This is a genomic window from Coprococcus sp. OM06-34AC (assembly GCF_003462545.1).
GTDB lineage: Bacteria > Bacillota > Clostridia > Lachnospirales > Lachnospiraceae > Coprococcus > Coprococcus aceti.
Map to the genome: position 1 here is coordinate 576,714 of NZ_QTZF01000001.1, position 57,671 is coordinate 634,384.

General features: G+C 44.0%; 50 protein-coding genes (2 of these 50 cut by a window edge). 13 read left to right on the top strand and 37 right to left on the bottom strand.

Features of this window, described 5'->3' with window-relative positions:
- Nucleotides 1-2,148, top strand: partial view of an ABC transporter permease gene (locus tag DXB91_RS02545; protein WP_055273581.1) — the 3' portion only. The gene continues 486 nt to the left of window position 1, outside the view; only the last 2,148 of its 2,634 coding nucleotides appear in the window; its start codon lies off the left edge, out of view; it ends in the stop codon at nucleotides 2,146-2,148.
- A gap of 134 nt (nucleotides 2,149-2,282) precedes the next feature.
- Here DXB91_RS02545 and DXB91_RS02550 read toward each other — a convergent pair whose 3' ends face one another.
- The 7 genes from DXB91_RS02550 to DXB91_RS02580 form a co-directional block, all read right to left on the bottom strand.
- A complete protein-coding gene (locus DXB91_RS02550; protein ID WP_004849786.1) occupies nucleotides 2,283-2,411 on the bottom strand; it encodes a helix-turn-helix transcriptional regulator in 129 nt (42 codons plus the stop codon).
- A 307-nt stretch (nucleotides 2,412-2,718) separates the two neighbouring features.
- Nucleotides 2,719-5,148: a phenylalanine--tRNA ligase subunit beta gene (gene pheT, locus DXB91_RS02555; protein ID WP_118016729.1), complete on the bottom strand. Its 2,430-nt coding sequence runs from the start codon at nucleotides 5,146-5,148 to the stop codon at nucleotides 2,719-2,721.
- A gap of 60 nt (nucleotides 5,149-5,208) precedes the next feature.
- A complete protein-coding gene (gene pheS / locus DXB91_RS02560) occupies nucleotides 5,209-6,228 on the bottom strand; it encodes a phenylalanine--tRNA ligase subunit alpha (RefSeq protein WP_055279821.1) in 1,020 nt (339 codons plus the stop codon).
- 754 nt (nucleotides 6,229-6,982) lie between these two features.
- A complete protein-coding gene (locus tag DXB91_RS02565) occupies nucleotides 6,983-7,162 on the bottom strand; it encodes a hypothetical protein (protein ID WP_015533216.1) in 180 nt (59 codons plus the stop codon).
- A gap of 14 nt (nucleotides 7,163-7,176) precedes the next feature.
- On the bottom strand, nucleotides 7,177-7,449 hold the full coding sequence (locus DXB91_RS02570; RefSeq protein ID WP_147343966.1) for a hypothetical protein: 273 nt from the start codon (nucleotides 7,447-7,449) through the stop codon (nucleotides 7,177-7,179).
- Between the two features lie 191 nt (nucleotides 7,450-7,640).
- Nucleotides 7,641-8,633 (bottom strand): YihY/virulence factor BrkB family protein, encoded by a 993-nt coding sequence (locus DXB91_RS02575; protein WP_118016731.1) that lies wholly within the window; start codon nucleotides 8,631-8,633, stop codon nucleotides 7,641-7,643.
- Nucleotides 8,634-8,651: 18 nt separating this feature from the next.
- Nucleotides 8,652-10,265: a SpoIID/LytB domain-containing protein gene (locus DXB91_RS02580; protein ID WP_199413810.1), complete on the bottom strand. Its 1,614-nt coding sequence runs from the start codon at nucleotides 10,263-10,265 to the stop codon at nucleotides 8,652-8,654.
- 434 nt (nucleotides 10,266-10,699) lie between these two features.
- Here DXB91_RS02580 and DXB91_RS02585 point away from each other — a divergent pair, with 434 nt between their 5' ends.
- Nucleotides 10,700-11,299, top strand: coding sequence for a hypothetical protein (locus DXB91_RS02585; protein ID WP_243003493.1), 600 nt, complete (start codon nucleotides 10,700-10,702; stop codon nucleotides 11,297-11,299).
- Nucleotides 11,300-11,328: 29 nt separating this feature from the next.
- Nucleotides 11,329-12,558: a 6-phosphofructokinase gene (locus DXB91_RS02590; protein ID WP_055223744.1), complete on the top strand. Its 1,230-nt coding sequence runs from the start codon at nucleotides 11,329-11,331 to the stop codon at nucleotides 12,556-12,558.
- A 65-nt stretch (nucleotides 12,559-12,623) separates the two neighbouring features.
- Here the strand turns inward: DXB91_RS02590 and DXB91_RS02595 are convergent, their stop codons facing one another.
- From DXB91_RS02595 to DXB91_RS02605, 3 genes are all read right to left on the bottom strand, one after another.
- A complete protein-coding gene (locus DXB91_RS02595; protein WP_118016734.1) occupies nucleotides 12,624-14,189 on the bottom strand; it encodes a glutamate synthase subunit beta in 1,566 nt (521 codons plus the stop codon).
- A 2-nt stretch (nucleotides 14,190-14,191) separates the two neighbouring features.
- Nucleotides 14,192-18,739, bottom strand: coding sequence for a glutamate synthase large subunit (gene gltB / locus DXB91_RS02600; RefSeq protein WP_015533222.1), 4,548 nt, complete (start codon nucleotides 18,737-18,739; stop codon nucleotides 14,192-14,194).
- 334 nt (nucleotides 18,740-19,073) lie between these two features.
- A complete protein-coding gene (locus DXB91_RS02605) occupies nucleotides 19,074-21,428 on the bottom strand; it encodes an LCP family glycopolymer transferase (protein ID WP_118016735.1) in 2,355 nt (784 codons plus the stop codon).
- Between the two features lie 204 nt (nucleotides 21,429-21,632).
- Between DXB91_RS02605 and DXB91_RS02610 the strand changes: the two genes are divergently transcribed.
- Both DXB91_RS02610 and DXB91_RS02615 read left to right on the top strand, forming a co-directional pair.
- Nucleotides 21,633-22,361 carry a glycosyltransferase gene (locus DXB91_RS02610; protein ID WP_118016736.1) on the top strand — a complete coding sequence of 243 codons (729 nt, stop codon included), beginning with the start codon at nucleotides 21,633-21,635 and terminating at the stop codon, nucleotides 22,359-22,361.
- A 63-nt stretch (nucleotides 22,362-22,424) separates the two neighbouring features.
- On the top strand, nucleotides 22,425-23,648 hold the full coding sequence (locus DXB91_RS02615) for a UDPGP type 1 family protein (protein WP_118016737.1): 1,224 nt from the start codon (nucleotides 22,425-22,427) through the stop codon (nucleotides 23,646-23,648).
- A 57-nt stretch (nucleotides 23,649-23,705) separates the two neighbouring features.
- On the opposite strand, the gene DXB91_RS02620 is transcribed toward DXB91_RS02615, so the two are convergent.
- The 13 genes from DXB91_RS02620 to DXB91_RS02680 all read right to left on the bottom strand — a co-directional run bounded on the left by DXB91_RS02620 (nucleotide 23,706) and on the right by DXB91_RS02680 (nucleotide 35,564).
- A complete protein-coding gene (locus DXB91_RS02620) occupies nucleotides 23,706-23,918 on the bottom strand; it encodes a toxin-antitoxin system HicB family antitoxin (RefSeq protein WP_055273599.1) in 213 nt (70 codons plus the stop codon).
- Between the two features lie 30 nt (nucleotides 23,919-23,948).
- Nucleotides 23,949-24,695 carry a glycosyltransferase family 2 protein gene (locus tag DXB91_RS02625; RefSeq protein WP_118016738.1) on the bottom strand — a complete coding sequence of 249 codons (747 nt, stop codon included), beginning with the start codon at nucleotides 24,693-24,695 and terminating at the stop codon, nucleotides 23,949-23,951.
- Between the two features lie 31 nt (nucleotides 24,696-24,726).
- Nucleotides 24,727-26,208 carry a sugar transferase gene (locus DXB91_RS02630; protein WP_118016739.1) on the bottom strand — a complete coding sequence of 494 codons (1,482 nt, stop codon included), beginning with the start codon at nucleotides 26,206-26,208 and terminating at the stop codon, nucleotides 24,727-24,729.
- 1 nt (nucleotide 26,209) lies between these two features.
- The gene (gene gatB, locus DXB91_RS02635; RefSeq protein ID WP_118016740.1) at nucleotides 26,210-27,640 is read right to left on the bottom strand and encodes an Asp-tRNA(Asn)/Glu-tRNA(Gln) amidotransferase subunit GatB; all 1,431 of its coding nucleotides are present in this window, start codon (nucleotides 27,638-27,640) and stop codon (nucleotides 26,210-26,212) included.
- Nucleotides 27,641-27,643: 3 nt separating this feature from the next.
- Nucleotides 27,644-29,107, bottom strand: coding sequence for an Asp-tRNA(Asn)/Glu-tRNA(Gln) amidotransferase subunit GatA (gene gatA / locus DXB91_RS02640; RefSeq protein WP_199414254.1), 1,464 nt, complete (start codon nucleotides 29,105-29,107; stop codon nucleotides 27,644-27,646).
- 22 nt (nucleotides 29,108-29,129) lie between these two features.
- On the bottom strand, nucleotides 29,130-29,417 hold the full coding sequence (gene gatC, locus DXB91_RS02645) for an Asp-tRNA(Asn)/Glu-tRNA(Gln) amidotransferase subunit GatC (RefSeq protein WP_015533226.1): 288 nt from the start codon (nucleotides 29,415-29,417) through the stop codon (nucleotides 29,130-29,132).
- Nucleotides 29,418-29,644: 227 nt separating this feature from the next.
- Nucleotides 29,645-30,010: a hypothetical protein gene (locus DXB91_RS14350; protein WP_243003494.1), complete on the bottom strand. Its 366-nt coding sequence runs from the start codon at nucleotides 30,008-30,010 to the stop codon at nucleotides 29,645-29,647.
- A gap of 329 nt (nucleotides 30,011-30,339) precedes the next feature.
- Entirely contained in the window at nucleotides 30,340-31,401 is a 1,062-nt protein-coding gene (locus DXB91_RS02655; RefSeq protein WP_118016742.1) for a zinc finger Ran-binding domain-containing protein, read from the bottom strand.
- Nucleotides 31,402-31,424: 23 nt separating this feature from the next.
- A complete protein-coding gene (locus tag DXB91_RS02660; RefSeq protein WP_055273609.1) occupies nucleotides 31,425-31,958 on the bottom strand; it encodes a nitroreductase family protein in 534 nt (177 codons plus the stop codon).
- A gap of 41 nt (nucleotides 31,959-31,999) precedes the next feature.
- A complete protein-coding gene (locus tag DXB91_RS02665; protein WP_118016743.1) occupies nucleotides 32,000-32,383 on the bottom strand; it encodes a VOC family protein in 384 nt (127 codons plus the stop codon).
- 209 nt (nucleotides 32,384-32,592) lie between these two features.
- Complete coding sequence (locus DXB91_RS02670) at nucleotides 32,593-33,801, bottom strand: NADP-dependent isocitrate dehydrogenase (RefSeq protein ID WP_015533231.1); 1,209 nt, start codon at nucleotides 33,799-33,801, stop codon at nucleotides 32,593-32,595.
- Between the two features lie 163 nt (nucleotides 33,802-33,964).
- Nucleotides 33,965-34,945 (bottom strand): biotin--[acetyl-CoA-carboxylase] ligase, encoded by a 981-nt coding sequence (locus DXB91_RS02675; RefSeq protein ID WP_118016744.1) that lies wholly within the window; start codon nucleotides 34,943-34,945, stop codon nucleotides 33,965-33,967.
- Nucleotides 34,935-35,564, bottom strand: a complete 630-nt coding sequence (locus tag DXB91_RS02680; protein WP_055143903.1) for a hypothetical protein — start codon at nucleotides 35,562-35,564, stop codon at nucleotides 34,935-34,937. The genes DXB91_RS02675 and DXB91_RS02680 overlap by 11 nt, the downstream gene beginning before the upstream one ends.
- A gap of 293 nt (nucleotides 35,565-35,857) precedes the next feature.
- Between DXB91_RS02680 and DXB91_RS02685 the strand changes: the two genes are divergently transcribed.
- Nucleotides 35,858-37,258, top strand: coding sequence for an MATE family efflux transporter (locus DXB91_RS02685; protein WP_055273615.1), 1,401 nt, complete (start codon nucleotides 35,858-35,860; stop codon nucleotides 37,256-37,258).
- Nucleotides 37,259-37,329: 71 nt separating this feature from the next.
- Here DXB91_RS02685 and DXB91_RS02690 read toward each other — a convergent pair whose 3' ends face one another.
- Nucleotides 37,330-38,181 (bottom strand): AraC family transcriptional regulator, encoded by an 852-nt coding sequence (locus DXB91_RS02690; protein WP_118016745.1) that lies wholly within the window; start codon nucleotides 38,179-38,181, stop codon nucleotides 37,330-37,332.
- 136 nt (nucleotides 38,182-38,317) lie between these two features.
- Here DXB91_RS02690 and DXB91_RS02695 point away from each other — a divergent pair, with 136 nt between their 5' ends.
- The gene (locus DXB91_RS02695) at nucleotides 38,318-39,259 is read left to right on the top strand and encodes a glycosyl hydrolase (protein ID WP_015533237.1); all 942 of its coding nucleotides are present in this window, start codon (nucleotides 38,318-38,320) and stop codon (nucleotides 39,257-39,259) included.
- A gap of 40 nt (nucleotides 39,260-39,299) precedes the next feature.
- Here the strand turns inward: DXB91_RS02695 and DXB91_RS02700 are convergent, their stop codons facing one another.
- Both DXB91_RS02700 and DXB91_RS02705 read right to left on the bottom strand, forming a co-directional pair.
- Nucleotides 39,300-40,442: a HAMP domain-containing sensor histidine kinase gene (locus tag DXB91_RS02700; RefSeq protein ID WP_118016746.1), complete on the bottom strand. Its 1,143-nt coding sequence runs from the start codon at nucleotides 40,440-40,442 to the stop codon at nucleotides 39,300-39,302.
- Nucleotides 40,439-41,077: a response regulator transcription factor gene (locus DXB91_RS02705; protein WP_243003504.1), complete on the bottom strand. Its 639-nt coding sequence runs from the start codon at nucleotides 41,075-41,077 to the stop codon at nucleotides 40,439-40,441. Before DXB91_RS02705 ends, DXB91_RS02700 begins: the two co-directional genes overlap by 4 nt.
- A gap of 157 nt (nucleotides 41,078-41,234) precedes the next feature.
- On the opposite strand from DXB91_RS02705, the gene DXB91_RS02710 reads away from it, so the two are divergent.
- The 3 genes from DXB91_RS02710 to DXB91_RS02720 are packed head-to-tail and all read left to right on the top strand — an operon-like array spanning nucleotide 41,235 to nucleotide 43,222.
- Nucleotides 41,235-41,375: a CD1871A family CXXC motif-containing protein gene (locus DXB91_RS02710; RefSeq protein WP_243003495.1), complete on the top strand. Its 141-nt coding sequence runs from the start codon at nucleotides 41,235-41,237 to the stop codon at nucleotides 41,373-41,375.
- Nucleotides 41,368-42,273: a 4Fe-4S binding protein gene (locus tag DXB91_RS02715; protein ID WP_118016748.1), complete on the top strand. Its 906-nt coding sequence runs from the start codon at nucleotides 41,368-41,370 to the stop codon at nucleotides 42,271-42,273. Before DXB91_RS02710 ends, DXB91_RS02715 begins: the two co-directional genes overlap by 8 nt.
- Nucleotides 42,274-42,313: 40 nt before the next feature.
- The gene (locus DXB91_RS02720; protein WP_118016749.1) at nucleotides 42,314-43,222 is read left to right on the top strand and encodes a redoxin domain-containing protein; all 909 of its coding nucleotides are present in this window, start codon (nucleotides 42,314-42,316) and stop codon (nucleotides 43,220-43,222) included.
- Nucleotides 43,223-43,375: 153 nt separating this feature from the next.
- On the opposite strand, the gene DXB91_RS02725 is transcribed toward DXB91_RS02720, so the two are convergent.
- From DXB91_RS02725 to DXB91_RS02755, 6 genes are all read right to left on the bottom strand, one after another.
- Nucleotides 43,376-44,200, bottom strand: a complete 825-nt coding sequence (locus DXB91_RS02725) for a hypothetical protein (protein WP_118016750.1) — start codon at nucleotides 44,198-44,200, stop codon at nucleotides 43,376-43,378.
- Nucleotides 44,201-44,293: 93 nt separating this feature from the next.
- On the bottom strand, nucleotides 44,294-45,124 hold the full coding sequence (locus DXB91_RS02730) for a hypothetical protein (RefSeq protein WP_118016751.1): 831 nt from the start codon (nucleotides 45,122-45,124) through the stop codon (nucleotides 44,294-44,296).
- Nucleotides 45,125-45,167: 43 nt separating this feature from the next.
- A complete protein-coding gene (locus DXB91_RS14825) occupies nucleotides 45,168-45,356 on the bottom strand; it encodes a GHKL domain-containing protein (protein WP_118016752.1) in 189 nt (62 codons plus the stop codon).
- A 392-nt stretch (nucleotides 45,357-45,748) separates the two neighbouring features.
- Nucleotides 45,749-47,089, bottom strand: a complete 1,341-nt coding sequence (locus DXB91_RS02745; protein WP_118016753.1) for an MATE family efflux transporter — start codon at nucleotides 47,087-47,089, stop codon at nucleotides 45,749-45,751.
- Between the two features lie 180 nt (nucleotides 47,090-47,269).
- Entirely contained in the window at nucleotides 47,270-49,477 is a 2,208-nt protein-coding gene (locus DXB91_RS02750) for a glycoside hydrolase family 36 protein (protein ID WP_118016754.1), read from the bottom strand.
- Nucleotides 49,478-49,717: 240 nt separating this feature from the next.
- Nucleotides 49,718-51,001, bottom strand: coding sequence for an adenylosuccinate synthase (locus tag DXB91_RS02755; protein ID WP_004849677.1), 1,284 nt, complete (start codon nucleotides 50,999-51,001; stop codon nucleotides 49,718-49,720).
- A gap of 408 nt (nucleotides 51,002-51,409) precedes the next feature.
- On the opposite strand from DXB91_RS02755, the gene DXB91_RS02760 reads away from it, so the two are divergent.
- Entirely contained in the window at nucleotides 51,410-52,288 is an 879-nt protein-coding gene (locus DXB91_RS02760; RefSeq protein WP_118016755.1) for a LysR family transcriptional regulator, read from the top strand.
- Nucleotides 52,289-52,359: 71 nt separating this feature from the next.
- Here DXB91_RS02760 and DXB91_RS02765 read toward each other — a convergent pair whose 3' ends face one another.
- From DXB91_RS02765 to DXB91_RS14830, 4 genes are all read right to left on the bottom strand, one after another.
- Entirely contained in the window at nucleotides 52,360-53,025 is a 666-nt protein-coding gene (locus tag DXB91_RS02765; protein WP_243003496.1) for an HAD family hydrolase, read from the bottom strand.
- Nucleotide 53,026: 1 nt separating this feature from the next.
- Nucleotides 53,027-54,226: a cation:proton antiporter gene (locus DXB91_RS02770; RefSeq protein ID WP_118016757.1), complete on the bottom strand. Its 1,200-nt coding sequence runs from the start codon at nucleotides 54,224-54,226 to the stop codon at nucleotides 53,027-53,029.
- A 118-nt stretch (nucleotides 54,227-54,344) separates the two neighbouring features.
- The gene (locus DXB91_RS02775) at nucleotides 54,345-54,770 is read right to left on the bottom strand and encodes a ketopantoate reductase family protein (RefSeq protein WP_330410573.1); all 426 of its coding nucleotides are present in this window, start codon (nucleotides 54,768-54,770) and stop codon (nucleotides 54,345-54,347) included.
- A 37-nt stretch (nucleotides 54,771-54,807) separates the two neighbouring features.
- Nucleotides 54,808-54,933: a hypothetical protein gene (locus tag DXB91_RS14830; RefSeq protein ID WP_015533248.1), complete on the bottom strand. Its 126-nt coding sequence runs from the start codon at nucleotides 54,931-54,933 to the stop codon at nucleotides 54,808-54,810.
- Nucleotides 54,934-55,150: 217 nt separating this feature from the next.
- Here DXB91_RS14830 and DXB91_RS02780 point away from each other — a divergent pair, with 217 nt between their 5' ends.
- Entirely contained in the window at nucleotides 55,151-55,510 is a 360-nt protein-coding gene (locus tag DXB91_RS02780; RefSeq protein WP_015533249.1) for a BlaI/MecI/CopY family transcriptional regulator, read from the top strand.
- A 10-nt stretch (nucleotides 55,511-55,520) separates the two neighbouring features.
- Nucleotides 55,521-57,068, top strand: a complete 1,548-nt coding sequence (locus tag DXB91_RS02785) for a M56 family metallopeptidase (RefSeq protein ID WP_158564576.1) — start codon at nucleotides 55,521-55,523, stop codon at nucleotides 57,066-57,068.
- 130 nt (nucleotides 57,069-57,198) lie between these two features.
- Here the strand turns inward: DXB91_RS02785 and DXB91_RS02790 are convergent, their stop codons facing one another.
- On the bottom strand, nucleotides 57,199-57,671 hold the 3' portion of the coding sequence (locus DXB91_RS02790) for a sodium-dependent transporter (RefSeq protein ID WP_118016759.1). It continues 904 nt past the right edge of the window; the window shows 473 of its 1,377 coding nt (coding positions 905-1,377); its start codon lies beyond the right edge, outside the window; it ends in the stop codon at nucleotides 57,199-57,201.

Genomic DNA, 57,671 nt, shown 5'->3' on the forward strand with positions numbered 1-57,671 from the left:
TTTGAAATTCGGGGAAAAACCTACCATTATGATATGGTGCTTTCCGGTTGGTGGGAAGCAAGCAACGATATGGTCAGCGTGGCGGTTCTCTCAGAGCAGTTTGTAAAAGATAATCCGGATGTAGTGAAAAATACCCGCGCAGTGGACGGAGAAATCTCAGGGGTTACTTTTTCTGACGTTGTGCTGAAAGACAAGACGAACATTCAGGAGCAGATGGATAACTTTGTCTACTCTATTGGCGGCAATCCAAAGGATATGTCTGCTGATAACTTTATCCTCTCTGTTGAAAACCAGATGGGGAAAGCCATGATTTCTCCGGAGTCCATCTTATTTGCCGTAGTATTTGTGCTGATGTTTGTATTGTGCGGCTATTTGCTGATTTATAATATTTTTGATATTTCCGTTATGCAGGATGTTCGGCAATATGGCTTACTGCGGCTGATTGGTGCTTCTACGCGGCAAATTAAAAGCATCGTCAATCGGCAGGCGGTATGGCTGACCCTGATTGGGCTGCCTATTGGTTTAATTGCCGGGTTCTTTGCTGGCCGGGCGTTGCTTCCGGCAGTAATGGAAATTTTTAGCTATGAGTATTCTACGACAAGTTTGCAGACATCGACCTCCCCCGTGTTATTTATTATAGCTGCCTTGTTTACGATTCTGACGGTATTTATCAGTACCCGCAAACCAGCCAAAAAGGCCGCAAAAGTATCTCCCATGGAGGCGATCCGCTATACGGAGCAGGATGATTATAAAAAGAAAACCGTTACACGAACCAGAGGTGCAAAACTCTCCCATATGGCATTTTCCAACTTGGGACGCAATAGACGCCGCTGTGTATTCATCGTTGTTTCTATGCTTTTGTGTATCGTTCTGTTCAACTCTATGATTATTGTGACACAGAGCATGGATGAAGAAAAGTGGATTACCCGCACAACGAAAACAGATTTTACCGTCTATAATTCGATTGCAGTCAATGCTTTGGAAGGCTTTCGACATCACGAAGATGCACTTCCACAGCAAGTGGTAGATATGATCCGTGAGCAGGACGGTCTGGAAGAAGAACGGTATCTTTATCGCAATACCGCAGATGACAGTAACGTGCTGGTTGATTATGGTTTTGAGGGACTGGAGTGTACTTCAACCTATGAAGATCAGGACGGTAGCCTCCGCAAAGCCTTTGGAAATTATAATATGAAGACTGCCCCGGATGCAGAAAATCTTTTCTTTGGAAATGTTTTTGGCGCTTCCGAACATTTTTGGGCGGATATGATGATTTATGATGGAGAAACAGATCCTAATGTACTGAAACAAAAAATGCTAACTGGAGAATATGTCATTATTGGAGAAGGGTTGGACCGACTGAGTGGTGGTCCGAAAAGTACGCCCCTGACAGAACAGTTACAGATTGGCGACAGTATTTCTTTTTACAGGGATGGCGAGTTAGTCAAAACCTGCACAATTCTTGCAAAAGCCTGTACCGTTGGAACTGAGGACGAAACGCCGTCAACAACTACGGCTATGAGGAATATTGGTGGCGATGCGCCCTTTGTGTATTTGCCGGACACTCTGTTCAAACAGATTTACACGACTCCAACTCTGCTGAGTTATGGATTTAATATGGATGATTCCTTACAGCCGCAAATGGAGGAATTTTTGAGCAGTTATGTTGAAAAAAACCCCTCTGTTACCTATACCTCAACAAAATTACTGAAAGAACAATTAAATTCTGTTGCAAGTATGGTTCTGGTTGTAGGCAGTCTGATTGGCTGTATCATGGCTTTAGTAGGACTGATTAACTTTACAAATATGATTATCACCAATATTATCACCCGCCGCCATGAGTTTGCGACTATGCAGAGTATCGGTATGACAAATCGCCAGCTTCAAAGGCTGATGGTTTATGAAGGCGTCTACTATGCCGCTGGTGCAGACATCATTGGTGGAGTGGTTGCGCTGCTGCTTGCTGTGACGGTGCTGGAAAATGTCTTGAACTCGCCATCTATGTGGTTCTTCACTATGAATATCACATTGGTTCCTGTTCTGGTCATTGGTGTGCTTTATCTGCTGCTGGCTGCGGTTATTCCGCTGATCGTTCTCCGCTTCTTTAACAAGGGAACTGTGGTGGAACGATTGAGGACCTCGGAATAAGAGTAATTTTCTTAATAACCATGTAAAAAACAAATCAAAAAGGTACTTGATATTGCGCTTCATTGCTTTTATCAAGTACCTTTTTTCATGCAGTATCATATAAGCGTGGATTCGTTATCTTTGGTGTGGTATCTTTAACTATGGGAAACTCCAGTTTCCCAGTTGGATATCGTCTGCCTCGAAACCATAATCTTCTCAGCAGCCTGATCCTGGGTTAACCCGGCTCCGTTTCTCGCTTCCTTTATCTTATTACCAATCTCCATATTCTTCCTCTTTTACCTCCTTTATCAATCACTCTGAGTTCTCTATCTGAGCAAATGCTAACACCCATATCACATCTTTTCCATCAAAAGGCTTTGTCCTTGCCCCGGATACAGTGTAAAAATCCTTTTACATACCTTACCATCCCGTCTCTCAGCATTCAACATAAAAATGCCACCCGGTAACAGACCTTCTGAGGTACACCTCATTTGCGATCTGTTACCGGGTGGTATTTAAAATATATAGTATTGATCATCTTAAGCAGAATCTACACCGCATGCCTGGCTTCCATGCAGTGCAGCCCAGATATTACGCTCTGATCTCTATTCCAAGCTTTCCAAGCTCCTTGAGAATCTTGGCAATGATTCCATCGACCTCTGACGTCTCAAGTGTTCTATCCTTAGCACGGAATGTCATTGTGTAAGCCACCGACTTCTTGCCCTTTGCGATCTGCTCGCCCTCGTATACATCGAAAAGTTTGTAGCTCTCAAGCAGCTTGCCGCCACATTTCTTTATGACTTCCTCTATCTGTCCGACAAATATTTCCTTGTCCACAACAAGACTCAGATCTCTTGTACTTCCAGGGAACTTTGCAATTCCTTCATACTTGATGTCGAAGCTTGACAGCATAACCAGTGTAGGCATATCTATAACTGCAACATATACCTCGCCCTTAAGGTTGTAGTTGTCACATACCTCAGGATGTACCTGTCCGATAAATCCAATTGTCAGGTTGCCCTTCTTGAGCTTTGCCTGACGGCCCGGATGAAGGAATGTGTACTCTGACTCAGGCTCGTATGTCACCTGTCCCTTGAGACCAACCTTGTCTGTAAGCTCCTCGAGAACTCCCTTGAGATCAAAGAAATCTCCCTGACCATACATACCGATAGTCAGCTTCATTCTCTCCTCTGGAAGCTCTGTGAGTGGAAGTGACTTTGGAAGGTATACATTTCCGAACTCATAAAGTCTTGCGATCTTGTTCTTTCTATTATAATTTGTTGCCAGTGATGTGAGAACACCGTTCAGTGATACAGTTCTCATGATACTGAAGTCCTCACCGAGAGGATTTGCTATTGTAACGGTCTTTCTAAACTCGCTGTCAGCAGGCAGAAGCAGCTTGTCAAATACCTTAGGGCTCTCGAATGAGTAGCACATACCGCCAGAGAAACCATTTGCCTCAAGGACATCCCTTGCGATGGCATTGATCATCTGGTCGTATGGGAGCTTACCAACTGTTGCCTCACCTCTTGGAAGTGATACAGGAATGTTGTCGTATCCGTAGAATCTTGCAACCTCCTCTGCCAGATCTGCCATGCAGTTCAGATCCTGTCTGAAGCTTGGCACATCCAGTGTGTTTGTCTCTGAATCGTATGTGAGTCCAAGTCTGCCGAAGTAGTACAGCATCTTCTCAGGCTCAACATCTGTTCCGAGAAGCGCATTCATCTTGTCTGGCTCAAATGGGAGCTTCTTGTCCTGTACAGGATTTGGATATACATCGACAGCTCCGCCGACTACCTCACCTGCGCCCATCTCCTCGATGAGCTGACACGCTCTGTCTATTGCCTCCATAGCAAGATTTGGATCAAGTCCCTTTGTGAACTTGGCTGCCGCATCAGTTGCAAGACCGATCCTTCTGGATGAAAGTCTGATATTTGTTCCATCAAAGCAGGCTGCCTCAAAGAGCAGTGTATCGATACTGTCTGTTACCATGGAATTCTCGCCGCCCATGATTCCGGCGATACCGATCTCCTTTTCACCGTCACAGATCATCAGAACGTCATGGTCGAGCTTTCTCTCCTGTCCATCAAGTGTTACAAATGTATCTCCGTCATTTGCACGGCGGACAACGATCTTGTTGCCGGCTATGGTGCTGAGATCATATGCGTGCATTGGCTGTCCGTACTCTTCCATAACGTAGTTTGTTATATCGACAAGGTTGTTGATCGAACGGATTCCCTGTGAAGCAAGTCTCTGCTGCATCCACTTTGGTGAAGGTCCGATCTTCAGGTTCTTGACAACCCTTGCTGTGTATCTAGGGCAGAGGTCAGGATCCTTTACCTCTACTGATATATAGTCATTGACATCCTCGTCATTTCCTGTCTTTGTTACCACTGGTGGGTAAAATGGCTTGTCAAATGTAGCTGCTGCCTCTCTTGCCATACCGATCATTGAGAAACAATCAACTCTGTTGGATGTGATCTCGTATTCGACAACAACATCGTCAAGTCCAAGTGCCTTCACAGCGTCATCGCCTGGCTTCACACCTGACTCCACCGGGAATACATACACGCCATCCTCCGGTGCTTCCGGATAGAAGTCTCGTGATGAACCAAGCTCCTCTATACCGCACATCATACCATTTGACTCAACTCCTCTGAGCTTACCTTTCTTGATCTTGATTCCGTCAGGGTACTCATTGTTGTCGCCGTGTGCTGCCGCAACCTTACCACCGTCAAGTACAAGTGGGATGAGATCATCAACCTTTACATTCTTTGCTCCGGTCACTATCTGGAGAGGCTCTGCCTGTCCCACGTCTACCTGACACACTACAAGCTTGTCCGCATCTGGATGCTTCTCCATAGTGAGAATCTTGCCGACAACGATCTTGTCAAGATTCTTATCCTTCTGTTCATAACCCTCTACATGTGATCCTGAGAGAGTCATGGCATCTACAAACTCCTGAGCTGTCACGTCCAGATCAGGAACATATGCCTTTATCCATGATATAGGTGTATTCATCTTACAAATCTCCTTTATAAATCTATTCCAATGTCAATATTCTGTTGAATGCGTCCATCTCTAAAACTGGTCTAAGAATCTCATATCGTTCTCGTAGAGCAGTCTCATGTCATCTATCTCATACTTGAGAAGTGTTACTCTCTCAAGACCGATTCCAAATGCAAATCCTGAATATACCTCAGGGTCTATTCCACAGTCGCGGAGAACCTTTGGATGAACCATACCACAGCCAAGGATCTCTATCCAGCCGCTGCCCTTACATACTCGGCATCCCTTGCCGCCGCACTTGAAGCATGTGATATCACACTCTGCTGAAGGCTCTGTGAATGGGAAGTGGTGAGGTCTGAACTTTACCTTTGTGTTCTCACCGAAGAACTCCTTTGCCCACTGCGCCAGTGTTCCCTTGAGGTCTGCCATGGTGATTCCCTTGTCTATCACAAGTCCCTCTACCTGATGGAATGATGGTGAATGTGTTGCATCTACCTCATCAGCTCTGAATACTCGTCCAGGTGAGAGGATTCTTATAGGAAGATTGCCCTTCTCCATGATTCTTGCCTGAACAGGTGATGTCTGTGTACGAAGGAGGATATCCTTTGTAACATAGAATGTATCCTGCTCATCCTTTGCAGGGTGATTTGCAGGGATGTTCAGCAGTTCGAAGTTGTACTTGTCGTACTCTACCTCTGGTCCCTCAACTATCTCGTAACCCATACCGATGAATACTCTCTCCAGATCTTCAAGTGCTATCTGGTTTGGATGTCTGTGTCCTGTAAGCTTCTTCACTCCTGGAAGAGTTACATCTATTGTCTCTCTCTTCATCTTCTCTGCACGGAGTGCTCTGTTGATGGCCTTTGTCTTCTCGTCAAGGGCTGTCTCGATGGCCTGACGTGCCTCATTTACCATCTGACCTACCTTTGGTCTGTCCTCCGGTGCTACATCCTTCATGCTTTTGAGAACCTGTGTGAGTTCTCCCTTCTTACCGAGTATCGCCACCTTCACATCGTTAAGTGTTGATACAACCTCTGCGCTCTCGATCTTGGCAAGAGCCTCTGCCTTTATGGCCTCCAACTTGTCTCTCATCGTGTTTCTCCTTTTTCTATTTATAGGGATTTCAATGTGGATCCTATATTAATTACTTCCATATATAAGTCACGGAATTGCTCGCCTACGGCTTCCGCAATTCCTACAGTAATTTGCGCTCCGCCCTATCGGGCTATGCGCTCATTCCTCTTTTTGGCGTTTACCGGGATTGCTCCGCACTGCGCGCTCTCTCAATCCCTGCACGGCATTCACACTCCGCCCTCCCGGGCTCCGTGTTTCATGTCGCGCGCGGGTGACAAATGTCTGCTGATGCATGCGAGCAAGCTCGCGCATCGCAGCCGCTTGTCACCCTGTAAACGCAAAAGTCCCTAGCATGTTATACATACTAGGGACGAATTATATCCGCGTTACCACCCTGATTCCAGACACTCTATGTATCTTGTCCATGTCTGACTCTCATTAGACGTTTGTCGCACGTCACACGCCACACCCTACACAGACCAACATCTGTCATCTGATAAAACAGATATCTTCAATCCTTCAGCCGTGGTGGCTCTGATGTGAAATTAAATACGCACTCTTACCTGACCGGGCTTTCAGCCGCTGACCTAGTCTCTCTGATGGCGACATACGTATCTTTTGCATCGTCACTGCCTGTAGAGATAATATACCTACATGTGGGTGTTAGTCAACATCTTTTTTGTCATACTGTCATGATCAACAACAATTCAATTTTCAGAAATATTATATAACTTGATTGTGAAAATAAACCTTACGAGTACCATACTCCTATTTAATCATCTTCCCGTTTCTTTTTCTTTATTTGTAAAGCAATTGATGCCAAAAGTAATATCCAGCCTATCAATAAGATTATATAAAACATCACCTTACCAAAATCTCCTTTTAAGATAAAATCGATTGCAAACAAACATGCACTAAGTACTAACAGAAGTATAGCTTTTTTTTCTCTCATATATTTTCCCCTTTTTATATCAAAATCGCTTTATATCTTTCTCTCTTTATTTTCTTTGTATCTGCAAGTCTTCCTTTACTATTATACGTAAGTAAATAAATATCAAATCCATCTTTACTGCTATTTGTTACATATTTAAATCTATACCCCCAGTTTTCAATAGCAGCAGACCTAATATCAGTACTTCCATAGTTACTTATTATATCTGAAAGAAGCGTAGACAATGTATACCCTGTTGCTAGACTTGCTGTGACTGCCCCCTTAGTTACCAAAATATCAATTGCCACCCCAGCACCAAAAGTCACTATTACTTTAATCGTCTTTCCCCTATTATACCTTCTTATGGCATCTTTAGTCCATGTAAATTTGGTTGAATAAAGCGCATTACTAAAAGCAAAACAACTACTTGTATTTTTATATGAACCACTATGCGTCTCAATCGCAATATTCTTTAACTTGAATACACTCTACTTTTATTTCATTTATCTACTTCTACATCAACTTCTTCGTCCATCTTTAAATGCCGATTTTTTCGCATCCGCCTCTTCTCCGCACGCTTTTTCTTTCTCTCAAGTCGTCTCTTCTTACGCCCGGCCTTGTGCGCACGCCTTCTTATTCCCCGGATTCCATTATCCATGAATTTGTTGATCTCCGCGCCTATCAGCATGACGTACATACACATGTAAAGCCACAGCGCAAGCAATATCACACTTGCAAGGCTTCCATACATATATGTGTTGATTCCCACTATATTGATATAGCTCGATACGCCAAATGACAAAAGCATCCAGAGTATGGTCGTAAATGCAGCTCCCGGCACAGCGGTCTTGATCCTCACCCGCTCAACCGGCAGCGCCCAGTATGCCACTATCATAACTCCAAACAAAACCGTAGGGGCAAATGCTATCTTGACGATCGACAGGATATTCGCAACAGTATCCACCAGTTGGAATCTCTCCACTGAATCCAGACGCACCAGCATTTTTGACACAACTACATCGCCGAGGATATATATGACCATGACTGCCACCAGCATCACACAGAATATCAATGTATACAGAGTGTGTATCGCTCTTCTGAGGAAATAATTGACACTGTCCTCCTTGCCCGCCATGAAAGTAAGTCCGCGGCCTATAGCCATCGTTCCCTTTGATGCCGACCACACGGTGAGCAATATGGATGCTGTGGTGGCAAGCAGTGAGCTTTTGCTGTTGAAAATCTCTGCAAACATAAATTCAAAATTGGAGTTTATCTCCTCAGGAAACAGATCTCTGATTATCTCAAGTATCTGTGTCTCAGTGAATGGCAGATATTTGACAAATGTAAGCAGCGTCATCGCCAGTGGAAACAGTGACAGCAGCAGGAAAAAAGCAGACTGTGCCGCAAATGCCGCCACCTGATCCTTATTCATCTCTGCCATAAACAATCTGACTTTATGGTATATGAGCACTATGCGCTTCTTCAATTTCATAATTAGTGATTATCTCCGTTACTTCTCAACTGAACTGAGAACTGCTCCATTGTAATAATGGCTGATTATCTGTGCTGCAGTATATCCCAGCTTTGCCAGTTCATTTGCACCATTCTGACTCATTCCGACTCCATGTCCGTATCCGCCGCCCTTAAGTGTGTAGAGTCCTGTGTCATTATCCTTCTTTACATAGTAGAAATTACTTGGAACGCCTGTCCAGCCCGTGAGCTCTGATCCATCCTGCTCTGTTATAGCCTTGCCATCCGTGGCGAACAGAACTCGGATATTGCTCTGGCCGCTGACTACCACGCTTCCCTTGTCGCCTGTTATCGTAACTTCCTTCACAAGTCCACTGTCATCTCTTCCCGTCACCATTATTGACTTGATCTTGCCAACCGATGTCGCAGACACATCCGAGCATCTTGAAAGGCCGGTCTCAACCGCATTTCTCATCTCATCTTCTGTGTATGTAACCGTCCACCTGTACATAGGAAGATTTCTCTCAACCACATCTGTGTCCGTCTTGCCATCCATGAAATCCCTGAATGCCGCTTCATCGCTGAAATATGGGATGTCCAACGCCGTATTCTGAATACGTGTACAGGTATATGGCATGCTTCCGCCCCACACCTGGTCACTCGTGGTAGTCGTTCCGCACGATGTTGAGAAATATACAGCATTTATGATCTCTCCATTATATGTAGGTACAATTCCGGATGTGGACTGGACTGCATCTATGGAATTTCCCGTCTCAGGGAAGTTATTGTAGACCTGGCACGATGTTGTGTCATCAAGGTCTGCATTGTATCCCCTGTAGTTACTTCCAAGCTTTCTATATGCAAATCCTCTGGCGCAGATTGCCATAGCCTTGAGCGCCTCCGGGCTGTAGCTCGATGAAACCTCACTTGACACTACCCCATACAGATACTGTTCTATATCTACCTGATTGATGATCATGTATCCCGACGAATCCTTTGTTATCTCAAGGGCTCCGTGATACCTCGGGGTGCCGCTTGATTTGCTGAGACTCGATACTGTTATCATTCCATCCGAACTCTCAGGCTCAACTATGATGGATGAGGCCTTGTTGTCGCTGCCAAGTGATACAAATTCATCCGCCTTGTAGGTTTTCTTCTTGCCATCGCTCGTCACGTTAAATCCTGTACTGCAGGTAAATTCCACATAGCTCTGATAATAATCTCCGCCATTTGTCAGGATGACCCTGACACTGTTCTCCATACCGGATATAACGACTGACGATCCGCCATAGCCGCTGCCCCCGCTGGTTCTGTCGGTGCCGGACGAGCTGCTGCCTTTATCCTCTTTCTTCTTTGAAGCCACAGTTCCTGCTCCCTGAATTGTGTAGTCATACTCCGCGATCTCTGTACTGTCCGTGTCGGCTTCAACATATTGCTTCAGATCTCCCACCGGATCATCCGGAGCTTCTATAACTATGGTCTCCACTGAATTGCCATCGTTGTTATCATCAGTCTCTTCGCCTACTCTGTTTTTACCTGTTATCATCATATATCCGACAAAACATACCAGAATTATAGTTATGAAACTCACTATCTTAAAATTCTTATTGTATTTGATCTTCTGATACCATTTCTTCCTCTGATCTATTCGCATTCCCCTGTCTCCATTTCTCCGCAAATATATCCACATACAGAGAAAAAGCAGCATATATATGCTGCTTCTTCATCTTGTGTAATAAACTGAAATGCGCCCTTGCTTTTGAGTCCTAGCAGCGCTAGGTGGGCAACCGCAATTGTATATCTGCCTTCCACTAGAACTTATATAACGAGGCTTGACTTCAATAACAATGATATAGGAATCCCGTTTATTCAAATGTAGGTTCAAAATCACAAGAGACTTAATACATCTCAGCTATGAGCACATTATACCTTACCTTTACATCTCTTGCAAGAATTTTTCACGTGAACTTTAACCACTATAATTGACATTATATGCCTTCTTGAAATACCAATCTTACCTGTGTTAGAATGTAGATACTTATGGGAATTTATAATTATTTCCAAACATGAAAGGCAGGTGTTCACCAAATGGATAAAACCAGCTTACAAATGTTATTCGGCGTATTGCTCGGAGTATTTCTGCTTGCACTCATAGTCATGACTGTGGTGTATGTCAGAAGAAAGCTTGCCGATAAGCGCGAGGAGGCACTGAGAGATCTCAATCTCATGCAGGAAGAGGCTATCAGGGAGGAACAGAGCCAGAGCAAGGGGTACTGGATAAACCGTGATGACATCGAGGACGAGAATCAGGCTCATCTGCTCCGTTACTACCACTATTTCGATAATATCGATGAATGTATCCACGATCTCATAGTTGAGATGTATGACTGTGGATTTGTCAGGACAGAAGAGATATTTGTCGCAGCATACGGTGAGGAAGCACTCACACCTGATTCATTCATTTACATGACAGATGCTGACTGCGATCTGGAAAAGGCAAAGGCTGCACTTCCGCCTGTCAGTGAGAAGAGCCAGAAGATCATTTATGACCTCTGGTGCTCATATGTCGAAAAGCTTCTGGACACTGTTGAGATACACACAACCGATGCCAACAAAGATATAATCAAGGACGCACTTATGGTTTATGGCCGCAAAAAGATAACCATACTCCTGCGCAGTCCAGAATAAAATAAAACCTTTCAAAGGAGATTTACAAAATGAAAGATAACTGTATAGTAGCTCAGTCAGGAGGTCCTACCGTAGCGATAAATGCTTCGCTGGCAGGTGTCATAGACGGAGTTAAGAAAAGCAACAAATTCACCAGAGTTTACGGTGCAATTCACGGGATCCAGGGAGTGCTGGACAATAATTTCATAGATCTGTCCCTCATGGCCCTCTCAAAATTTCCTCTGGTAAATACTCTGGAGCTCTCCCCTGCAATGTACCTTGGCTCATGCAGATACAAGCTTCCTGATTTTGAGGTTGACTCAAAACCTTATGAGATAATATTTGACAGATTTGAGGAATATCAGGTTGCCGCATTCTTCTATATCGGCGGCAACGACTCTATGGATACAGTGGATAAACTCAGCAAATATGCAAAGAAGATCGGATCGGATGTGAAGATCGTCGGCATCCCTAAGACCATTGACAATGACCTATGCCATACCGACCACACTCCGGGATTTGGCTCTGCAGCCAAGTATGTTGCATCCACCATGCTGGAGATTGCCCACGACACTTACATCTACCAGATACCAAGTGTTGTCATCGTGGAGATTATGGGCCGTGATGCAGGCTGGCTCACCGCTGCATCCTGTCTGGCAAGAAATGACTACAGTCCTGCTCCTCATCTTATATATCTTCCTGAGGTAGACTTCGATGAGGATCAGTTTATAGAGGACATCAAAAATGTATTAAAGACTTCAAGATGTGTCATCGTGGCCGTATCTGAGGGTATACATGATAAGGATGGCAACTACATCAGCGCAACTTCTGCTGTGGCAGACAAGTTCGGACATGCCCAGCTCAGCGGAACCGGCAAGGCTCTCGAGAGTCTTGTTAAGGACAGAATGGATATAAAGGTTCGTTCCATCGAGCTCAATGTGCTCCAGAGATGTGCAGCGCATATTTCCTCAAGGACAGATATCAACGAGTCATTTGCACTTGGCCAGGCTGCTGTAAAATACGCCGCCGAGGGAATGACTGCTGTTATGTCCACGATCAAGCGAGTTTCTAACGATCCATACCAGTGGATCATTGAACCTGAAAATGTATCTCTCATCGCCAACCAGGCTAAGACAATTCCGCTTGAGTGGATCACACCTGAGAAGAATGACGTCACACCTGAGATGGAAGCATATCTCAGACCTCTTATAATCGGCGAGGTTTCCCTTCAGTACAAAGATGGACTTCCTATGTACCTGCCGGTAAACCACCTGCTTTAAAGGATAAAATATCCCTAACACCTCAATATCTGTGGTGTTAGGGATATTTTTTTATTTTATATATCCTACTGCAGATTAGTGTATCCGAGCAGCAGCTCTTCTACTGCCATGGCGGCCTCGCGGCCTTCGCGGATGGCCCATACGACCAGTGACTGGCCTCTGTGCATGTCTCCGGCTACGAATACCTTTGGAACATTTGTTGTATATGAGTTTGGACATGGAGTCTTGACATTTGTTCTCTCGTTGAGTTCCACGCCAAAGCTCTCTGCCACATATGTCTGACATCCGAGGAATCCGGCTGCGATGAGTACCACATCACAGTCAACGATATACTCGCTTCCCTCTATCTCTGTCATAGTCATTCTTCCTGTCTCAGGATTCTTCTTCCAATCGAGCTTCACACACTTGGCTGCCTTGACATTTCCGTCCTTGTCCTTGATGAATTCCTTGACTGTAGTCTCATATATTCTAGGATCATGTCCGTATACTGCTATTGCCTCCTGCTGACCGTAGTCTGTCTTGCAGATCTTCGGCCATTCTGGCCATGGATTGTCTGGTGTTCTTGTATCAGGTGCCTTTGGCATCATCTCAAGCTGTGTAACGCTGACAGCGCCCTCACGGACTGCTGTTCCCACACAGTCATTTCCTGTATCACCACCACCGATGACGAGAACATTCTTGCCTTTACAGTTCACGAACTGCTTGTCAGCAAAGCCCGAATTTACAAGGCTCATTGTCGTAGTCTTGAGGAAATCAACAGCGAAGTAGATTCCCTTTGCATCCCTTCCAGTTGCTTTTATATCTCTTGGATTGGCTGCACCACAGGCAAGCACAACTGCGTCGTATTCCTTGAGCAGATCCTCAGCCTTCACATACTTGAGGTTCTTGTTCTTAAGATAACCTGTCATCTGATCATCCTTCGGACACACAGCCTTCGCAGATGCCTTTCCGGTTGCAACCTCTGTGTTCAGTACGAACTTTATTCCTCTCTTCTTCATGACATCTATTCTTCTGTCTATGATCTGCTTCTCAAGTTTCATGTTTGGGATACCATACATGAGAAGTCCGCCCGGTCTGTCACTTCTCTCATACACAGTCACGTCGTGGCCTCTGCCGATCAGCTGGTCTGCCACGGCCAGTCCCGAAGGACCTGAACCTATGACTGCCACCTTCTTGCCTGAGTGAACCTTTGGCTGTTTATCATTTACAAGGTCATTTGCAAATGCATACTCTATGATGGCTCTCTCGTTCTCACGGACCGACACTGGATCACCGTTTAAGTTACAGGTACATGCCTTCTCACAGAGAGCCGGGCACACACGGCTTGTAAACTCAGGGAAACAGTTGGTCTTGCTGAGTCTTGCAAATGCCTGCTCAAGATTGTCGTTATAGAGCATATCATTCCACTCTGGGATCAGGTTGTTCAGCGGACAGCCCGATGTCATTCCGCATATGTTCATACCTGCCTGGCAGAATGGAACGCCACAGTCCATACATCTTGCAGCCTGCTTTCTCTGCTCATCACGGCTAAGCGGAGTGTGGAATTCATTGAAATTCTTGATTCTGTCCTTAGGAGCAAGCTCTGCGCTTGTCTTTCTCTCATATTCTAAAAATCCAGTTGGTTTTCCCATTCCTACTTACCTCCGTTCTTAACCTTGTAGAATGCTTCGATAGCTGCCTTCTCGCGGCTCAGGCCCTTCTCCTCAAATGCAACTATCATATTCATCATCTTCTTGTAATCCTTTGGTATGATCTTCTTGAACTTTGGAAGATATCCCTCAAAGTCCTCAAGAATCCTCTTGCCTATCTCTGAATTTGTATAATTTACATGATCCATGATGAGCTGCTTCAGCTCGCTCACCTCGTACTTGTCTGTCACAGCCTCTATGGATATCATCTCTTTGTTAAGTCTCTTGTACAGATCGTTGCCCATATCAAGTACATATGCGATACCACCGCTCATTCCGGCTGCAAAGTTCTTGCCTGTTGTTCCAAGAACTACTACTTTACCACCTGTCATGTACTCACATCCGTGATCGCCAACACCCTCAACGACCGCCGTGGCACCAGAGTTACGAACTGCAAATCTCTCGCCGGCAACACCGTTGATGAATGCCTTACCACTTGTGGCACCGTACAGTGCAACGTTTCCTATGATGATGTTATCCTCATGCTTGTACTTAACTGAACGAGGCGGATAAACTATCAGCTTACCACCTGACAGACCCTTGCCGAAGTAATCGTTGCTGTCGCCCACCAGTTCAAGTGTAAGTCCCTTTGGAATAAATGCTCCAAAGCTCTGTCCGCCGGCGCCGTTGCATTTGACGATGTATGTGTCCTCATCAAGTGACTCGCCGTACTTCTTTGTGATCTCTGAACCGAATATCGTTCCAACAGATCTGTCTGTGTTGACCACATCAAGCTCAACGCTCTTCTTCTGTCCCTTCTCAAGTGCCGGTCCGAGTTTCTTCATGAGGATTCTCATATCTACTGTCTTCTCAAGCTGGAAGTCATATACATTCTTCTCATGATACTTTACCTTGTTCTGTGGCATATCAATATATGGATTGTTGATTATCTTATCAAGGATGACATTCCTCTCATCTGCTCTGTCGCTGCTCATCAGTAGATCTGAGCGTCCAACCAGCTCATCGACTGTTCTGACGCCGAGCTTACTCATATACTCACGGAGTTCCTCTGCTATGAACAGCATGAAGTTCTTCACGTACTCAGGCTTTCCTCTGAATCTCTTTCTGAGCTCAGGATTCTGCGTTGCTATTCCGACAGGACATGTGTCAAGGTTACATACCCTCATCATGACACAACCCATTGTTACAAGCGGTGCTGTTGCAAATCCAAATTCCTCAGCTCCGAGCATTGCAGCTATCGCAACGTCACGGCCTGTCATCAGCTTACCGTCTGCCTCAAGGATGACCTTATTTCTGAGATCATTCATGATAAGTGTCTGATGTGTCTCTGCAAGTCCAAGCTCCCAAGGGAGTCCTGCGTAATGGATGGAGTTGTTAGGTGCTGCTCCTGTTCCTCCGTCATAACCTGAGATCAGGATGACCTGTGCTCCGGCCTTTGCAACACCGGCCGCTACTGTACCTACACCAGCCTCAGACACAAGCTTTACTGATATTCTCGCATCACGGTTTGCATTCTTGCAGTCGTAGATGAGCTGTGCAAGATCCTCTATCGAATATATATCGTGATGTGGTGGTGGAGAGATAAGGCTTACTCCCGGTGTCGAAAGTCTTGTCTTTGCGATCCATGGATATACCTTTCCGCCAGGGAGATGTCCGCCCTCTCCAGGCTTTGCTCCCTGTGCCATCTTGATCTGTATCTCCTTGGCACTCACAAGGTATCTCGATGTAACGCCAAATCTTCCTGATGCTACCTGCTTGATGGCTGAGCATCTATTCTTGCCATCCTTGCCGATCGTAAGTCTCTCTATCGACTCACCGCCCTCTCCTGAATTGGACTTACCGCCCAGCTCGTTCATGGCGATGGCCATACACTCATGTGCCTCCTGTGATATACTTCCGTAACTCATGGCACCAGTCTTGAATCTCTTCACAATCTCGCTTGCAGGCTCGACCTCATCGAGTGGAACCGGCTTGTCAGCGAACTTGAAGTCCATGAGACCTCTCAGGTGGAATGGCTTCTGCTCATCGTGGAGCGCTGCTGTGTACTGCTTGAACAGCTTGTAATCGCCGCGCCTTGTAGACTCCTGAAGAAGATGTATAGTAACAGGATTGTACAGGTGCTCCTCCTTGCCGCTTCTGAACTTGTGTGCTCCTATGCTTGTGAGGGCAAGGTTTGTGTTAAGTCCAAGCGGATCAAATGCTGATGAGTGAAGATCATCAACTGTCTTCTCAAGCTCCTTTATACCAGAACCGCCAACACGGCTTACTGTATTTGTAAAGTATCTGTCCACAACGTCCTTTGAAAGACCGATACACTCAAATATCTGTGATCCCATGTATGACTGGATCGTTGATACACCCATCTTGGATGCGATCTTTACTATTCCGTGGCATATTGCACTGTTGTAATCATCGACAGCCGCATTGAAATCCTTGTTCAGCAGATGCGAATCTACCATCTGCTTGATCGTCTCTATTGCCAGATATGGATTGACTGCACATGCACCATATCCGAGAAGTGTTGCAAAGTGGTGAACATTTCTTGGATCAGCACTCTCAAGGATGATCGCAACCGCTGTTCTCTTCTTGGTTCTTACCAGGTGCTTCTGCATAGCTGATACTGCAAGGAGTGATGGTATTGCAACATGGTTCTCATCCACACCTCTGTCTGAGAGGATGAGGATGTTTACACCGTCCCTGTAGAGCTTGTCGGCCTCGATAAACAGTCTGTCGAGAGCCTTCTCCATGGATGTGTTCTTATAATAAAGAATCGGAAGTGTCGCAACCTTAAGTCCCGGTACATTCATATTCTTGATCTTCAAAAGATCCGTATTTGTCAGTATTGGATGGTTGATCTTCAGCACATGACAGTTCTCCGGCTTCTCCTCGAGGATGTTTCCGTCCTTTCCGAGATATACCGATGTGGATGTGACAACTTCCTCTCTGATTGCATCGATAGGTGGGTTTGTAACCTGTGCAAATAACTGCTTGAAGAAGTTGAACAGTGGCTTGTGGCTGTTCGAGAGAACTGCAAGTGGTGTATCAGTACCCATGGCACTGATTGCCTCTGCACCTTTCTCTGCCATAGGATATATGGTATTCTTGAAATCCTCGTAGGTATATCCAAATGCCTTCTGAAGTCTTGCCCTCTCCTCGTCTGTATACTCCTGAACTCTGATATTCGGGATCTTCAGATCAGCGAGATGTACAAGATTGCTGTCTACCCACTCTCCGTAAGGCTTTGCAAGCGCGTATTTCTCCTTGATCTCCTCATCTGAGATAAGACGTCCGTTCACTGTATCTACCAGAAGCATCTTGCCAGGTCTGAGTCGGTCTTTCTTCACGATCTTGGATGGATCAACGTCCAGGACTCCGACCTCAGACGAAAGTACAAGGTAATCATCATCTGTGATATAGTATCTCGATGGTCTCAGTCCGTTTCTATCAAGAACTGCTCCCATGAGCTCACCGTCTGTGAATAATATAGAAGCAGGACCATCCCAAGGCTCCATCATGGTTGCGTAATACTGGTAGAAATCCTTCTTCTCCTGACTCATGGCTCTATCGTTCTCCCATGGCTCAGGGATCGTGATCATGACTGCCATAGGAAGCGGTATTCCGTTGAGTACAAGGAACTCAAGACAGTTGTCAAGTCTTGCTGAATCCGAACCATCAGGATCAAGAACAGGCATGACCTTGTACATCTCATCCTGCATGATGGTCGACTCCATAGTCTCCTCACGGGCGATCATCTTGTCCTCATTTCCTCTTATTGTATTGATCTCACCATTGTGGCACAGATATCTGTATGGATGAGCTCTGAGCCATGATGGTGTTGTATTCGTTGAAAATCTTGAATGAACAAGTCCTATAGCTGACTCATAGTCTGGATCCTGAAGGTCGTTGTAGAACTTCCTGAGTTCACCGACAAGGAACATTCCTTTATATACTATAGTCTTGCTGGAAAGTGATGGAACATACGTGTCATCATTGCTCTCCTCAAATATTCGTCTGACGAAGTAGAGCTTTCTGTCGAAGTCCATACCGGCCTTCACTGTCTCAGGTCTTCTGATGAATGCCTGCATGATGCATGGCATGACATCTATTGCCTTCTTGCCAAGGATTCCAGGTGTTGTAGGAACCTCTCTCCAGCAAATGAACTCGAGGCCTTCCTTCTCCACTATGACCTCAAACATTTTCATAGCCTGCTTGCGCGCCAGCTCCTTCTGTGGAAAGAAGAACATTCCTATTCCATAATCGCCTTCCTTTCCAAGGTCATATCCAAGCTCTGCTAAAGCCTTGGTGAAGAACTTATGTGATATCTGAAGGAGTATGCCTACACCGTCTCCGGTCTTGCCCTCTGCGTCCTTTCCTGCTCTGTGCTCAAGATTCTCAACAATCTTGAGTGCATTGTTCACTGTGTCATGTGTCTTTATACCCTTGATATTGACAACGGCACCGATACCACAGTTATCGTGCTCAAAGCTTGGGTCGTATAATCCGGTATTCTCCGCTCTCTTATTCTCAATCATGTCCTGTTCCGTCCTTTCCATGTTTTTGTCATTCGCAACGATATTTTGCTTTTAGCTTTTGTTTCTCAAGTAAATATTGTTATTTTTGTATTTTTCTCAAGTCATTTATCGTTTTTGATATATTACTACCATTTACCCTGTTTGTAAACATCTTTTTTCAATAAATTATCTGACAGTTTTCGATTAAAAAACAATGCTCTGTAATGTATATACAATTCTTTATGTTGTAGCCTTTCTTTAAGCATCGGATGTCTCATATCTCAATGTCCCCGATGCATAAAAAAAGGAAGCCCCATATCTGAAGCTTCCTTGCTTAATTATTATGTTTAGTTTTTTATTCCTCGACGATCATTCCCTTTGGAGGAGTTGTTATCGTCCTAAGATCTCCATCCTCGTCGCTTCCATCTGATATTCCATCACCCGGAGCCTCCGTCGTCACCTTGACCTTCTGTGCCTTAACACCTGATATGCTCTCTATATTGCTGCTTATCTGCTTTACTGTGCCTGATATGACGTATTTGTCAGCACCATACAGATATTCGTGTAATGCCTCCACATTGGATGCCATATCAGCAGCCACAAGGCAGTTACCCTTGTCCGAGAGTTCCTTTGCCTCATATGCAAATGGGAATCCTGCGGTATCTACAACCTTATATCCAGCCACATCCTTGACAAGAGCATGTATATCGTCCTTGTTAAGACTTGTTGATATACATTTAAATGAAACATCAACAAATGAATCAAGTGAACCTGTGTCTGCACTGAGCAGCTTGTCTATAACCTTCATGAGGACTATTCTCTGTCTCTCGGTTCTTGTTATATCTCCCTGGCCAGTGGATCGTATTCTTGAATATGCAACTGCCTGCTGTCCATCAAGAGTATACTCTCCTGCCTCAGTTATTCCTGATGAATATTTGCCTGACAGGCTTATCTGCTCTGCAAGGTTCTTATTGAAGTTGTTCACCTCTTCATCAACGACCTTGACATCAACGCCTCCAACAGCATCGATTATACTTGCCATTGCACTGAAATCAACTGCCACATAATCTGTGATATTCAGGTCGAGATTGGTATTCAGTGTGTTGATAGCTGTAACCGCACCGCCGAGCTGGTATGCGTAATTCACCTTCTGTGTGGTATCCATGGAACCGCTTGCTATCTCCATCAGAGTATCTCTGTATACAGATACAAGCTTGATCTCCTTGGTGCTCTCATTGATGCTCACTATCATTATACTGTCACTGTTAGTTCCTGAATTCATATTCGAATCTCTGGAATCCACTCCGTAGAGTGCAATGGCACGATATCCCTTGGTCGCATCCTTGACACCGTCATTGACAAGTATCTGATCTGCACTTATCTCATTGATATCCATCTCATTGTACTTCATTCTGGCATAATTCTTGACATATATTATACATATGAGTATAAACAGTGCAAGCAGGACAAAGAACGCTATCGCCCACACTCTTGTACTGATGTTAAGCTTCTTTCTCTCCGGATTGACAACCTTTGGATCAGCCTCATCGAGAAGATTCTCCCTGAAGAACTTTTCGCTGTCTGACTCCTCGTCCTCCTCAGGCTCTTCCTCATCATCCTCAAGCTCCACTTCATCGAAGCCCAATGCTTTGCCTATGTCTCCAAGTCCCAGATCAGCCGTATCTGATTCCGAATAACTGAGCTTATCCTCATCAATATCATTCTCTATACGCTCAAGCTCATCCATGTCCAGCATGTCATCTGTTCTTCGGGATGATACTGTCGAAGCCTCTTCAACAGGCTCTGCCTCTGCAGCTTCCTCGACCTCATCGTCAAGGACAGGCTCCGTATTCTTCTCCAGAATATCTGCCGGCTCAGTCTTCTGTTCATGCTCTTCTACTGGCTGTGTGGCAGTTTCTACAACTTCCGCATCACTCTCCTGCGGCTCAGTGATCTTGTTATCTTCCTCAACAGGCTCTTCCTTTTTCTCAGCTTCTTTCATCTGCTGGCGGCGCTCAAGCTCCTGCTGAACCTTAAGCTTTCTTGCCTCTTCGCGGGCATTCTGCTCTCTCTCGAACTCCAGCCTCTCAACCTCAGCCTTTGCCTTTGCAACATTTCTCTGGGTGCGTTCCCACGCCTCACGTCTAAGCTCCTCATGTCTTGTCTGCACATCTGTCTCAATATTGTCAACTTCTCTGAGCAGATTGTCCACAGATGAGCTTCCTGTGCTCTGTATACTCCTGCGTGGTCTCTGGGCAGCTTTTGAAGGTCTCTGCACGGTACTCTGATTGCTCTGTGTCCTCGGTACAGTGCCCTGTGTCCTCTTCACCGGACCTCTGTCCACAGCTCTGTCTGCTACAGGCTGTCCGGTCTGTCTCTGCTTTGCCCGGGCCTCACTCTTCACTCTTCTTGCCCTGCTGTCCTCGTGATAATACTCGTCATAATCCTCTTCCGGCTTCACAGGTCTGGAAATATTCTTCTGAGGCTTCTTCTCCGGCTTCTTCTCCGGCTTCTTCTCCGGCTTCTTTTCCGGTCTCTTATCAGCCTTTCTCTCCGGCTCAGGATCACGTCTTTTTTCTTTCTTCTTTTTATCCCCGAACAACAATGATCCTATCAATCCACCATCATCAAGATAATCATCATCGTCATCCAGCCAATCCATGTCCTCATCGTACCTGGATCTCATTCCATTTTTCTTCTTATTATCCATTGGAACTCCTTTTTCAAATATCTAAAAATGTCGTTACCTCGCTCTATAATACATTATATTTTTTCCTTTTACAACATGTATTATATCTTAATTAGTATAAATACCTTCATATTAACACTATTTTATTTGACACATGATGTATAAAAAAGTATACTCGTATTAATAATGTCTAAATATCAATGCTTATTTTTTAAGGAGCAGGAAATGGATAATAACAATATTACTTTGTCGGTGGTTATGCCCGCCTACAATGAAGAACAGCACATCAAAGATAATCTTCTTGAGACTAGCCGAATACTCAGCCGTTTTCTTCATCGTTATGAGATAATCGCTGTGAATGACGGCAGCAAGGACTCCACAGGCAAACTTATTGCCGAGGCAGCCGAAATGGATTCTCATATTGTAGATACAGGATATGATGTCAATCAGGGAAAGGGACATGCTATCACAACCGGAATTGCCAAAGCTTCCGGCAAATATATAGCATTCCTTGATTCTGACCTTGAACTGAGTCCATCTCTTCTCAAGCCATTTATGAAGCAGATGAGGGACACCAGTTCTGACATAGTCATAGGATCAAAGCTTCACCCTGAATCCAAGCTTGATTATCCTCCTATTAGAAGAGTCATGAGCTACAGCTATTATATTATGCTCAAAATGCTGTTTCATCTTGGTATCCATGACACCCAGACCGGTATAAAGCTTTTCAAAGCAGAAGTCATAAAGCCGATTGCCGAGAACCTTTCCATATCGGGCTATGCCTTTGATATTGAAATCCTTGTGGCTGCACACAGACAGGGATATTCGATATCCGAAGCTCCTATCGTCCTGAATTACAGCAGGGACGATGCAGCAGATGGAAGAAGGATCAAGATCAAGGACATTTGGAAGGTATTCACAGACACTATTGAGATCAAGAAGAAATATCATTAATTTAGGGATTATACACGGATAGAGAAAATAAATACAAACTACACATTTATTAAGGAGATTTTTATGAATTACGAAAACGCTTACAAGCTTCTCGAAGAAAAAGGACAGCTACACTTATTAAAGTATTATGATACTCTCAGCGAGGCTGAACAGACAGCACTCCTGAACCAGATCAGTGAAATTGATTTCTCACTTATCGATATGATCGGACAAAATTCATCAGGAAGTGATTCTGATATCGCTCCCGTTGCAGCTCTCCAGATGGACAGCATTGCAGAAAAGTATGATATATACAAGAACGCAGGCCTTGAAGCCATCAAAGCTGGCGATCTGGCACTGGTCCTCCTGGCAGGTGGTCAGGGCACCCGTCTTGGATTCTCCGGTCCTAAGGGAACCTTCAACGTCGGTGTCACCAAGGATATGTTTATATTCCAGCTTCTCATCGAGCACACCCTCGATATTGTGAAGATGGCAGATACCTGGATCCATTTCTTCATCATGACCAATGAGAAGAACCACGATGACACAACATCATTCTTCAAAGAGCATGACTACTTCGGTTACAATCCTGAATATGTTCATTTCTTTAAACAGGAAATGGTTCCTTCAGTGGACTTCAACGGCAAGATATATCTCGAGGAGAAGGGAAAGGTTGCCATGTCTCCTAACGGCAACGGTGGATGGTTCTCATCCCTCTGCAAGGCAGGCCACCTCGACAAGCTCACGAAATACGGAATCAAGTATATAAATGTATTCTCAGTTGACAATGTACTTCAGAGAATCGCAGACCCAGTATTCCTCGGAGCAGTTCTCACAGAGGGCTTCCTCTCCGGCGGAAAGGTTGTCAAAAAAGCATACCCGGACGAGAAGGTTGGCGTCCTGTGTACTAACCACGGAAAGCCATATATCGTCGAGTATTATGAACTCACAGATGCCATGCGTGATGAGCGCGATGCCAACGGCGATTACGCTTACAACTATGGAGTTACATTAAACTATATTTTCCCGGTTGACAGACTGATGAAGATCATGAATGAAAGTATGCCTCTCCACATCGTCAAGAAGGCTATCCCTTATGTCGGTGAGGATGGAGAGATCGTCAAGCCATCAGAGCCAAACGGCTACAAATTTGAGACACTGGCTCTCGATATGATCGCTTATATGGGAACATGTCTTCCATTTGAGGTCGACAGAGAGAAGGAATTTGCTCCTATAAAGAATGCTACAGGAAATGATTCTATAGACTCAGCCAGAGAGCTCCTCAAAAAGAACGGCTACACACTTTAATCCATGAATATATAACAAAATAACAGGTCGATGGTATATGCCATCGACCTGTTATTTTTATTCTGCCTCATTCTTCTGCTGTTTTTCTTTTTCTCTTCGGAATATCTCATCTATCGCTTCCCTGACAAGCTCTGACATAGATACCTGTCGCACCGCCGCACATTCACTGAGCTTCCGATGAGTATCTGTATCTATCCTAAGTCTCAGGATCGTATCTTTTCTCTTTTCCGTCGGCCTTCCCGGGCCTCTCTTCTTATTGTCATCCGTCATTTCTTTTCTCCGCCATATAATTTATTCCTATCAGAACAGATATTTTACAACACCATTTACCGCATAACACATGAAGTAAAAGCAGCTTCTTGTAACTCCATATCCAACTTTTCTGTATACGGCAAATGTCTTTTTTGCAGACGACAGTTTTGAACCAGACTTACTGTTTCTCATCTGCCTGTATAATAGCAACGGCTCATTTATCGCAACCGAGCTTCCGTATTCCTTCAGTATCTGCAGCCAGCAAATATAATCCTCATGGATATCGTCGTTGCCCATCGGATATCTGAGTGCAACCTGTCTGTCCATCACAACCGATGAACAATTGATCACATTTCCTCTGAGTAGCATCTTATAGGTGACCTTTTCAGGAACTCCGATCACTTTTCCCGTTCTGGATCCGTCTTCGTTCACAAGCTCCCTGGCCGTAGAACACAGAACCGCACCTGTCTGCTCCATAAGCTTCAACTGTTTAACCAGTTTATCAGGCTGCCACTGATCATCCGAATCTATAAATGCAACGTATCTGCAAGTTGCAGCCGCAACCCCGCGGTTACGCGAAGCTGCAACTCCCATATTTTTTTCATTTCTGATGATATTCACACGGTCATCTTCCGCGTATCCATCAAGTGCTCCTGTCAGATCATCCGTCGAACAGTCATCAACTATTATGACCTCCACAGGAATCCCCTGCTTCATAACTGAATCCACCGCAGAATAAATGGTTCTGCTGCTGTTATACGCCGGAATTATCACCGATACTTTTTCTCCAGTCATCACACACACCTACATCGATATATATCGCTTATTATTTATCTGTTTTCTGCACAGTCTTTCCGAGGTCATAGAATGCATCCTCAGACTCATCAAGCCCTTCCGGCTTCACATTTACAGGTGAAGGTATCTGTACCTTCTCGCCATCCCTGAGTGCCGTGGTCATATTTGATGCGATTCCCTCTGATGTCTCCTTCTGGAACATGATCTTTACCGTCAGGAGCATCAGCTTGAGATCAAGCCATATTGAATACTGCTCATAATAGGTAAGATCCAGCTTAACCTTATCTCTAGGGGTTGTGTTGTATTTGCCGTAAACCTGTGCATATCCCGTAAGTCCGGCCTTCATCTTGAGTCTGTAGTCAAACTCAGGGAATGTCTTCTTATAAAGCTCGGCGATCTCCGGTCTCTCAGGTCTCGGTCCGACAAGTGACATATCACCCTTGAGTACGTTGAAAAGCTGTGGCAGTTCATCAAGATGCAGCTTTCTGAGCCATTTTCCCACAGGGGTTATTCTGTCATCATCCTTCTTTGCAAGCTGTGCTCCACCGGCCTCTGAATCCATCTTCATACTTCTGAACTTTATGATCTTGAACACCTTACCATTAAGCGTCAGTCTGTCCTGCTTGTAGAAAACCGGTCCTCTGTCATAAAGCCATATAGAAAGTGCTGATATGAGCATAAATGGCGATGCTATGACAAGCAATATAAATCCACACACAAGATCCATGATCCTTTTGATGATCATGTCATCTCCTGTAAGCCCCTGGTTTCTTGACAACAGGATAGGTGTATCAAACAAATGTATCGGTTCTGCGCCGAGTATGATTATATCGGAAAGTTTTGGCACAACATATGATCTTATGGAATGTTCGAAACAATACTTCACAAGCTCATTTCTGATATAGGCCTTTGTCTCACAGATGATTACTCCATCGTACTGGAGTATCTTCTCCTTAATTGCCTGCTCGCCCTCACTTACATGTATCCTGTCTTCTATTACATACTTATCCTTACGGGCATTGATCTTGTCTATAAACTCCATCGGAGTCTTATATCCATATACCAACAGCAGATGCCTTGGCGGATACATTTTCGCATAAAGAAATCTGCAGGCAAATATCCAAATCAGGATGACTATTGCCTCAAGTACGGTAACCTCGAGCAAAGGTCCAGGATTTACGTAGTCACGACAGATTATACAAAGCTGTAAATAACCAACCACATTTGCACACACAAGTGCCAACAGCTGTGAATATACTATATCAAGCAGTCTGAAGAATCCGACTCTGTAACCACCATATAGCTTGGTAAAAAGTATGATGATGATTCCATACATTCCGATAACCGCCCAGTTTCCTCTTCTCCAGAACGGAAGCGTAAGCGTTACCTCATAATCCCGGTACCACATGAGTCCAAACAGCACCAGCTCCACAGCAATGAGTACGCAAGCCTCACCCACTGTTATGAGACGTTTGTACCTATCCCTCTTTCTAACTCTTCTGTTTTCTTCCATATTAAAGCATCTCCCTAAGCATCTTGTTGACAGATCCAGGATCTGCTTTACCCTTCATAGCTTTCATAACCTGTCCGACAAGTGCTCCGAGAGCCTTCTCCTTGCCGCCTCTGTAATCATCAACAGCCTTTGGATTGTTATCTATGGCTGCCTGGCATGCCTCCTTAAGTGCATCGTCATCCTGAACAGTTGCAAGTCCGTTATCCTTGACATACTTCTCAGGATCAATATTGTCTGCAAATATCTTTTCAAATACTTCCTTTGCAACACCGCCATTGATAACCCTGTCATCAACAAGCTTGATGAGCTTCGCAAGATTCTCCGCTGAAAACTTCAGGTCTTCCGCATCAACACTGTTCTCCTTCATCAGTCTCATGGTCTCTCCCATGATCCAGTTGGAAACCTTCTTTGCAGGTGCTCCCAGTGCGATGGCATCCTCAAACAGATCTGCCAGCTTCTTGGAGGCCGTGATGATGTCTATATCATAGTCAGGAATCGCATATTCCTCTTTGTATCTTATCTTCTTCTCGTCTCTGAACTCAGGCTGTGCATCCCTTACCTGCTGGAGCCACTCATCGCTGATGTGGATAGGTACAAGGTCAGGATCAGGGAAATATCTGTAATCCTGTGCATCCTCCTTGGATCTCATAGGATATGAATACTCCTTAGTATCATCCCATCTTCTTGTCTCCTGGACAACATTTTCACCAGACTCGATGAGATCGATCTGTCTCTCTCTCTCATTCTCTATGGCTCTGGCAATGGCTTTGAATGAGTTCAGGTTCTTGGTCTCTGTACGTGTGCCAAACTCCTCTGAGCCAACCTCTCTGATCGAAAGATTGACATCAGCACGCATGGATCCCTCATTCAGCTTACAGTCTGAAGCTCCGAGATACTGTATCGTCTCCCTGAGCTTTTCAAGATATGCTATTACATCCTCCGCAGATCTCATGTCAGGCTCAGATACTATCTCTATAAGAGGCACACCTGAACGGTTGAAATCCACAAGTGAGCTGTCTGTATATGGATCATGGACAAGCTTACCTGCATCCTCCTCCATATGTATCTCATGGATCCTCACATATTTCTTAACTCCGTCAACCTCTATCTCAACCTTACCGTCCCTGCATATTGGATAGTAGAGCTGTGATATCTGGTAGTTCTGTGGGTTGTCCGGATAGAAATAGTTCTTTCGGTCAAACTTGCAATTCTGTGTGATAATGCAGTTTGTTGCAAGACCAACCGCAATCGCTTTATTCACAACCTCTTTGTTAAGTACCGGAAGTGAGCCCGGCATTCCTGTACATACAGGACACGTATGTGTATTCGGAGCTCCTCCAAATGCTGTGCTGCAGCCGCAGAATATCTTCGTCTTAGTCGCAAGCTCTACATGGACCTCAAGTCCGATGACTGTCTCATATGTCTTTGCCATCTCTTACAGCCCCCTTTCTGAAACCTGTGCAGGTCTCTTGTACTCTCTAGTCTGCTCAAATGCATACGCTGCCCTGATAATGGTCTTTTCGTCAAATGCGTCTCCAACCATCTGCACACCTATAGGCATTCCATTCTTGTCAGTTCCACATGGAAGTGATATTCCCGGAAGTCCTGCAAGATTTACAGGAACAGTGTATACATCGCCCAGATACATCTTGATAGGATCTGAGAGTGACTCTCCCATCTTAAGTGCTGTTGTTGGAGCAACAGGTCCGAGGATGATATCATACTTCTCAAACGCCTTGTCATACGCCTGTTTGATGAGAGCCTTTGCCTTGAGAGCCTTTACGTAATACGCATCATAGTAACCTGAGCTCAGTACAAATGAACCGAGCATGATTCTTCTCTTTACCTCAGGGCCAAATCCCTCCGAACGGCTCTTCTTGTACATGTTGTGGAGATCTGTATACTCTGATGTTCTGTATCCATACTTTACTCCGTCAAATCTCTCAAGATTAGAGCTTGCCTCTGCTGATGCTATAATATAGTACGCAGGGATAGCATACTCAACCATACCGAGATCAAACTCCTCAACTATTGCACCCTTTGCCTTGAGCGCCTCAGCAACACCATATATAGCTTCCTTTATCTCAGGCTCAAGTCCCTCTGTGAAATAATCTCTCGGAAGTCCGATCTTAAGCCCCTTCACATCATCCACAAGTGCACTTGTGAAATCATTGTCATCTCTGTTCACTGATGTTGAGTCCTTCTTGTCATACTGTGATATGATCTCAAGTATCGTTGCACAGTCCTCAACATTCTTCGCAAGTGGCCCGATCTGGTCAAGTGATGAACCGTATGCTATAAGTCCGTATCTTGACACTCTTCCATAGGTTGGCTTGATTCCGGTAACACCGCAGAATGAAGCCGGCTGTCTGATAGATCCACCGGTATCTGAACCGAGGGCGCATGGTACCTCCTCACCGGCAACTGCTGCCGCTGATCCACCTGATGAACCGCCTGGGACTCTATCTGTATCCCATGGATTTCTTGTCTCGCCGAAATATGATGTCTCCGTTGTGCTTCCCATGGCAAACTCATCCATATTGGTATGCCCTACTATGACCGCTCCTGCTTCCTTGAGCTTTACAACGGCCTCAGCAGTATATGTCGGAACAAAATTTGACAGAATCTTGGATGAACAGCTTGTCTGCACACCCTCCTGGCACATATTGTCCTTTATTGCTATCGGCACTCCTGCAAGAGGACCATTGAGCTCTCCCGCATCTATCTTCTTCTGCACTTCCTCCGCCTGGGCAAGTGCTCCTTCACGATCAACCGTGACAAAACTATTATAATCTTTCTCGCACGCCTCGATGCTGTCAAGACAGGCCTGTGTCGCTTCAACTACGCTCACCTGTCCATCTTTAATAGCTTTTCCCAGCTCTACAGCCGTCATACCCATTAAATTCACTTCAGCCTACCTCCTAGTCAAATGTCTTTGGCACCTTGTAGCAGCCATCCTTCTGCTCTGGCGCATTCTTCAGCATGTTCTCTCTGTCGTCTCCATTTACAACAACGTCCTCACGGAACACATTGTTGTATGGGAATGTATGGCTCATAGCCTCCACACCGTCTGTATTAAGTTCATTCAGTTTGCTGACATAATCAAGCATGTCTGACATATCCTTCTTTGCCTGCTCCTTCTCCTCCGGGGAGAGCTCAAGCTTTGCAAGGATTCCAACATAATCAATTGTCTCATCAGTTATCGTCATGTTCTTGTTCTCCTATCTTATATGAGCAAAAATAAAGAATGTGCCTTCTTATTATTCTGTGTCAAATAATGTAAACACATTCTCCCGCCATGGTATTTTGTACCACAAAATTCCTCTAAAATATATCACATCCCAGGATATTATGCAAGACTATGGGCATTTTTACCTGTATTACGCAAAACACCGCCATGTAAAACGCTGCATACATGGCGGTGCTGTAACTCTATTTAAATTATCTCATCATCACTTCTGTTGAAGCGTCTGCTAAGCCTGACTATCTCCTGAACACGACCAAGCTGTAGCCCAGCTCTATGTCCTATTTCAATTGTCGTTGGATCTTCATCCGGGAAATCATTTCCCGGTACTCTGTGAAACTCTCCGCCATCTGCTCTCCTGACTTCCGATCCTGTATAAAGCATATCAGTTCCTGCATCCGACACACAGCCACACATCCGTTCAGCATTTTCAAAGTAGAATTCCTCATATACTCCATACGAATTTCTGAGTCCCGAGTTTGAATTTGCACTGAGTGTCCTTGTGATAAAGTTACTGTGAAGATGTGTCTGTGCATACAGTGTGTCAAAACATATCACACCAAAGTCCCCCATTAGCTCCGTTGCAGAGCTGCTTTGCAGCATATAACTGCTATGAGCTGCATAGTCTGAAAGCACATCCCATTATCATGGTTACCTCTCATTCAATGTCCGCCTTAACTATTTCGTCTCAAATACATAGTATTCAACAGACTTCCCGCATATTCGTTATAATAAAAAAATCCCCGAACAGATTCGACATAATTTTCACTATGTCTTATCCATCCGGGGATGAGCCAGGCAGGTCAGAATGGTCTCTCAATATCTGAATATCCTTACCAGGCTTTGACTGCTTTGTCACTTTTGCCCGCCTCCGTGTTCTTAAGTCTTCACTCTATGATACTCACTATCTCCTCAGAGTCAGCCTTGACTTTATATGTCTCACCTATGTCAAGTTTGTCATATATAGACTTTTCAACTTTATATGTCTTTTCCTTATCCTTCACTTCACATGTGACTTCATATTCAACTGATTTTTTCCCTAGCCTCTCCTTGTCTGTGAGCTGGGGATCCGGGTATTCCGGTGTCTTTCCACCGCCCTCGGCGGTCTCCGTCCTGTCGTACTTCCACCGCCATATTGTATAATAATACTTCGTCCTGTATATAGGCTTATCTCTATACACCGGAACAGACCTCGTTCTCGTCACATATCCATAATCGTCCACATCATTTGCAACTTCAGAGAAGGTTCCATCTCCATTGTCCTCATAGCTGTACTCCACATGGGAACCTATCACCTCATATGAATCATAGGTCTCCTCACGCTCACCAACATATTCCTGTTCAGTATGGTGCACCTCTTGTTTCGTGGTCTTTAGCGTGGCACCCTCGGGGAGTTCCCAGTCGTCTTCATCACACAGAAGATATTTCTCCACATCAACACTGGTCTTCCATGTCATATCCTTGACTGTGACTGTCCTCTTCTTTGGCATGGCTATGATCGCCGTAAGTCCGATTATAGCCGCTATCACAAGCATGCCGATCAGCACTATCTTCCATGCTCCAAATGAATGTCCACCTTTTCGATTGCCCTGGCCTCCGTTTTGTCCGCCGGCAGCCATTCCTGTACCAGATGCATTTCTGGCATTCCTTGCGTCCTGCTCTTTCCTGACGTCAAAATACGCCTTATCCTTCGCACCTCGTTCAGCACCGCAGCTGCTACACCGTGTATTGAGAGCAGAATTATAGTTTCCACAGTGATCACATAACCAGTCGGCACCTTTTCCCTTCGTCTGACTCTCCTCCGCGGACAAATACCGCACTCCATCCATATAGAACTTAACTTCCTGTCCCCTCGGCTTTCCGCAGGACGGACACTCACGCTTCGTTCCTTCTATATGTTTCGTACTACAATATGGGCAGTCCCAATACCCCATCACAAGTTTTCCCATATACAATATCCTCCCCGTATATACTACAGATAACTTACCTGCACAGAAGCATCGTAATCATGTGGTGTCTTGTTGTCAGTCTTGTGTCCAACGGCAAGAGCTATCTGGAATGAATATCCCTCCGGTATTGCAAGTGCCTTGTCAAAATATGCTTTCTTCTCCCCGTGAAGTGCATCATACACGCAACCGATTATCAGATTTCCGAGCCCCATGCTCTCTGCCGCTATAGCCATATTCTGAACTGCAATTCCTGAATCCACCTTGCTCCACTTGAAGTCATCCTCAGCGCTTAAGAATATGAGCACCGGAGCCTCATAATAGAAATTGTGAGGCTGCTTATCCTGTCCGCGAAGTGCACGCTTCTCTGCATCAAGCTCTTCCAGAATTGGAGCATCACCCTTAACAACTGTAAAATGTATCTCTTTCTTATTCATACCTGTAGGTCCCTGAAGCCCAGCTTCGATGACCTTCTCAAGCTGCTCCTTCGTAACCTCTTCATCACTGTATGCTCTCGCTGAGCTTCTCTTTTTTATTACCTCTAATACCTGATTATCCATTGTCTTTTACCTCCTATTCTGTCATTCCTATTCTGTCATTCCTATACCATTATCTCTATCTGATTATCCTCTATGCAGACCACACAGCTCTCATAGTATCCATCGCCTGTCGTCCGCGGTCCACTTGTCACCTCATAGCCATCCTCCGCAAGCTGTCTGGTAAGCTCATCCACTTTTTCTTTGCTTCCCACACTGAACGCTATATGTATCAATCCTGTTCTGTTAAGTGTCTTTTCAGGATCATCCATTCCCGGCCTGTTCATTATCTCAAGCCTTGCGCCATCATCAAATGTGAGAAAATATGAACGGAAGTCCGTCGTTTTATTATGATATCCCTCATTTGCTGATGCTCCCAGATATTTCTCAAAAAAATTCTTCGCAGCTTCAAGATCATTCACATACATCGCAACATGCTCAATTCTCATAAATGCAACTCCTCATTATCTTATACGCTACACTCAGCTAGCCAAACTACTATATGCATGCTTCTATAGGCATGCTATATAAGCTATTTTAACCCAATGCCACATTTTACACAATGGCATAAAAATATCACCTTTATCCATTTGTATGAATAAAGGTGATATCCCGTTAAAAGCAACGTCTGTAATCAGCCCGTTACACAATTTCATTCTTAGAGCATACCCTCAAGTGTCTCTCTGATAGCCTTGATAAAGTTCTCACTGTTGAGGACTGTTGGGTTCTCGAGAGTTGTGATGAGAGCCAGATCCTTTGTCATCTTGCCATCTTCTATAGTCTTGATGGTTGCAGCCTCGAGCTTGTCTGCAAAATCCTGAAGTGCCTGGATTCCATCAAGCTCTCCACGCTTTCTGAGTGCTCCTGACCATGCGAAGATAGTTGCAACTGAGTTGGTTGATGTCTCCTCACCGGCAAGGTGCTTGTAGTAATGTCTCATAACTGTTCCGTGTGCTGCCTCGTACTCATACTTTCCATCAGGGGATACGAGAACTGATGTCATCATGGCAAGTGAACCAAATGCTGATGAGATCATATCACTCATTACATCTCCATCATAATTCTTACATGCCCAGATGTAACCGCCTTCACTCTTCATAACACGGGCAACCGCATCATCTATAAGTGTGTAGAAGTACTCAATACCTGCTGCATCGAACTGCTCCTTATACTCTGCATCGAATATCTCCTGGAAGATATCCTTGAATGTATGGTCATACTTCTTTGATATGGTATCCTTTGTGGCAAACCACAATGTCTGCTTGGTATCAAGCGCATACTTGAAACAGCTTCTTGCAAAGCTCTCAATAGACTTGTCCACGTTGTGCTGTCCCTGAAGAACACCAGGGCCATCAAACTTATGTATAGTCTCCTTTATAACCTGTCCGTCATCGCCTGTGAATACAAGCTCTGCAGTTCCAGGACCTGGAACATCTATCTCTACGCTCTTGTATACATCACCATATGCATGTCTTGCGATGGTGATAGGCTTCTTCCAGTTCTTAACACATGGCTCGATTCCCTTTACTACGATAGGTGCTCTGAACACTGTACCATCAAGGATCGCTCTGATGGTTCCGTTAGGGCTCTTCCACATCTCCTTGAGATTGTACTCCTTAACTCTTGCCGCATTAGGTGTGATAGTAGCACACTTTACAGCTACGCCATACTTCTGTGTTGCGTATGCTGAGTCAAATGTTACCTTGTCATCTGTCTCATTTCTATGTACAAGTCCAAGGTCATAGTACTCTGACTTGAGATCGATAAATGGATAAATAAGCTCATCCTTTATATACTGCCAGAGAATTCTGGTCATCTCATCTCCATCCATCTCTACAAGTGGTGTGGTCATCTGAATCTTTTCCATGTTTTATGTCCTCCATCTTTGTGTTTTCTAAGTTTTGTTATATACTCACTGCCGATTATAAACTATAAGGGGCTATATTTCTAGTTTTTTTGAATTATACATACCAATTATTAATTTTCTTAAGCCCTATAACCATATTCTTGATCAGCTATTTTTTTCAGCCTTACACATATCCATATATTCCTCTCACGGATACTTCCCCGGATATTATATCGTGAACCTCGCCATCGGCATCCCTCACCAGAAGTCCGCCATCCTTTGAAAGTCCAAGCGCCGTGTACTCTGTCTTTTTATCCCCCTCTATTATATACACCTGCTTATCCCTGTTCACAAGATAACTGTTGTACTCATCAACAAGGAATCCCAGGTCCTTATTCTTTATAAATTCGTCATATAGCTTTTCAAATTCATTTGACACCTGTGCAATGAACCATGATCTGTCACAGCCCTTGCCATTTTCCAGCAGTATTGATGTGGCCTTGTCTGCTATGTCCTCAGGGAAGCTTCGGTTATACACGTTTATGCCTATTCCCACAACAACATAGCTTATGTCAGTTCCCTCGGAACTCATCTCTGTGAGGATTCCGACCAGTTTTTTTCCATCAGACAACACATCATTCGGCCATTTAATCTGAGGCTTTACTCCATCCACCTTGCTGAACGCTCTGGCAAGTGCCACCGCCGACACCAGAGTTATCCTTGACACACAGGAAATATCTATGTCCGGCTTGAGCAGATACGACATGGATATTGTCGTGCCCTTATCAGAATTCCAACTGTGGCCTCTTCGTCCCTTTCCTGCAGTCTGCTCATTTGCCACGAACAGAGCTCCGTGAACACAGTCAGTTTCCCCGACTATCTTGGCACGGGTGTTCGTTGAATCCGTCTCATCATAATAGTAAAGCTTTCTGGCAAATGTTCTGGTCTCAAGATACTTTGAGATCTTCTCCTCAGACATTACATCAGGCTCACTCACCAATCTGTATCCCTTGTTGTTCACGCCCTCGATCACATAACCTTCATTCTTGAGTGCCTGTATGTTCTTCCACACCGCTGTTCTGGATACCCCCAACAGCTCACAGAGCTCCTGTCCTGACACATATCCACCACTGTTCTGCAGCTTTTCAAGTATTTTATTCTTCATCAGTTCTTACCTTCTCTCTCAGGATATCGTATACCGCCTCACATTTGCCTTTTGCTCCGGCAAATGGAACTATGTAACTCTCCCTGCCTCTGTCAAACTTAATTATATAATACTTCAATTCAGGATCAGGCTCTATCATGATATACCCTGTAATAGTCTCATACGGTATCACCTTACTGCCTCTCTTCTGAATGATCGTTACAACATCCTGACCAAACAGATATGTCATATCATATGCAGACTTTCTAAATGAAGCCTTGACCACATAAAATCCATATGCCATGGCCGCAATCGCAATAGCAGCCTTTATCATTCTGTAGTGACCTCCCATAGCCCACCACACAAGCGCTATACCTGCCAGTACAAATATTATGCCAACCACCCTGTACGCTATCCTGGTGCTCTTTCTCTTGACTACCTTCTGTCTGATGATTCCATCTGCCTGAGTCTCCTGTTCTTCACGCCTTGCGCGCTCCAGCTCGTCCACGAGCTTTCCAGCCTGTCTGACAAGCACCTTCTGCCTGTAGGCTCTCGAAGTACCATTCTCTATGCTGCTTATATTTCTAATCTCTTCTCTGTGTTTTTTATTGTTCTTTTTTTTATCACTATCTCTGCTCATTCCATATCCCCCGCCAGGTCATTGTCGTTATCGATATTATCCCGGGTTGTATCCATGCGCTTTATGCACAATTATTTTCTCTTTTTTCATCACTTTTACGACTATACTTATATTAGTTCAGAGGCTAATATATATCAAGTTTTCAGCATTACAAAAGTGTTTACATTTTACCACGTTTAATCACCTTTTTTCCATATATAAAATCATTAAAAGGTGATTAACTAGCAAATACACGATATCGTGAAAACAAGCAATTTATGCACAAACAACTGGATTTTTGAGAGGTGAATCACATGAAGAATTTTATTGCGCGCATCAGTGGCACAAAAGACCTCACTGAAGGAAAGCCTTCAAAGCTTATATTGAACTTTGGTCTGCCCCTTCTCTTTGGTCTGATATTTCAGCAGTTTTATAATATGGTAGATTCTGTCATAGTCGGGCAGAAGCTTGGGACTGACGCGCTGGCGGCTGTGGGTTCCACCGGAAGCATCAACTTCATGATACTCGGTTTCTGTATAGGAATCTGCAACGGATTTGCAATACCTGTTGCACAGGCTTACGGTGCGAAGGATTTCAAGGCTCTTAAGGCTTATATAATCAACAGTATATGGTCATCCGTTGCACTGGCTGCTGTTATAACAGTGGCAGTAAGTATCTTTACCATGCAGATACTCAAGGCTCTCAGAACACCTTCGAATATCATCGATGATGCATATATATACATATTTATAATATTCCTGGGCATTCCGGCAACCTTCCTCTACAACCTGACTGCCGGAATACTGAGATCACTCGGAGACAGTATCACACCTGTCATATTCCTTGTGGGTTCATCAATTGTCAACATAATACTTGATCTTATACTTGTTGTTCCTATGGGCGTCGCCGGAGCTGCAGTTGCCACAGTAGCTTCACAGGCAGTGTCAGGAATCATATGTACGATATACATGACAAAGAAACTGAAGTATCTTGAATTCAGTAAAGAGGATTGGACATTCAGCATGCGCCACTGCCTTAAGCTCTGCGGTATGGGTCTGCCTATGGGCCTGCAGTACAGCATAACCGCCATAGGCAGTGTCATTCTTCAGACCGCAGTCAATGATATGGGTTCAACATATGTTGCAGCCGTATCAGCAGGAAGCAAGATTTCCATGTTCATGTGCTGTCCTTTCGATGCAATGGGCTCCACCATGGCAACATACGGAGGTCAGAATGTTGGTGCCAGACGTCTTGACCGTGTTGATCAGGGACTTAAAGCCTGTATCAAGATGGGAATCATATATGCCCTCGTGGCTCTGGCTTTCTCCATCGTATTCGGAAAGCAGCTTGCACTTCTCTTTGTAAAGAAGGAACAGATTGAGCTTATCGGCTACATATATGAATTCGTAGTTATCAACGCCGCATTCTACATATTCCTGGCTCTTGTGAATATCGTAAGATTCATGATACAGGGGCTTGGATACTCGACTTTCGCCATACTTGCAGGCATATGTGAGATGATTGCCCGTTCTGTTGCCGGTTTCGTGCTGGTGCCTCATTTCGGTTTCATCTGCGTATCACTAGGAAGTCCGCTTGCATGGGTATGTGCTGATCTCTTCCTGATACCTGCGTACCTGTGGGTTATGAAACAGCTGAGACGAAAATTCGGGGGAAATAAAATCAGCCGTGCAAAGTCCGCAACGGCAACAATATAATCGGTTTATGAACAGACTCACTTGTGTCTCGATCACATGTGAGTCTGTTTCATTTGCACCCTATTGGGATACTAAAGTCTGTTCTGCATCCTTTCCTGTTTCGGAGTGATTCCCCTCCACTTTTTATACACACGGATAAAATAACTGCTGTCCGAAAAACCATTTTCCTGCGCGATATATTCCATGGAATAATCCGAATACAGCAGCATGTTCTGCGCCTTGTTGAGCCTTATATACAATATGTATTCCTTACACGATCTTCCATAACGAGCCTTAAATGATCTGGCAAAGTGTGAATAACTCATACTGCACATTTCTGCCAGATCTTGAACCTCTATCTGTTCTGACGAATGCGCATCTATATATTCCAGTATGTGATTGAAATACACATCACCATCCGACCTCTTATGCTTAAAATCTCCATTTGTTTTCATTTGTCTTGCCATGATGATGAGCAGCTTATATATCCCAGACTGAACCGCAAGCATGTACATCTCCCGCTTTTCCGTATACTCCTCAAATATATCCTGAACAATATCTGCCATACTTTCTTTTAGTTTTTCAGACCTTATAACCATACAGAAATCTGTAGTCTCCGTCCTGTATACAAAGCAATCATACATTTTCCTTATATAAGTCTGGGGAATGCCCAGTGTATACATATTAAACTTTATGACCGCATACTTCACCGGCTCCTTACAGGTCTTATCCGCCTTTATACTGTGGAGCTGCAGCGGATATAGATAGCACATATCCCCTTTTCTGAGAACCGTCTCTCCATCATTGCAGATCACCCGGATAGATCCGCTGACTATATAAAGCATCTCACTGTAATAGTGCCAGTGCAATTCAGAATGCACACAATCTGTGTAAAATATATCATATGGCTGTTTCATCTCATCAATGTACTCAAATATTTCCATAGCAGTCTCCCCCTACGATCCAAGTTGTATCATGATAGGTTTATACTATTTTTTGCTCTTTATATAATACAATTATTACATTTATTTGTATATGATAAAAGCATATCAAACACATACTAATGAAGGAGAAAATAAGATGCAGAAAGCAGCAAACAAGCACATATCGCATTCAGCACAGAATCTGCTGGATTATTTATCGGAGATTTCTGGTAAAAAGATAATAACAGGTCAGCACACACAGACCAATTCTATGGAGGAGATTGACTATATATACGAACAGACAGGCAAATGTCCGGCACTCAGAGGTTTCGAGCTGCTTGGATACTCGCCAAACATAAACTATAATGATGCATCCGCAGAATGTCTCACAGAGGTATATGAAAATCAGGATACCCTTGACACCGCTCTCGAATGGGCAAAGAAAACAAATGGCATTGTCACTTTCACATTTCACTGGTTCTCTCCGATTGGAGGTCGTGACAAGAGTTTCTACACAGAGCACACTGACTTCGACGCTGAAAAGGTGCTCATTCCAGGAACAAGAGAACGTGATGCTTTCTACCACGATATGGACATCATCGCAAAGGAACTCCGAAGATTCCAGCTTGAAGATATCCCGGTTCTGTGGAGACCTTTCCACGAGTCCGAGGGCACCTGGTTCTGGTGGGGTGCCAAAGGTCCTGCTGTTGCGGCAAAGCTCTACAGACTCATGTTCGACTACTATACAAATGTACTGAACATCAACAACCTTATATGGGTATGGAACTGTCCTACAAAAGGCGTATACCCTGGAGATGACTTCGTTGATATTGTCTCCATGGACATATATCTGCCGGAATACACAGCAACCGATTACAGTGAAGAATACACAAAGCTTGTAGAAGCTACCTCTCCGAACAAGGTTGCCGCCCTTACCGAAGTTGGATATATACCGGATATACATCTTCTGGAGAAGTCACACACTCCATGGGCATACTACATGACATGGTCTGAAGAATTCTGCATAGGAGAAAAATTCAATTCCAACGAAAATCTTAAGGCTATGTATGACAGCCAATATGCTGTTACCGGAAAGTAAGTGGGTAAGTCTGTTATATGTAACGGCTGTAATGCTCACTTTATAAAACGACTTCAAAAATCGTTCCTCCAGACGGATTAGACTTAACTGCAATATTGCCATCGTGCGCTATAACGATCTCACGGACAAGAGCAAGACCCAGTCCTACACCGCCAAGCTCACGGCTTCTGGATTTATCCACGCGAAAGAAAGGTTCAAACACGCGATCCTTAAGTTCTTCCGGGATACCATTTCCGGTATCCTCCACTGACAGGTAAACGTGTTTTCCCTTCTGACGCGCTGTTACTGTAACCCGTCCTCCTGTGCGGTTATATTTTATAGCATTCTCAACAAGATTGTATAACATCCTGTAAATGAGGATATCACTTCCTATCATCGTCACATCCGTACATTCTCCAATAAGTTCTATATCCTTTTCCTGTGCAAGCGGTTCCAGATCTGCCAATACCTCATCAACAAGTGCGTCGACCATTATTGTATCATCCCGGCTCACAGTCTGAAGCTCACTCATATCAAGAAGAGTCTTTACCATTTTGCTGAGTCTCTCATTCTGTTCAGTGACCATCTTTATCGTCTGCAGAGTAACTTCATCATCTCCCGGATGCCGGGCAGAATTATATGAATCAAGCTGTATCTGCATTAAAGACAGCGGAGTTCTGAGCTCATGTGCTGCATTTGCAGTAAACTGTCTCTGTATCTCAAATGCATCCGAGAGGCGTTCAAGCATCTTGTTATATGAAACGCTGAGCTGGTTCAGTTCTTTAACATTGTTTTCTTCTATTCGTGAATCCGCCAGATTCTGTGCCTGTACCTCTTCAATTTTATCAGAAAACTCACTGATAGGCTTTAGTGCATGCCCACTTATAAAATACGTGGCTACTCCGCCAAGCAGGGCCAGCAAGGCAGAAATTATCAGGCTGTTTTTCTTATAATCTGCCTTATTATTGTACACCTTAACAGAAAAATCATTTGCAAATTCATCCCACTTATCCTCCGGAATACTGATATATATTTCATCAGTACCGCTCCCATTATCATCTCCCTGGGCATCAACGGTTTCTTGCAGAGAATCAATATAATACACGCCATTTTTATAGACAAGCAAAGTAAGGCATCCACATATAAGCGCAATATATAATGTGATTATACAGGTAAGCCTCCACTGCAGCGACATTCTTTTCATCTGTCGGACTCCTCTCGTATTTTATAGCCTTCTCCCACCTTGTTCAAAATCGGATCATATCCAAGCACTGCCTTAAGCTTTCTTCTCAGCGAAGACATATGTACTCTGATTGATCCACTGAAGCTGTCAACCGAAGCATCCCAGACATGCTCCATCAATTCCTCCTGGCTTACCGGTCTGCCCAGATTAAGAAGCAGATATTCCAGGATTCCATTTTCTTTTCTTGTAAGGGGAACCTTCTCTCCTTTTGCGTATGCCTCACGTTTTATCGTATCAAACTTTATCCCGCCACTTTCCAGACATACATCCTTCTGTACAAATTTTCTTCTTGTAAGACTTCTGATACGCGCCTCAAGCTCCTGCAGATGAAATGGTTTTTCCATATAATCATTTGCACCTGCATCCAGCCCTTCAACCTTATCCGCAATTTGTCCCCTCGCAGATAATATGATAACCTTTGTCTCCTCATTTTTCTGTCTGAGTTCCTTTAAAATCTCCATTCCATCCATACCCGGCAGATTCAGATCCAGAACGATCAGGTCATATTCCTCTGACAGAATGCATTCAAGAGCCTCTTCTCCGTCATAACAGGTATCCACCTCATACCCGGCATCATACAGGCTTTTCGCAACCATATCACATATCTGCTTCTCATCTTCAACTATCAATAATCTCAAAACTGTCACCTGTTTCTTAACAAAAATCCTTCTTAACAAAAATTTTACAACAGCTATTGTATAATATCCAAGTCAGCTGGTCAACAAACACAATCATGAAAGGAGCTGCAATAACTTGAAGTACAGGAAAATATCTCAGATCATTTTACTCATCACGGGTATGGCAATGATCAGCTATGGTGCAGTCAGAGGTGAAGCGGCTGCCGTGCTCAGCAAAGCAATAAAATTATGTCTGGAGTGTGTAGGAATTGGATAAGAACAAATCACTGTCAAAAAAAACAGCCAGAATACGCGGATGGATACAGGCAGCAGCCACGCTGCTTACCAATATTCACATCCCCAATTTATTTAAAGGCAAGATCTATCAGGGCAATGCAAAAACAGTATGCGTACCAGGACTAAACTGTTACTCCTGTCCTGCTGCAACAGGAGCGTGTCCCATTGGTGCATTTCAGGCGGTCGTCGGATCATCCAAATTTAAATTTTCTTACTACATAACCGGTTTTTTCATTTTAATCGGTGTGATCCTCGGAAGATTTATATGTGGGTTTTTGTGTCCATTTGGATGGTTTCAGGATCTGCTTCACAAAATCCCCGGGAAAAAGTTTTCCACAGCCAGGCTGAAACCACTAAGATACCTGAAATATATAATCCTTATTGTTTTCGTTATACTTCTGCCGATGCTTGTAACGAACTCCATAGGAATGGGAGACCCGTTCTTCTGTAAGTATATTTGTCCACAAGGTGTTCTGGAAGGTGCTATACCACTTTCACTCGGAAATGCAGCTATACGCTCTGCTCTTGGAAAGCTGTTTTCATTTAAATGCCTTATTTTAATTACAGTTGTCGTTCTGAGTATTCTGTTCTACAGACCCTTCTGTAAATGGATTTGTCCTCTCGGCGCAATCTACTCATTATTCAACAAGGTCAGCCTTATGAGTATCAAGGTTGAAAGCAGCAAATGTGTCGGATGCGGTAAGTGTTCAAAGGCATGCAAAATGGATGTAGATGTATGCAAAACACCAAATCATCCGGAATGCATACGATGCGGAGCATGTATGAAGGCATGTCCAAAAGATGCGATCCACTATCAGTTTATGGGAAAGCCATGTTCCCAAAAAGGACATAAGCAATCTTCCAAAACCAACATGTAACAATCAACCACACTAATATTATTTAAAGGAGCAATTATTTATGAAGACAAAAAAAACATTAATATCTATTATCACTCTCTGTGCAGCATTATCTCTCACGGCATGTAACGGATCAGGATCTGCCACAACTGAGAGTTCACCAAAAACCCAGGCAGAAGTCACCACTGAAGCTGCGGACGATTCCAACACGAAGCTGGATGATTTATATCAACAGGAGAACCAGATCTTTGCAGATCACCAGGATGTATGGAACAAGGTATTTGGCATGATGAATAAAAGCAGCGCTGATCCAAGCGGAGATTATGCCGATTATCTGGCCAGCGCCGTTGAATCAAACAAGGAATCCTTTACAGATGATGAACTTAAAACACTTAACGATGATATTGAAACCATCAGACAGATTGAAAAGCAGATATCCGAAATCGAAAATAATAATACAGGATCAGATAGCACCGACCAGAACGACAGTTCCGAAGAAATCACACCTTTCAATAGTTTCTCCGGCAAGGATTTGGATGGTAATTCTGTTGACGAAAGCCTGTTTTCCAATAATGCAGTAACTGTCGTTAATTTCTGGTTTACCGGCTGCAAGCCTTGTGTCGCAGAATTATCCAAGCTTAATGAATTGAACGATGCCATCAAATCGATGGGAGGCGAGGTAGTAGGTATCAACACAGAGACATTTGACGGAAACGAAGATGCTATCAAGGAAGCCGCAGCCATTCTTGACAGCCAGGGTGCAAAATACCGCAATATCTCCGTTGACTCTGATTCTAGCATAGGCAAATATGCCTCCGACATCATGGCATTTCCTACAACCATACTAGTCGATAGAAATGGTAATATTGTCGGAGATCCTATGCTTGGAGGTATCGACGATCAGGCTAACTACGACTCTCTCATGAAACAGATCCAGTCAGTGATCGACGCTGATAACAAGGATAAATAATTATAGTTGACTTTAAATTGAATATACTAATGAAAGGACAAGAAGCCTTTCTGCTTTTCAAAAAAAGGTCATCTGGTTTTCAAGAAACCAGATGACCTTTTCCCGTGCAATAAAATTTCATATGCTTACTCCCTTCTTTTTGCCCCCCGTCTTTTACACTTCGATTCCCATCGTACGTATTGCGTTTAAATTTTTTTCTGCACGTTCTGCTTTTAATCGTGCAATCTCATTTTTAGTTATTTCATCTGAAAAAAATTTTTCATATTGTTTAATATCATCATTGTATCTTCCTTCACACCTAAGCAATCTCTCCTTTCCTTCCTTTTCTGTCATCTTTTTTTCTGAAACAAGTTGCATCACTCTCCTATTTGCCTCTTGGAAATCATTTTGTACTTTTGCGCTGTAAGATTCTACATCTGGATACTTTGCTGGCAAAATAAATGCATCTACATTACATTCTGTTTCTAATCTGACTTCCAACTCATCAAAGCCATATAGTTCCAAATAATCCACACAAGTCTTTAAATCCACCACCTTGTCAAATGCCGGAATTACATAATGCTCAATTCCTGTCATGGCAAACGCAATCTGTTCTCTGAGAGAAGCTTCATCTCCCTTTTTGATGATATAATCAACTCTCGGCTGTTCATTCTCGTAAACCGGTATTCCATTTCGCTTTGCCGTAAAATACATATCTAGCTGTGTTGTATTTATCCAATCCATGCTGGCATACACAGACCGGTTCAGATTAATCTCCGGGCGGTATATACTGCCGACCGCACAGTATACTTCAAATCGTTTTTCCTCCAACTGCGGCGACAGCGCCTGCTCCAGCCGATAGTTGATGACTTGAATAATCTCGGGCGTTGCCATCCTCACAAAGTGCGGATACCTCCCCTTTACTTTCTTGAACCCATGCGGTTCCAGCGTTTCCTTAAACGCCGCTTTAAGACTCTTGTCCACTTCCAATGTTCCCATTTCTCTTTCTCGCACACAACAGATGTACGATACCCCCTTTTCGTTAAATTTAATGTAACCGTTCAGAACCAACCTTCTTTTTACCCTCGTTTTTTACACTTCGATTCCCATCGCACGTATTGCATTTATATTTTTTTCTGCACGCTCTGCCTTTAATCGTACAAGTTCTTTTTTAGTTTCTTCATCTGTAAAAAATTTTTCGTATCGCTCTATTGTATCATCAGCTCTTTTTTTACAGCGCAGCATTTTTATTTCTCCATCCGCTCTCAACATTTTACCTTCATCAATATCATGAAACACTCTTTCCTTTATTGCTTCATACTTATTCAGCACATTCTCCTTGTAGCTTTCTTGATTAGGATATTTGGCTGGTAAAATTAAAGCTTCCTCGCTATTTTCAAACTGATACCTGTTCCATACTGTTAAGCACATAGAATCATATAACTCTAGATAATCCACGCATGTCTTTAAATCCACCACCTTGTCAAACGCCGGAATTATATAATGCTCTATGCCTGTCATGGCAAACGCAATCTGTTCCCTAAGAGATGCTTCATCTCCCTTTTTGATGATATAGTCAACTCCCGGCTGTTCATTCTCATACACCGTTATTTCATTGCGTTTTGCCTTCATGTACATATGAGGCATCGTAGTATGTATCCAGTCCATGCTGGCATACACAGACCGGTTCAGATTAATCTCCGGGCGGTATATACTGCCAACCGCACAGTATACTTCAAACCGTTTTTCCTCCAACTGTGGCGACAGCGCCTGCTCCAGCCGATAGTTGATGACTTGAATAATCTCGGGAGTTGCCATCCTCACAAAGTGCGGATACCTCCCCTTTACTTTCTTGAAGCCATGCGGCTCCAGCGTTTCCTTAAACGCCGCTTTAAGACTCTTGTCCACTTCCAATGTTCCCATTTCTCTTTCTCGCACACAACAGATGTACGATACCCCCTTTACGTTAATTGAACAATATAACTCTGACTATGAAAGTATTTTCAGTGGCTTCAAACTGTATCTCACCATTATTTTGATTCACAACATCCTGTACACTCTGTAAACCCATGCCATGATTATACGAATCATCTTTGGTGGTAAGAAAATGTCTCCCTGATTTACGCAGTTGACCATATACTGATAATCGGCACAATTATCAGAGCCACACTCGGCACTATCTGCTGCTCATTCCGGCTCTGCATTATCCTTCTCAGAAGACACATAAACACAATCTCCATGCTGTAATTATTCAGTCTATGCCGAATATACTGTCCTATATCTACGCCGCTGGTCGTAATCAAATCAATATCCAAGAATAATAAATCAATCGCATTCCCATCAGCCCCTATAGTTAAACAAAGCATTTACATTTTAGATTGTATCACCCATACCATCTTAAATCCAATGCTTTGTAGTAGGCTGCTAATCAGAACCGCCGCCATCATCTCCACTTTCAGATAAGCTCCGAGTATCACACCCGGAAGATGTATTCCTCAATGATTGCCGGTACTATTGCAAAACAGACATTTCTTTGCACCAAACCGATCATTCGCCAATTGCTTTATCAACCGGCCACGACTTTCTGAGAGCCATATAAGAGATCAGGAAGTTTGCAAGCCAGCCCGCCGGCACCGCAAGCCAGACAAATTCGATACCAAAACGGGGCGCACAAATCAGGGCAACTGCCAGACGAATCGCGAGGTTGACCATATTTGCAATGAGAAATGGGCGCATGATCCCAAGTCCTCGAAGGACCCCGTCGGTTGCCATCTTGATTCCCATGAAGATGAAAAAGTAGCCAATCCATCTCATATAGCCCCCAGACACCTGATATGCCAAAGCGGTTCCATCTTTGCCAAGGAATAAAGATGAAATCTGAGTATGCAGTGTTTCAATGACTATAAATGCGATGATCGCAAAGCACACATCCAACACCAACGCAGCCCGATATCCTTTTTTGATACGTTTGATTTTCTTTGCGCCAAGATTCTGAGAAACATACGGTGAAACTGCATTTCCAATGGATACAAATATCAGTGAAAAAACATTCTCTACCCTCATCGTTGCTGAGTAACCTGCAAGTGCCTGTGTACCGAATGGATTTACAACTGCCTGAACGATCATCATACCAATCGACACTGTGGACTGCTGAAGAACCGATGGTACGGCAATTCTAAGCATGAAATGTAACTCGTGCCTGTCAAACCAATCAAAACGGCCTTTATATTGGCGCATACGCCAAAGAAAAATCAGCAGTGAAAACACTGCGGATATTCCCTGGGCAATAAGAGTTGCAAGAGCTGCACCGAAAACGCCCAGGCCGAGGCCTGCCACCATCCAAAGATCCATAACAATATTCAAGACAGAAGAAAATATCAAAAGGCCCAACGGTATCTTTGATTCACCGATTGAATTGAACATTGTTGAAAGAATATTATACATAAACAAAAATGGAAATCCAGCAAAATAAACACGAAGATACAGCACCGCTTCATCCAGTATGTCAGCAGGTGTCTGAAGCAGCGTCATCATCGAACGTGAAAAGATAAGTCCAAATACACCCAAAAGTATGCTTAGGATCATAAAACTTATCAGCGATGTTGATACTATTGTTTTCATTTTACTATAATCCCTGGCTCCAAAATAGCGGCTCACAAGCACGCCCGCACCTATGCCGGCACCGAGTGCCACACAAATGAATACATTTGTAAGAGCGGCACATGCGCCAACAGCCGCAAGTGCAGATGATCCGACATACTGGCCAACTATTATTGAATCAGCCATATTATACACTTGTTGAAAAAAGCTGCCCAAGATCATAGGCATTGCAAAAACAGTCAGCGCTTTAAGCGGTGCATCTGTGATCAAATACTCATCTTTTGACATTATGTTATTCCTCCAAATTGAATATTAATCCACTTGTCCTTATTTACAACAAATACCATTTTTTAAATTCACAGCCAACAAATTCTGCGTCCTCTATTGTTTCATTTTCCAGTATCACATTTTCAAACATCTACAAGTGGAATCTATAAAATTCAAAACGATGAATCAGATTCCGCCTTATTAAACAATACCCTTTCTTAATTCAAAAAGTCTTGCCATAACAGGCTTTTTAAAATGCACCGTTAATACATTTCCTTTGAATTCAAAATCAACCGGTTCCTTCTTAGGATAAATGCAGGATACTTGCATATCGTCTCTGATAAATGGAATACTGTCCAATGGTATGGACAAACTATCATCTGTGCAGTTTATGCCGGCTTTCATGTACCTGTCATTATTTTTTCCTTCCATTTGCCGCTTCCATACTGCAAGATATGCTTTGTTTTCAAGCTGAAGGCCTCCGCATACCCACATATCCTCATTGTCAGCAATATCAATCGGCCAATAAGGTATCGCATATTTGATATCCTGACGAATCGTCTTATAACAGGCAATTCCCTCTTTCACTAATGCAAGACGTTCCGGCGGAAGTTGTGCCAAATGACCACTCTGATGAATACGAAGCAGCATGGCATTTATCATATTATAAATTACTTCTTCCTTGTCTCCCTGGCGCATCGGATACGACCAGACTGCCGCCTGTTCCGGAGTAACTCCTGCCACAGCATTTGCTGCTATCGTCGCATAATTCCGGTAATCTTCCTGATCCGATGTAGACTGAATACTATATCTGGAGAGCAACGCATAATCAATGCGAAGGCCTCCGCTGGAACAGTTTTCAATTACCAGATCCGGATAACGTGCAAATACATCATCAAGCCAGTTTAGATATGCTTTTTCATGTTCAAGCAGTCCCTGCCCCACACTTTCCGCGCCAAGTTCAGTACCTATGCCCGGTTCAATGTTATAATCCATCTTGATGTATCCCACTCCGTAATCTTTGACTACCCGATCGATCACTTCATTGACATGTTCGATGACTTCCGGATTTCTAAAATCGAGCTGATATCTGCTACGGTCATATACACGCTTTCCATGACGGATAAAGAACCAGTCATCCGGAGCATTCTTTGCTTTCTCACAATTGATTCCCATCACTTCAAGTTCCAGCCAGACGCCCGGTATCATTCCCTTTTGACGAATGTAATCTGTTACTTCTTTAATTCCATTCGGAAAACGCTCCCTGCTTTCCTGCCATTCGCCGACACTGTCCCACCATTCTCCGGGAGCATACCAACCGGCATCTATCACATAGTATTCACAACCGCATTCCGCAGCCGCATCAATCAGAGGAAGTTCTTTCTCCGTTGTCGGATCACCAAACAGGCAATTCATATAATCGTTGAAAATAACCGGTAAATTCTCATCATCTTTATTTGGTCTTCGAATCATACGGCGATATTTTGTCAGCTCACCCATTGCTTTTTCAAAGCTGTCATCTGCCACACCCACAGCAACCGGTACCGATTCAAATGATTCGCCCGGCGCGAGATTTTTGAACCAGTGAGACTGTACTTCGGTCGGTCCGCTGACACAGACATAAAAATGCGTATTCTGATCACTGATCTCATAATGCCAGGAACCGTTATGTTCAATCTGCCAGAATAAGCTTGTATGTGCCTCTGTATTTTCTACATACCCTAATGGTAAATACTTCTTCGTAGACCAGTTTCCGGTATTCGATACTTCAAGCACCTGTGAAGTACGCTGGTATACCCCGGGTTGTGTTTGCGCCAGTCCCACATCTCCGAACTTATATTCTTTGATACTCATCTCTTTCTGCCATCCATTATAAGGAACGCGCACTCTCATTTTCGCATCGGAATTGCTTTTTCCCTCTTTTTCAATTCCTGTATAGCAAAATGAAGATAGATATTCCAGACACTGTGTACTATCGCCTTCATTGATTACTTTATTGACCATACGAACGATAGAAGTGCCCTTATAAAACTGCATTCTTGTTTCTACGCGGACATGTGTCTCTTCCTTATCTTCCTGATAAATGGTTATCTTACGTCCATTCTCATTCCAACTGTCTTCCATCCCCGCATAGGTCAATAAATATCCCGGTGCTGTACAAATATGTTTATTTCCATGCTTTTCATATGGGCGATTATATCCGGCAAGGTTTACCTGTACAAGTTGAAAAGCCTCATCGATAAATTGCTCTTTTCTTACCAGATCTTCTGCCTTACATTCCTTTCCAAATTTGCAAATATCATTTTCATCAAATTCTGCTTTTGAAAAATGCAGCAATTTGATCTGATTTTTATCTGTAATTCCAAATACAATATAAATTCCGTTTTCATTGATTTTGATGTATTTCATTTTTCTCCTCCATGCAATAAATTTGCAATATGCTTTTTTTGCACATCGCCCTATCCACTAGAACTTTTATCGGAAAGCCGATAAAATAATCATAACAAATATAATAATATTCCACAATCTCCTCACACCACAAATAGAAATCCATTTCCAACAACAAAAGGGACACTCCCTAATAATCTCCTACTGGAAAGTGTCCCTGTTATTTTTCTGTTATTTGATTTCCCTGTGAATCAGGTCAAATTACTTTGCGTTTCTGTAGATGATATCGTTTCTTCCCGGACCGTTTGAGATCATGGTGATTGGGAATCCGATATGCTCTTCAACGAACTCAATGTACTTTCTGCAGTTCTCTGGAAGATCCTCGTACTTCTTGATTCCTCTGATATCTGTCTTCCAGCCTGGAAGTGTCTCATATACAGGCTTTGCTTTCTTGAGTTTTGATGTTGTTGGGAAGTCTGTTGTAACCTCACCATCGATATCGTAGCCTACACATACCGGGATCTCATCGAGATATCCAAGTACATCAAGTACTGTAAATGCAACGTCTGTTGTTCCCTGGATACGGCAGCCATACTTTGATGCCACACAGTCGAACCAACCCATTCTTCTAGGTCTTCCTGTTGTTGCACCAAACTCACCGCCATCACCGCCGCGGCGTCTGAGCTCATCTGCCTCGTCGCCAAATATCTCACTTACAAACTCGCCTGCTCCTACTGCGCTTGAGTATGCCTTACATACAGTGATGATCTGCTTGATCTCGTATGGAGGTATACCTGCACCGATGGCACCATAAGCTGCCAGAGTTGATGATGATGTAACCATAGGGTAGATTCCGTGATCCGGATCCTTCAGTGAACCAAGCTGACCCTCAAGAAGGATGTTCTTGCCCTCCTTGATCGCCTCATAGAGGTATGCTGATACGTCACATACATAAGGAGCAACCATCTCTTTATACTCCATGAGTGTGTTGAATATATCATCAACCTTTAAGAGTGGCTTGTGATACAGGTTCTCAAGAAGAACGTTCTTCTGTACTATAACTCTCTCGATCTTCTCCTTCAGTGCTTCCTCATCAAAGAGCTCGCTTACCTGGAAACCGATCTTTGCATATTTATCTGAATAGAATGGAGCGATTCCTGACTTTGTTGATCCGAATGACTTACCTGCAAGTCTCTCCTCCTCGTATTCGTCGAAGAGAATGTGGTATGGCATAACCATCTGTGCTCTGTCAGATACAAGGATCTTAGGCATTGGTACATTTCTGTCTGTGATGGACTTTATCTCCTTGAAAAGAAGAGGGATGTTAAGTGCAACACCATTTCCAATAATACTTGTTGTGTGACTGTAGAACACTCCTGATGGAAGTGTATGTAAAGCAAATTTACCATAGTCATTGACAATTGTGTGACCTGCGTTGGCACCACCCTGGAATCTTACGATTATGTCTGACTCCTGACCTAACATGTCTGTGATCTTACCTTTTCCTTCATCGCCCCAATTGGCTCCTACAACCGCTCTTACCATAATACTTTTCCTCGCTTTCGCAGCATTTTGAAATATTTTCTGATATCCGCATTGTGGCTGTTCAAATGTTTCTGCCTATACATAATATTTATAAGCAGATCACTCACAATACCTTCTCATTATAACACTATAATGTCATAAGTAAAATCAATATTATTTATATTTATTATAAGTGTATCTTATATTTGTCTTTACATTTTGCGGAAACCAACATAAACTGTAAATATAATGGATTTTGTCCACCTCAAACGCCATTTTACTTATATTATATATGTATAATTTTTTAAGCAAAATTATTTCAATCGTACCATTATAGAACAGTAAAAAGTCCTGAATTATTTTGCAATAAAACATATTGTTGACACACACATATTAAACGATCTCTATTGAATCTGGAGGAAATTATAAATGAACATAAATTTCGAATATTACAAGATCTTCTACCACGTCGCCAAAGCATCCAGTATATCCGCCGCTGCCAGGGAGCTGTGTATATCCCAGCCAGCCGTAAGTCAGGCGATCAAAGCTCTTGAGCAGGCGATCGGCATAGAACTGTTCATCCGAACCAAGAAGGGCGTCTCACTGACAAATGCCGGAGAGCTCCTCTACTCCCACGTTGCAGCGGGATACGAATCCATCTCCCTGGGTGAACAGCAGCTCTCACAGCTCCTCCACATGGAGACCGGTGAGATAAGGATAGGTGCAAGCGATATGACACTGCAGTTCTATCTCCTGCCATATCTGGAGCATTTCCACCAGCTATATCCGGGGATCAAGGTTCATGTCACAAATGCTCCGACTCCCAGCACTATAAATCATCTGCTCTCAGGCAACATAGACTTCGGTATCGTCACCAGTCCTCTTCCCGCCGATCCTCACATGGAGATCAAGCAGGCAAGGGAGATTGAGGACATCTTCATCGCCGGACCAAGGTTCTCATATCTTCAGGACAAAACTCTGGATTACCACGAGCTTGACGAACTTCCGATCATTTGTCTGGAACACGACACAAGCACACGCGCATATGTCGACACATTCCTGAGCCATGAGGGCGTGACTCTACAACCCGAATTCGAGCTTTCTACCAGCGATATGATTGCCCAGTTCGTCATGAGAAATCTCGGCATCGGCTCCATCATGGCAGACTTCGCCCAGAGCTATATAGACCGCGGCGACCTGTTCCGCCTGCAATTTAAAAAGCCCATACCAAAGCGTCACATGTGTATCATCAGTGACAGACGCCGTGGTATGAGCGTTGCTGCAAATAAACTTATGGAGTTGTTGTAGGAATCATCCCCACACCCATATATCATAGTAAAATAGAGCATGTTCGTCCATTTGAACACGCCCTATTCTTATCACATATTTCTATAATCCGGAATCAGTTCATCGCACAGCCCTGTCTTCTCAAGCAGTTCTCTTGATGAGTCACCGTAAATTCCCACTATATATCCAGCTCCGGCTGCCGCCGCTGCCCGGATTCCCGACGGTCCATCCTCTATGACCATGGTTTCTTCCGGCACTGCTCCGATGCGCTCCATGGCCCGGATATACATATCAGGAGCCGGCTTAGCATTCATGGTTCCATCGTCATATGCGCACAGCGTTATGTCAAACCATCTTCCGAGATCAAACTCTTTAAAATAGAATGCCAGATTTGTCATATTTGACCCTGTGGCAATATTTATATTTATCCCCTGTTCCTTAAGTTTATCAAGGTATGCCACCAGGCCGTCCACCAGCTTGAAGTTTGCAGTATCTTCCATGTACATCTCTCTGTACATAGCCTCCTTCTCCTCGGTAAGTTCAAGTATCCTCTCCTCGGTGAGCGTGCCCTTTCCCATGAGGTATTCCAGAATATCCTTGTTCGTGTGCCCCAGCACATGATGCTGAAACTCCTCCGTGCTCATCTGTCTGCCAGCAAGCTTCTCCGCATAATCCTTCCATGCTATCTCATGATACTTTCCGTCAAATATCATTGTGCCGTTCATGTCAAATATAATGTTCTTTATCTTATTATTCATCTTATTCATCCTCACTAAGCAAATGCTTGTATGTTCCGTCTATTCCTATCGCTCCAAGCGGCGCAGTCACCACGATCGCCAGCACAGCAACCGACAATACTATATTACCACATGCCAGCCCTGCCGCAAGCGGAACTGATCCGATGGCTGCCTGAACTGTAGCCTTCGGAAGATACGCGATGACACAGAACAGCCTTTCCTTCCATGTAAGTGATGTATGTGCCACGCAGATCAGAACACCAACCATTCTAAATGCCAGTGCGACAAATATCATAAGGAGCGCCGGAAGTCCTGCTGCCAGGGTGTATCTGATATCCACAGCCGCACCCACAAGCACGAACAATATGACCTCCGCCGCAAGCCACAGCTTTCCAAATTTCTGTGAGAGTCTTCCCGACACCGACTCTGGACATTTGAGTTTCAGGACACATGCCATAGCCACCACCGCAAGGAGTCCCGACACCGACACCTTTCCCTCAAGCCATCCCTCTATCGCTATAAGCAGGAACGAAAATCCCAGCACGATGATGACCTTCATGCTGTTTCTCACGCAGTGTTTCCTTGCATAGGAAGTCTCAAAGAACAGATAAAGTCCATATCCAACGTCCACGCCAAGCAGTACTCCAAGCACGATGGATATTGGTATATTCACGAAATCCATGACATGAGCACTTCCGCCCTGCGCCATGCTGAGAAATGTGGTAAAAAGCACTATGACAAATATATCATCGCAGGACGCCCCCGCAAGTATCATCTGCGGAATCGCCTTGTCAGTTCCGTACTTTTTCTCTATGAGATTCACCATTCTCGGAACAACGACCGCCGGTGATACCGCGCCTAACACCGCGCCCATGACAGCTGCCTCTGTGCGGTTTATTCCAAGTATAACAGGTGCGCACAGTATATATCCGATGATCTCGAATGATGCCGGGACAAATGAGAGCAGCACAGCCGAGCGTCCCGACTTCTTCAGATCCTTAAGGTCAAGGGACAGTCCCGCTTTGATGAGTATGATGATAAGCGCTATCTTTCTGAGATCCGCAGATATGGACAATATGGACGGATCAAGTAAATCCAGCACATACGGGCCAAGAACGATTCCCGTCGCCAGCATTCCTATGATGCGCGGCAGCTTAAGCCTCTGACAGATGGCGCCCATCGCCAGTCCGACTATGAAAATGAGTGCAAGTGATGTCAACATGATAGACAATACCTCCTTAATTTAGCAAATGTATCAAAGCATTTTCTTATTATGAAAAAAAAGCTTACACCAGTCAGTATCAATACTAACATACCATCAATACAGCCGTCGAAGCATATCACCTTGCACAGGTTCTCTCATTCTCCCTGCCCTCGTAGTCAAACAGCCCGTCATTTTTCTCCTCCAACGCCTTTATCATATGATACGCAAATTCATTGTAAGGCATCGGTATTCCAAGCTCTCTTCCCATTCTTACTAGTGCACCCGAGAACATATCTATCTCTGTATGCCTTCCAGAATCAAGATCCTGAAGTGTCGAATATCTCGCTGAAGGTGGAACCGCACTTCCGTGCACCGATGGCCCTTCGGCAAGTGAAAGGTCTATCCCCTTCGCCGTAGCCACCGCCTCAAGTTCAGACTTGAGTGCATCGCTTATGATCCTCATGTGTTCACTGTCCCTGTAACAGCCCACTCCCGCACCAAGGATAGCCTGTGGCAGATTGTTGCACACGTTGAGTCTGAATTTGCTCCACAGATCAACCATGATATGATTCGATATCGTGTAGTGAAGTCCTGTTCCATCAAACAGCCTGACGCTCGCCTTCGGCTATAACTCCAAGCTCTATGTCATCTCTTTCTGAGAGTCCCCATATCATATAAGAGCCTACAGCTCCGGCTCCTAAGATAGCAACTTTCTTTATATCCATATGTAAAATCCTTCTTTCATGTACTCATAAACATTATTATAAAAACCGGACAGAAATCCTGTCAACTTTCAAAATCTTATCACCTGCCAGAATCAGTCACACCATGCTGCAAATATTAATTTTAATTCAAACTACTCCAGTAGTATTGACATTTTATTAGCTGAAAAGTATTATAAAGGCATAATACTACTGCAGTAGTTTGCAAAGGAGAACACATATGGATATAAAACTTTTTGATTCAGAACTTAAGGTGATGGGAGTCCTCTGGGACGAGGGCGACACAACTGCCAAACATATCTCCGATGTCCTGAAAGAAGAAATTGGCTGGAACATGAACACCACATATACGTTGATCAAGAGGTGCATCAAAAAAGGAGCAATTGAACGCTCTGAGCCTAATTTCATGTGCCACGCCATAATACCAAAGGAGGAGGTACAGGAGGCCGAGACAACTGAACTTATCAATAAGGTCTACGACGGATCTGCCGACAAACTATTTGCCGCTCTTCTCGGCAGAAAGAAGCTTTCTCCTGAGGAGATCGCAAAGCTAAAACAGATCGTCAACGATTTGGAGTGAGGTGATGAATATGAGCTTACTGCAAATGAGCGTTGCCGGGGCTGTCATGATCATGGTGATCACAGTCATTCGCGCTCTGGCAATTAACCGATTGCCTAAAAAGACATTCCTGATACTGTGGGGAATCACGATCATCAGGCTGCTAATACCATTTTCATGTCCATCTAAGTTTAGCATCTATTCTCTGCTGGGAAAGAAAACAGTCTCTGACATAAATGAAACACCGGCTGTCAGATTCATGCCGATCAATACGCAAGGGCCTGTCTCCACCCAGGCACCTCAATCTCAGATTCCTTCTCTCACGATTTCAGCGTGGGATATCATCTGGGTGGCAGGACTTGTTCTCTGCGCGGTATTTTTTATCTCGGCATATATCAGATGCTACAGGGAATTTCAGACATCATTACCAGTTGAAAATGCATTTGCACGCAGATGGCTGGAGACTCACAATTTAAAACGCAAGCTGTCCATACGACAGTCAGATCTGATCTCGGCACCGCTTACATTTGGCGTGTGGCATCCAGTGATTCTTATGCCCAAGAAAACTGACTGGGAAAACGAAGATACCCTGTGTTACGTGTTGGAACATGAATTTATACATATTAGAAGATTTGACACAGTTACCAAGTTTCTGCTGATCACCACGTTCTGCATACACTGGTTTAACCCTCTGGTATGGATTATGTACTTTCTCGCCAACAGAGACATAGAGCTATCCTGCGACGAGGCTGTGATTCACCATTTCGGAGGCACAAGCAGGGCGTCCTACGCAAAGGCTCTGATCAGTATGGAGGAGACAAAGGGCGGTTTTATGCCACTCTGCAACCACTTTAGCAGAAACGCAATCGAAGAAAGGATAACAGCAATTATGAAAACAAAAAAGACGACTATCATATCATTCGCTGTAGCGATGGTCTTAGTCACCGGAACAGTGACAGTATTTGCAACATCGGCCAAGGGCGATGAATCCAGTACGGTCACCGAAGCTACAGATACTACCAATACCACTTTTTCAGACACGGTTGATACGGAGACAATAATGTCCTATATAAATCCGGATGACGGCAAGACATATTACAGCTTTGATAATGGAAAGACATTTGAAGCCATGACCGACGCCGAGTTTGAAGAAAAGTTCCCAACTCCTGATATTGAGTGGTGGACATACGACGAGTATAAGGCATGGCTTGAGAACGAAAAAGTCGAGCTCAAAAGTATCATCGGTAGTTCATATATATCCGGTGGCAAAAAATATGTGTGGACACAGGATAAAGTAAATGAGACGATCGCCATGTACGAGGGCATTCTGGAGGATATCAAGAACGGAGCCAAATACTCCAAATCCATAGACGGACAAGATGACGAGATGGTCAGCTACAATCCAGCTGACATAGCTCAGACAAAAGAATCGCTTAAGTCCATCGAACGCACTATGACAGACTGCCAGGATGAGGTCAGCGAATCCGTGGCTCAGACAAATGAATCACTTAAGTCCATTGAGCGCACTATGACGGACTGCCAGGATGAGGTCAGCGAGTTCCAAGCTACCGCCAATTAAACTACCAAGAGTGTCAGTCCAGATCTGAATGCCATCGCAACAAAGAACTAGAAATACTGAACATAACAAACCACCCTGTCTAATACATATAACGTATCAGACAGGGCGGCTTTATTATCTATATACATGTCTACATCTTTATCCAGCCAAGTGCATTTGCAACAGAGCTGAGCAGGATGATGATGGCAAATACAGGGCAGAGATACTTGATCATGACTACAAATACCTTCTTTCTCCTAAAGGCACTCTCGCCGTGAATTATCTCATCCTCTATCTTATCTATTCCAACTACCCTTGACACAAGCAGGCTTGTGAGAAGTGCCGCTATAGGCATCATCACCGAATTGGTGAGGAAGTCGAACAGGTCAAGGAACTGCATGCCTATAATCTTGATTCCTGCCAGCGGGCCATATCCCAGGGATGACAGACTTCCAAGCACAAGCATGATAACTCCCACAAGCACCGTTGCCTTCTTTCTTCCCCATCCAAGCTCATCCTCAAATGTTGACACTGCACTCTCAGTAAGTGCTATGGAGCTTGTGATAGCAGCAAATAGTACGAGCAGGAAGAACACGATTCCTATGACAGTTCCAAATCCCATGT

Excerpts from the sequence above, each read along its gene's own strand:
- DXB91_RS02550 (WP_004849786.1), bottom strand. The coding sequence starts at position 2,411 with ATGGAGATTGGTAATAAGATAAAGGAAGCGAGAAACGGAGCCGGGTTA.
- pheT (WP_118016729.1), bottom strand. The coding sequence starts at position 5,148 with ATGAATACACCTATATCATGGATAAAGGCATATGTTCCTGATCTGGAC.
- pheS (WP_055279821.1), bottom strand. The coding sequence starts at position 6,228 with ATGAGAGACAAGTTGGAGGCCATAAAGGCAGAGGCTCTTGCCAAGATC.
- DXB91_RS02565 (WP_015533216.1), bottom strand. The coding sequence starts at position 7,162 with ATGAGAGAAAAAAAAGCTATACTTCTGTTAGTACTTAGTGCATGTTTG.
- DXB91_RS02575 (WP_118016731.1), bottom strand. The coding sequence starts at position 8,633 with ATGAAATTGAAGAAGCGCATAGTGCTCATATACCATAAAGTCAGATTG.
- DXB91_RS02580 (WP_199413810.1), bottom strand. The coding sequence starts at position 10,265 with ATGCGAATAGATCAGAGGAAGAAATGGTATCAGAAGATCAAATACAAT.
- DXB91_RS02585 (WP_243003493.1), top strand. The coding sequence starts at position 10,700 with ATGGATAAAACCAGCTTACAAATGTTATTCGGCGTATTGCTCGGAGTA.
- DXB91_RS02590 (WP_055223744.1), top strand. The coding sequence starts at position 11,329 with ATGAAAGATAACTGTATAGTAGCTCAGTCAGGAGGTCCTACCGTAGCG.
- DXB91_RS02595 (WP_118016734.1), bottom strand. The coding sequence starts at position 14,189 with ATGGGAAAACCAACTGGATTTTTAGAATATGAGAGAAAGACAAGCGCA.
- gltB (WP_015533222.1), bottom strand. The coding sequence starts at position 18,739 with ATGATTGAGAATAAGAGAGCGGAGAATACCGGATTATACGACCCAAGC.
- DXB91_RS02605 (WP_118016735.1), bottom strand. The coding sequence starts at position 21,428 with ATGGATAATAAGAAGAAAAATGGAATGAGATCCAGGTACGATGAGGAC.
- DXB91_RS02610 (WP_118016736.1), top strand. The coding sequence starts at position 21,633 with ATGGATAATAACAATATTACTTTGTCGGTGGTTATGCCCGCCTACAAT.
- DXB91_RS02615 (WP_118016737.1), top strand. The coding sequence starts at position 22,425 with ATGAATTACGAAAACGCTTACAAGCTTCTCGAAGAAAAAGGACAGCTA.
- DXB91_RS02620 (WP_055273599.1), bottom strand. The coding sequence starts at position 23,918 with ATGACGGATGACAATAAGAAGAGAGGCCCGGGAAGGCCGACGGAAAAG.
- DXB91_RS02625 (WP_118016738.1), bottom strand. The coding sequence starts at position 24,695 with ATGACTGGAGAAAAAGTATCGGTGATAATTCCGGCGTATAACAGCAGC.
- DXB91_RS02630 (WP_118016739.1), bottom strand. The coding sequence starts at position 26,208 with ATGGAAGAAAACAGAAGAGTTAGAAAGAGGGATAGGTACAAACGTCTC.
- gatB (WP_118016740.1), bottom strand. The coding sequence starts at position 27,640 with ATGGCAAAGACATATGAGACAGTCATCGGACTTGAGGTCCATGTAGAG.
- gatA (WP_199414254.1), bottom strand. The coding sequence starts at position 29,107 with ATGGGTATGACGGCTGTAGAGCTGGGAAAAGCTATTAAAGATGGACAG.
- gatC (WP_015533226.1), bottom strand. The coding sequence starts at position 29,417 with ATGACGATAACTGATGAGACAATTGATTATGTTGGAATCCTTGCAAAG.
- DXB91_RS02655 (WP_118016742.1), bottom strand. The coding sequence starts at position 31,401 with ATGGGAAAACTTGTGATGGGGTATTGGGACTGCCCATATTGTAGTACG.
- DXB91_RS02660 (WP_055273609.1), bottom strand. The coding sequence starts at position 31,958 with ATGGATAATCAGGTATTAGAGGTAATAAAAAAGAGAAGCTCAGCGAGA.
- DXB91_RS02665 (WP_118016743.1), bottom strand. The coding sequence starts at position 32,383 with ATGAGAATTGAGCATGTTGCGATGTATGTGAATGATCTTGAAGCTGCG.
- DXB91_RS02670 (WP_015533231.1), bottom strand. The coding sequence starts at position 33,801 with ATGGAAAAGATTCAGATGACCACACCACTTGTAGAGATGGATGGAGAT.
- DXB91_RS02675 (WP_118016744.1), bottom strand. The coding sequence starts at position 34,945 with ATGAAGAATAAAATACTTGAAAAGCTGCAGAACAGTGGTGGATATGTG.
- DXB91_RS02680 (WP_055143903.1), bottom strand. The coding sequence starts at position 35,564 with ATGAGCAGAGATAGTGATAAAAAAAAGAACAATAAAAAACACAGAGAA.
- DXB91_RS02685 (WP_055273615.1), top strand. The coding sequence starts at position 35,858 with ATGAAGAATTTTATTGCGCGCATCAGTGGCACAAAAGACCTCACTGAA.
- DXB91_RS02690 (WP_118016745.1), bottom strand. The coding sequence starts at position 38,181 with ATGGAAATATTTGAGTACATTGATGAGATGAAACAGCCATATGATATA.
- DXB91_RS02695 (WP_015533237.1), top strand. The coding sequence starts at position 38,318 with ATGCAGAAAGCAGCAAACAAGCACATATCGCATTCAGCACAGAATCTG.
- DXB91_RS02700 (WP_118016746.1), bottom strand. The coding sequence starts at position 40,442 with ATGAAAAGAATGTCGCTGCAGTGGAGGCTTACCTGTATAATCACATTA.
- DXB91_RS02705 (WP_243003504.1), bottom strand. The coding sequence starts at position 41,077 with ATGGTTGCGAAAAGCCTGTATGATGCCGGGTATGAGGTGGATACCTGT.
- DXB91_RS02720 (WP_118016749.1), top strand. The coding sequence starts at position 42,314 with ATGAAGACAAAAAAAACATTAATATCTATTATCACTCTCTGTGCAGCA.
- DXB91_RS02725 (WP_118016750.1), bottom strand. The coding sequence starts at position 44,200 with ATGGGAACATTGGAAGTGGACAAGAGTCTTAAAGCGGCGTTTAAGGAA.
- DXB91_RS02730 (WP_118016751.1), bottom strand. The coding sequence starts at position 45,124 with ATGGGAACATTGGAAGTGGACAAGAGTCTTAAAGCGGCGTTTAAGGAA.
- DXB91_RS02745 (WP_118016753.1), bottom strand. The coding sequence starts at position 47,089 with ATGTCAAAAGATGAGTATTTGATCACAGATGCACCGCTTAAAGCGCTG.
- DXB91_RS02750 (WP_118016754.1), bottom strand. The coding sequence starts at position 49,477 with ATGAAATACATCAAAATCAATGAAAACGGAATTTATATTGTATTTGGA.
- DXB91_RS02755 (WP_004849677.1), bottom strand. The coding sequence starts at position 51,001 with ATGGTAAGAGCGGTTGTAGGAGCCAATTGGGGCGATGAAGGAAAAGGT.
- DXB91_RS02760 (WP_118016755.1), top strand. The coding sequence starts at position 51,410 with ATGAACATAAATTTCGAATATTACAAGATCTTCTACCACGTCGCCAAA.
- DXB91_RS02765 (WP_243003496.1), bottom strand. The coding sequence starts at position 53,025 with ATGAATAATAAGATAAAGAACATTATATTTGACATGAACGGCACAATG.
- DXB91_RS02770 (WP_118016757.1), bottom strand. The coding sequence starts at position 54,226 with ATGTTGACATCACTTGCACTCATTTTCATAGTCGGACTGGCGATGGGC.
- DXB91_RS02775 (WP_330410573.1), bottom strand. The coding sequence starts at position 54,770 with ATGGTTGATCTGTGGAGCAAATTCAGACTCAACGTGTGCAACAATCTG.
- DXB91_RS14830 (WP_015533248.1), bottom strand. The coding sequence starts at position 54,933 with ATGGATATAAAGAAAGTTGCTATCTTAGGAGCCGGAGCTGTAGGCTCT.
- DXB91_RS02780 (WP_015533249.1), top strand. The coding sequence starts at position 55,151 with ATGGATATAAAACTTTTTGATTCAGAACTTAAGGTGATGGGAGTCCTC.
- DXB91_RS02785 (WP_158564576.1), top strand. The coding sequence starts at position 55,521 with ATGAGCTTACTGCAAATGAGCGTTGCCGGGGCTGTCATGATCATGGTG.